The organism is Arthrobacter sp. KNU40 (genome assembly GCF_051515115.1).
Taxonomy (GTDB): Bacteria; Actinomycetota; Actinomycetes; order Actinomycetales; family Micrococcaceae; genus Arthrobacter.
Window position 1 is genome coordinate 2,845,255 of record NZ_CP195850.1, and the last position, 56,595, is coordinate 2,901,849.

53 protein-coding genes, 1 tRNA gene and 1 pseudogene (2 of these 55 cut by a window edge) are annotated in these 56,595 nt (G+C 63.8%); 14 read left to right on the forward strand and 41 right to left on the reverse strand.

The window, feature by feature from the left end; translation table 11 throughout:
• On the forward strand, window positions 1–227 hold the 3' portion of the coding sequence (locus tag ACSKT0_RS13125) for an RNA polymerase-binding protein RbpA (RefSeq protein WP_059389983.1). The gene continues 121 nt to the left of window position 1, outside the view; 227 of the gene's 348 nt are visible here — the last part of the coding sequence; its start codon lies beyond the left edge, outside the window; its stop codon occupies window positions 225–227.
• An 86-nt stretch (window positions 228–313) separates the two neighbouring features.
• Here ACSKT0_RS13125 and ACSKT0_RS13130 read toward each other — a convergent pair whose 3' ends face one another.
• From ACSKT0_RS13130 to ACSKT0_RS13215, 18 genes are all read right to left on the reverse strand, one after another.
• Window positions 314–1,057, reverse strand: a complete 744-nt coding sequence (locus tag ACSKT0_RS13130) for a polyprenol monophosphomannose synthase (RefSeq protein ID WP_345451759.1) — start codon at window positions 1,055–1,057, stop codon at window positions 314–316.
• Between the two features lie 439 nt (window positions 1,058–1,496).
• Window positions 1,497–3,173: an amidohydrolase gene (locus ACSKT0_RS13135; RefSeq protein ID WP_437770211.1), complete on the reverse strand. Its 1,677-nt coding sequence runs from the start codon at window positions 3,171–3,173 to the stop codon at window positions 1,497–1,499.
• Window positions 3,174–3,207: 34 nt separating this feature from the next.
• Complete coding sequence (locus tag ACSKT0_RS13140) at window positions 3,208–6,105, reverse strand: DEAD/DEAH box helicase (RefSeq protein WP_437770212.1); 2,898 nt, start codon at window positions 6,103–6,105, stop codon at window positions 3,208–3,210.
• Between the two features lie 24 nt (window positions 6,106–6,129).
• Complete coding sequence (tatC, locus tag ACSKT0_RS13145) at window positions 6,130–6,924, reverse strand: twin-arginine translocase subunit TatC (RefSeq protein WP_437774025.1); 795 nt, start codon at window positions 6,922–6,924, stop codon at window positions 6,130–6,132.
• Between the two features lie 48 nt (window positions 6,925–6,972).
• Window positions 6,973–7,239, reverse strand: a complete 267-nt coding sequence (gene tatA / locus ACSKT0_RS13150; protein ID WP_236810992.1) for a Sec-independent protein translocase subunit TatA — start codon at window positions 7,237–7,239, stop codon at window positions 6,973–6,975.
• A 32-nt stretch (window positions 7,240–7,271) separates the two neighbouring features.
• Window positions 7,272–7,622, reverse strand: coding sequence for a hypothetical protein (locus ACSKT0_RS13155; protein WP_437770213.1), 351 nt, complete (start codon window positions 7,620–7,622; stop codon window positions 7,272–7,274).
• Between the two features lie 20 nt (window positions 7,623–7,642).
• The gene (locus tag ACSKT0_RS13160; RefSeq protein WP_437770214.1) at window positions 7,643–9,649 is read right to left on the reverse strand and encodes a helix-turn-helix transcriptional regulator; all 2,007 of its coding nucleotides are present in this window, start codon (window positions 9,647–9,649) and stop codon (window positions 7,643–7,645) included.
• A 95-nt stretch (window positions 9,650–9,744) separates the two neighbouring features.
• Complete coding sequence (locus ACSKT0_RS13165) at window positions 9,745–10,140, reverse strand: FKBP-type peptidyl-prolyl cis-trans isomerase (RefSeq protein WP_345451770.1); 396 nt, start codon at window positions 10,138–10,140, stop codon at window positions 9,745–9,747.
• A gap of 49 nt (window positions 10,141–10,189) precedes the next feature.
• A complete protein-coding gene (locus ACSKT0_RS13170; protein WP_437770215.1) occupies window positions 10,190–11,134 on the reverse strand; it encodes an FKBP-type peptidyl-prolyl cis-trans isomerase in 945 nt (314 codons plus the stop codon).
• A 109-nt stretch (window positions 11,135–11,243) separates the two neighbouring features.
• The gene (pafA, locus tag ACSKT0_RS13175; protein ID WP_078108903.1) at window positions 11,244–12,608 is read right to left on the reverse strand and encodes a Pup--protein ligase; all 1,365 of its coding nucleotides are present in this window, start codon (window positions 12,606–12,608) and stop codon (window positions 11,244–11,246) included.
• A gap of 1 nt (window position 12,609) precedes the next feature.
• The gene (gene prcA / locus ACSKT0_RS13180) at window positions 12,610–13,317 is read right to left on the reverse strand and encodes a proteasome subunit alpha (RefSeq protein WP_345451774.1); all 708 of its coding nucleotides are present in this window, start codon (window positions 13,315–13,317) and stop codon (window positions 12,610–12,612) included.
• A gap of 1 nt (window position 13,318) precedes the next feature.
• Window positions 13,319–14,128 carry a proteasome subunit beta gene (prcB, locus tag ACSKT0_RS13185; RefSeq protein ID WP_345451776.1) on the reverse strand — a complete coding sequence of 270 codons (810 nt, stop codon included), beginning with the start codon at window positions 14,126–14,128 and terminating at the stop codon, window positions 13,319–13,321.
• Between the two features lie 78 nt (window positions 14,129–14,206).
• The gene (locus tag ACSKT0_RS13190; protein WP_234749319.1) at window positions 14,207–14,410 is read right to left on the reverse strand and encodes a ubiquitin-like protein Pup; all 204 of its coding nucleotides are present in this window, start codon (window positions 14,408–14,410) and stop codon (window positions 14,207–14,209) included.
• 121 nt (window positions 14,411–14,531) lie between these two features.
• A complete protein-coding gene (dop, locus tag ACSKT0_RS13195; RefSeq protein ID WP_437774026.1) occupies window positions 14,532–16,148 on the reverse strand; it encodes a depupylase/deamidase Dop in 1,617 nt (538 codons plus the stop codon).
• 50 nt (window positions 16,149–16,198) lie between these two features.
• Window positions 16,199–18,013, reverse strand: a complete 1,815-nt coding sequence (arc, locus tag ACSKT0_RS13200) for a proteasome ATPase (protein WP_437770216.1) — start codon at window positions 18,011–18,013, stop codon at window positions 16,199–16,201.
• A 101-nt stretch (window positions 18,014–18,114) separates the two neighbouring features.
• Window positions 18,115–19,167 (reverse strand): tRNA (adenine-N1)-methyltransferase, encoded by a 1,053-nt coding sequence (locus ACSKT0_RS13205; RefSeq protein WP_345451783.1) that lies wholly within the window; start codon window positions 19,165–19,167, stop codon window positions 18,115–18,117.
• A 118-nt stretch (window positions 19,168–19,285) separates the two neighbouring features.
• Window positions 19,286–20,455: a site-2 protease family protein gene (locus tag ACSKT0_RS13210; protein WP_437770217.1), complete on the reverse strand. Its 1,170-nt coding sequence runs from the start codon at window positions 20,453–20,455 to the stop codon at window positions 19,286–19,288.
• Window positions 20,456–21,199 carry an HAD family hydrolase gene (locus tag ACSKT0_RS13215; protein WP_437770218.1) on the reverse strand — a complete coding sequence of 248 codons (744 nt, stop codon included), beginning with the start codon at window positions 21,197–21,199 and terminating at the stop codon, window positions 20,456–20,458.
• Window positions 21,200–21,318: 119 nt separating this feature from the next.
• Between ACSKT0_RS13215 and ACSKT0_RS13220 the strand changes: the two genes are divergently transcribed.
• A complete protein-coding gene (locus ACSKT0_RS13220; RefSeq protein ID WP_437770219.1) occupies window positions 21,319–22,224 on the forward strand; it encodes a PAC2 family protein in 906 nt (301 codons plus the stop codon).
• A gap of 73 nt (window positions 22,225–22,297) precedes the next feature.
• On the opposite strand, the gene mshC is transcribed toward ACSKT0_RS13220, so the two are convergent.
• Window positions 22,298–23,596, reverse strand: coding sequence for a cysteine--1-D-myo-inosityl 2-amino-2-deoxy-alpha-D-glucopyranoside ligase (gene mshC, locus ACSKT0_RS13225; RefSeq protein WP_437770220.1), 1,299 nt, complete (start codon window positions 23,594–23,596; stop codon window positions 22,298–22,300).
• Between the two features lie 16 nt (window positions 23,597–23,612).
• Window positions 23,613–24,446 (reverse strand): undecaprenyl-diphosphate phosphatase, encoded by an 834-nt coding sequence (locus tag ACSKT0_RS13230; RefSeq protein WP_236811048.1) that lies wholly within the window; start codon window positions 24,444–24,446, stop codon window positions 23,613–23,615.
• A gap of 52 nt (window positions 24,447–24,498) precedes the next feature.
• Here ACSKT0_RS13230 and ACSKT0_RS13235 point away from each other — a divergent pair, with 52 nt between their 5' ends.
• Window positions 24,499–25,431: an aldo/keto reductase gene (locus ACSKT0_RS13235; protein ID WP_437770221.1), complete on the forward strand. Its 933-nt coding sequence runs from the start codon at window positions 24,499–24,501 to the stop codon at window positions 25,429–25,431.
• Between the two features lie 19 nt (window positions 25,432–25,450).
• Here ACSKT0_RS13235 and ACSKT0_RS13240 read toward each other — a convergent pair whose 3' ends face one another.
• Window positions 25,451–25,723, reverse strand: a complete 273-nt coding sequence (locus ACSKT0_RS13240) for a hypothetical protein (protein ID WP_236811050.1) — start codon at window positions 25,721–25,723, stop codon at window positions 25,451–25,453.
• 39 nt (window positions 25,724–25,762) lie between these two features.
• On the opposite strand from ACSKT0_RS13240, the gene ACSKT0_RS13245 reads away from it, so the two are divergent.
• The gene (locus tag ACSKT0_RS13245) at window positions 25,763–25,996 is read left to right on the forward strand and encodes a DUF5703 family protein (protein WP_059389241.1); all 234 of its coding nucleotides are present in this window, start codon (window positions 25,763–25,765) and stop codon (window positions 25,994–25,996) included.
• Between the two features lie 46 nt (window positions 25,997–26,042).
• Here the strand turns inward: ACSKT0_RS13245 and ACSKT0_RS13250 are convergent, their stop codons facing one another.
• Together ACSKT0_RS13250 and ACSKT0_RS13255 are read right to left on the reverse strand one after the other, a co-directional pair.
• The gene (locus tag ACSKT0_RS13250) at window positions 26,043–27,203 is read right to left on the reverse strand and encodes an acyl-CoA dehydrogenase family protein (RefSeq protein WP_437770222.1); all 1,161 of its coding nucleotides are present in this window, start codon (window positions 27,201–27,203) and stop codon (window positions 26,043–26,045) included.
• A gap of 9 nt (window positions 27,204–27,212) precedes the next feature.
• Entirely contained in the window at window positions 27,213–28,517 is a 1,305-nt protein-coding gene (locus tag ACSKT0_RS13255; RefSeq protein ID WP_437770223.1) for a M20/M25/M40 family metallo-hydrolase, read from the reverse strand.
• A 276-nt stretch (window positions 28,518–28,793) separates the two neighbouring features.
• On the opposite strand from ACSKT0_RS13255, the gene ACSKT0_RS13260 reads away from it, so the two are divergent.
• Window positions 28,794–28,876: transfer RNA gene (locus ACSKT0_RS13260), tRNA-Leu, on the forward strand.
• Window positions 28,877–29,146: 270 nt separating this feature from the next.
• Here ACSKT0_RS13260 and ACSKT0_RS13265 read toward each other — a convergent pair.
• From ACSKT0_RS13265 to ACSKT0_RS13275, 3 genes are read right to left on the reverse strand one after another with little or no spacing between them, the layout of a single operon-like run.
• The gene (locus ACSKT0_RS13265) at window positions 29,147–30,058 is read right to left on the reverse strand and encodes a MaoC family dehydratase (RefSeq protein ID WP_437770224.1); all 912 of its coding nucleotides are present in this window, start codon (window positions 30,056–30,058) and stop codon (window positions 29,147–29,149) included.
• Window positions 30,055–31,407, reverse strand: a complete 1,353-nt coding sequence (locus ACSKT0_RS13270) for a 3-oxoacyl-ACP reductase (RefSeq protein WP_437770225.1) — start codon at window positions 31,405–31,407, stop codon at window positions 30,055–30,057. The genes ACSKT0_RS13265 and ACSKT0_RS13270 overlap by 4 nt, the downstream gene beginning before the upstream one ends.
• A gap of 5 nt (window positions 31,408–31,412) precedes the next feature.
• Window positions 31,413–32,783: an acetyl-CoA C-acetyltransferase gene (locus tag ACSKT0_RS13275; RefSeq protein WP_437770226.1), complete on the reverse strand. Its 1,371-nt coding sequence runs from the start codon at window positions 32,781–32,783 to the stop codon at window positions 31,413–31,415.
• Window positions 32,784–32,845: 62 nt separating this feature from the next.
• On the opposite strand from ACSKT0_RS13275, the gene ACSKT0_RS13280 reads away from it, so the two are divergent.
• Both ACSKT0_RS13280 and ACSKT0_RS13285 read left to right on the forward strand, forming a co-directional pair.
• Window positions 32,846–33,574, forward strand: coding sequence for a TetR family transcriptional regulator (locus ACSKT0_RS13280; protein WP_437770227.1), 729 nt, complete (start codon window positions 32,846–32,848; stop codon window positions 33,572–33,574).
• Window positions 33,575–33,608: 34 nt separating this feature from the next.
• Window positions 33,609–35,717: an acyl-CoA dehydrogenase family protein gene (locus tag ACSKT0_RS13285; protein ID WP_437770228.1), complete on the forward strand. Its 2,109-nt coding sequence runs from the start codon at window positions 33,609–33,611 to the stop codon at window positions 35,715–35,717.
• Between the two features lie 178 nt (window positions 35,718–35,895).
• Here ACSKT0_RS13285 and glgA read toward each other — a convergent pair whose 3' ends face one another.
• Entirely contained in the window at window positions 35,896–37,095 is a 1,200-nt protein-coding gene (glgA, locus tag ACSKT0_RS13290) for a glycogen synthase (protein ID WP_345451810.1), read from the reverse strand.
• A gap of 104 nt (window positions 37,096–37,199) precedes the next feature.
• Here glgA and glgC point away from each other — a divergent pair, with 104 nt between their 5' ends.
• Window positions 37,200–38,582: a glucose-1-phosphate adenylyltransferase gene (gene glgC / locus ACSKT0_RS13295; protein ID WP_437770229.1), complete on the forward strand. Its 1,383-nt coding sequence runs from the start codon at window positions 37,200–37,202 to the stop codon at window positions 38,580–38,582.
• A 108-nt stretch (window positions 38,583–38,690) separates the two neighbouring features.
• A complete protein-coding gene (locus tag ACSKT0_RS13300) occupies window positions 38,691–40,142 on the forward strand; it encodes an SDR family NAD(P)-dependent oxidoreductase (RefSeq protein ID WP_437770230.1) in 1,452 nt (483 codons plus the stop codon).
• Between the two features lie 27 nt (window positions 40,143–40,169).
• Here ACSKT0_RS13300 and ACSKT0_RS13305 read toward each other — a convergent pair whose 3' ends face one another.
• The 3 genes from ACSKT0_RS13305 to ACSKT0_RS13315 all read right to left on the reverse strand — a co-directional run bounded on the left by ACSKT0_RS13305 (window position 40,170) and on the right by ACSKT0_RS13315 (window position 43,573).
• Window positions 40,170–41,021: a transglutaminase family protein gene (locus ACSKT0_RS13305; protein ID WP_437770231.1), complete on the reverse strand. Its 852-nt coding sequence runs from the start codon at window positions 41,019–41,021 to the stop codon at window positions 40,170–40,172.
• Complete coding sequence (locus tag ACSKT0_RS13310) at window positions 41,018–41,944, reverse strand: alpha-E domain-containing protein (RefSeq protein ID WP_078108851.1); 927 nt, start codon at window positions 41,942–41,944, stop codon at window positions 41,018–41,020. Before ACSKT0_RS13310 ends, ACSKT0_RS13305 begins: the two co-directional genes overlap by 4 nt.
• A 72-nt stretch (window positions 41,945–42,016) precedes the next feature.
• Window positions 42,017–43,573, reverse strand: coding sequence for a circularly permuted type 2 ATP-grasp protein (locus tag ACSKT0_RS13315; protein ID WP_437770232.1), 1,557 nt, complete (start codon window positions 43,571–43,573; stop codon window positions 42,017–42,019).
• Between the two features lie 157 nt (window positions 43,574–43,730).
• Here ACSKT0_RS13315 and ACSKT0_RS13320 point away from each other — a divergent pair.
• From ACSKT0_RS13320 to ACSKT0_RS13335, 4 genes and pseudogenes are all read left to right on the forward strand, one after another.
• Window positions 43,731–43,934, forward strand: a pseudogene (locus ACSKT0_RS13320) (putative sulfate exporter family transporter); the annotation flags it as partial.
• A gap of 105 nt (window positions 43,935–44,039) precedes the next feature.
• Entirely contained in the window at window positions 44,040–46,670 is a 2,631-nt protein-coding gene (pepN, locus tag ACSKT0_RS13325; protein ID WP_437770233.1) for an aminopeptidase N, read from the forward strand.
• Window positions 46,671–46,748: 78 nt separating this feature from the next.
• On the forward strand, window positions 46,749–47,171 hold the full coding sequence (locus ACSKT0_RS13330; RefSeq protein WP_437770234.1) for a hypothetical protein: 423 nt from the start codon (window positions 46,749–46,751) through the stop codon (window positions 47,169–47,171).
• A gap of 212 nt (window positions 47,172–47,383) precedes the next feature.
• The gene (locus ACSKT0_RS13335; RefSeq protein WP_437770235.1) at window positions 47,384–47,821 is read left to right on the forward strand and encodes a hypothetical protein; all 438 of its coding nucleotides are present in this window, start codon (window positions 47,384–47,386) and stop codon (window positions 47,819–47,821) included.
• On the opposite strand, the gene ACSKT0_RS13340 is transcribed toward ACSKT0_RS13335, so the two are convergent.
• From ACSKT0_RS13340 to ACSKT0_RS13380, 9 genes are all read right to left on the reverse strand, one after another.
• Entirely contained in the window at window positions 47,822–48,919 is a 1,098-nt protein-coding gene (locus ACSKT0_RS13340) for a lipoate--protein ligase family protein (RefSeq protein ID WP_437770236.1), read from the reverse strand.
• Window positions 48,920–49,000: 81 nt separating this feature from the next.
• Window positions 49,001–49,258, reverse strand: coding sequence for a type B 50S ribosomal protein L31 (locus ACSKT0_RS13345; RefSeq protein WP_009358283.1), 258 nt, complete (start codon window positions 49,256–49,258; stop codon window positions 49,001–49,003).
• Window positions 49,259–49,461: 203 nt separating this feature from the next.
• Complete coding sequence (locus ACSKT0_RS13350) at window positions 49,462–49,698, reverse strand: hypothetical protein (protein ID WP_437770237.1); 237 nt, start codon at window positions 49,696–49,698, stop codon at window positions 49,462–49,464.
• Between the two features lie 253 nt (window positions 49,699–49,951).
• Window positions 49,952–50,851, reverse strand: coding sequence for an RNA polymerase sigma-70 factor (locus ACSKT0_RS13355; RefSeq protein WP_437770238.1), 900 nt, complete (start codon window positions 50,849–50,851; stop codon window positions 49,952–49,954).
• A 10-nt stretch (window positions 50,852–50,861) separates the two neighbouring features.
• Window positions 50,862–51,233 (reverse strand): carboxymuconolactone decarboxylase family protein, encoded by a 372-nt coding sequence (locus ACSKT0_RS13360; RefSeq protein WP_437770239.1) that lies wholly within the window; start codon window positions 51,231–51,233, stop codon window positions 50,862–50,864.
• Window positions 51,234–51,247: 14 nt separating this feature from the next.
• A complete protein-coding gene (locus tag ACSKT0_RS13365; protein ID WP_437770240.1) occupies window positions 51,248–51,430 on the reverse strand; it encodes a hypothetical protein in 183 nt (60 codons plus the stop codon).
• 263 nt (window positions 51,431–51,693) lie between these two features.
• Window positions 51,694–52,512 (reverse strand): TrmH family RNA methyltransferase, encoded by an 819-nt coding sequence (locus ACSKT0_RS13370; RefSeq protein ID WP_437770241.1) that lies wholly within the window; start codon window positions 52,510–52,512, stop codon window positions 51,694–51,696.
• 6 nt (window positions 52,513–52,518) lie between these two features.
• The gene (locus ACSKT0_RS13375; protein ID WP_059389254.1) at window positions 52,519–53,304 is read right to left on the reverse strand and encodes a sulfite exporter TauE/SafE family protein; all 786 of its coding nucleotides are present in this window, start codon (window positions 53,302–53,304) and stop codon (window positions 52,519–52,521) included.
• A gap of 19 nt (window positions 53,305–53,323) precedes the next feature.
• A complete protein-coding gene (locus tag ACSKT0_RS13380) occupies window positions 53,324–54,109 on the reverse strand; it encodes an ABC transporter ATP-binding protein (protein WP_059389255.1) in 786 nt (261 codons plus the stop codon).
• A gap of 125 nt (window positions 54,110–54,234) precedes the next feature.
• On the opposite strand from ACSKT0_RS13380, the gene serB reads away from it, so the two are divergent.
• Entirely contained in the window at window positions 54,235–55,128 is an 894-nt protein-coding gene (serB, locus tag ACSKT0_RS13385) for a phosphoserine phosphatase SerB (protein WP_437770242.1), read from the forward strand.
• A 67-nt stretch (window positions 55,129–55,195) separates the two neighbouring features.
• Here serB and ACSKT0_RS13390 read toward each other — a convergent pair whose 3' ends face one another.
• Window positions 55,196–55,948: an SDR family oxidoreductase gene (locus ACSKT0_RS13390; RefSeq protein WP_437770243.1), complete on the reverse strand. Its 753-nt coding sequence runs from the start codon at window positions 55,946–55,948 to the stop codon at window positions 55,196–55,198.
• An 88-nt stretch (window positions 55,949–56,036) separates the two neighbouring features.
• On the reverse strand, window positions 56,037–56,595 hold the 3' portion of the coding sequence (locus ACSKT0_RS13395; RefSeq protein ID WP_234749389.1) for a beta-ketoacyl-ACP reductase. 167 nt of this gene lie beyond the right edge of the window; 559 of the gene's 726 nt are visible here — the last part of the coding sequence; its start codon lies off the right edge, out of view; it ends in the stop codon at window positions 56,037–56,039.

Below are 56,595 nucleotides of genomic sequence, written 5' to 3' on the forward strand. Positions count from 1 at the left end.
TCGTTACCTTCTCCTCCGAAGCCGAGATCCCTCCCGTCTGGGTTTCCAAGACCGGCAAGGAAGCGCTCCTGGTTGATGGCGAACGCCCCGTTGACACCAACGAAAAGGCCGTCCGCACCCACTGGGATATGCTGCTGGAACGCCGCAGCCTTCCCGAGCTCGAGCAGATCCTCGAAGACCGCCTGAACATCCTGCGCGAACGTCGCGGGGAACGCCGCTCGGCATAGCGGAACCGTTCCCAAGGGAACAGTTTCACGACGAAGGCCGGGTCCGCACTCTTCACAGAGCGCGGACCCGGCCTTTTCTGTTGGACCTACTTTGAGACCGGGGTCTTCTTCCCGGTCAAGGCGGCCCAGCGCGAGGCGAGCCCCCACTTGGTGACGTTGATCATGGCCTCAACAACAATGTTGCCGCTCATCTTGGAGGCCCCGAGCTCGCGCTCAACGAACGTGATCGGGCGTTCGACGATCTTCAAGCCAAGCTTGGCGACCCGCCACGCCAGGTCCACCTGGAAGCCGTAGCCAACCGATTCCACCTGGTCCAGCTTGAGCGCCTCCAGGGTGCTGCGCCGGAACGCACGGTAGCCGCCGGTGATGTCTTTGATCTTCAAGCCAAGCATGAGCCGGGCATAGGTGCTTCCCGTGCGCGAAATCGCTTGACGGTAGAGCGGCCAGTTCACCGTGCCGCCACCCGGAACCCAGCGTGAACCCATGGCGAGGTCGGCGCCGTCGTTGATTGCATCCAGCAGCAACGGAAGTTGCTCGGGCTGGTGCGAACCATCGGCGTCCATCTCGACGAGGACGTCGTAGCCGGCCGCCAGGCCCCATTTGAATCCGGCAATGTACGCGGCTCCAAGGCCTTCCTTGCCCTTGCGGTGCAGGACATGGACCTGGCTATCCTCGGCTGCGATGCTGTCGGCGAGCTGTCCCGTGCCGTCAGGGCTGTTGTCGTCGACAACCAGGACGTCGGACGCGGGCACAGCCGCGCGCAGCCGTCCGAGGGTCTTGGGTAGCGATTCCAGCTCGTTGTACGTGGGGATGATCGTCAGGACACGCAAGAAGAGGCCTTTCCTTGATGGAGCGGTCAGTCGGCCGGAGCAGCAGCGTGGCTGGCATTCAGGCGCAACTCTCCATTATAGAACGACAACTTGCCGCACCTGGGGCCACCTGTGGCGTCCGCCACACGGATCGGGCTTGGTCGCGGGCAGGTCCACTCGCCCAGGTCCAGTGCCGGCCCGGTGTGTTGAACTCGAGGCCGAACCGTTTTCTGCGGCACAGTGGACCTGCCCACTACGAGTGCCACGGTCTTGGAAAACGGGTCCGATAGCTGTTTTTGGCAGCGGACCCCACCGCGGCCAGGCAACCAGGTATTCCCTGTGGAAGCCTGTTGAGGCTAAATGCTACGGACTTCACAGATCCTGTCAAGCGCCGCCTGAGCTGGGGTTTTGTCCATCCACGCAGGTCAGGGGCCTTCAGTACCAGCAAAGCCATCTGCAACTATGACCGCAATTTTTCGCTCGCGAAGATCTCCTGGCCTTCCCGCACAGTCTGCAGGCAAGCGGGATCGCTACCACTGTCCAGCGCGGGGAGGAGGGGCGTCCGTGCGCGTGGATCGGTGGACCACGACTGGACGCGGTCATCGGCCACTTGCACCATCAGCTCTTCAACTTCCCACACCGCAAAACTTGCAGGGGCGCCGGGAACTAATTGCCCCATCAGCGGATTGCGCTCCTGGCCGGCCCGCCAACCGGCACGGGTGTGCCCGAGGAAAGCTGCCCGTGCCGAAATGCGTTGATCCGGATTGCTGTGTTCCAGGCATGCCCTGACGCTGGACCATGGGCGCAAGGGGGTGACCGGACTATCGCTTCCGAAGCACACCGGCACGCCGGTGGAGTAGTACGAAGCGAAAGGGTTCATGGCCACGCTTCGCGCCCCCAGACGTTGATCGTACATTTTCCCTGCGCCGCCCCAGGCGGCATCGAAGGCCGGCTGTGCGCTCACTGTAATCGAATACTTCGCAAGCCGGGCGAGATCGCCGGCGTCCGCCATTTCCACATGCTCGAGGCGGTGCGCGGCGGCACGGACCCGCTGCTCCCCTACCTCCGACGCGGCAAGGTCAAAGGCATCCAGTGCCGTCTTCAGTCCCGCGTCGCCAATGACGTGGAAGCCTGCCTGGATACCGAGCGCCGAACAGGCCGCAATGTGGGCGGCAGCTTCGTCGACCGGGATGTAGAGGCTTCCGCGGTGGCCCGGAGCGTCGGCGTAGTCGGCGCTGAGGGCAGCCGTTCGCGAACCGATGGAACCATCGATGTTCAAATCACCGGCCAGGCCAAGAACGGGCACCCCCAAGCCTTCCAGGATGCCAGAGGCATGCTCGGCCGATGTGGCGAGTTCGCCCCAATAGGGAAGGATTCCGGGGACGCCCACGCTGCCCTCGTTCCACAACGCGGAGTTCCACGACGAAGACATCCGAAGGTCGTCTGCACTGCAAATGTGCGGGGCCGCCATTTCGGCCAAGGCGACATAGCCGTTGGCCGCAGCCTCGCGAAGGGCCAGCTCCTGGTAACGGCGGCGTTCGGCGTCGGGGAACTGCCTGGCGACCAGACGCGCAGCGGTGTGTGCGGCCCTCAGGACGTGCGCGGAACCATCGTAGCCATCAAGGCCGTCCAGTCCCGCCGCTGACGCCAGGGAGGATGAGGCAAGGGCAGAGTGCGCATCCACGCGCGCCAGGTACACCTTGCGCCCGCCCGCGGCGCGGTCGAGCTCCTCCGGCGTGGGCAGCGTCTTTTCGTGCCACGCCGACTCGTCCCAACCGTGGCCGAGCACGGCGCCGGAAGTGCCAAGAGCCTTGGCGGCAAGGCCGACGGCGTCGAGCAGTTCCCGTGCCGAGCGTACCCCGGCGAGCTGGAGGGAATCGGAAGCGATTCCGGTCTCCGTGAGGTGCATGTGGGAATCGACGAAACCGGGCGCCAGCAACGCTCCCCGGAGATCGATGATTTCCATGGAAGAATCGGCGATCGACGTGGCCGCCTGCTCCGAACCAACCCAGGCAACAGTGTCTCCGTCAACAAGCATTGCGCTCGCGAAGGGATCGGCGGCTGTGTAGACGGAGCCGTTCCGGTACATCGTGACCTTGCGGGGCCGGGTTTCGGCGGGCGCGCCTGAATGGGTCATGGATATGCTCCTTGCTGGGAATCTGTGTGGTGTGTCAGGAGACGTTGGAGTACGCGACGACGCCGCGGCGGACCAGATCGATCGCTTCGCGGCACATCTTGGTTTGGCGTCGTTCAAGACCTGGAATCTTGGCCATCTGGTCCAGCAGGTCGATGACCTGCTTCGCCCAGCGCACAAAGTCACCTGCGGCGAGGTCGGTGCCGCTGAGGACCTCTTGGAGATGGCGGCCCTTCGCCCATTTGAAGATGGGCCAGACGAGGCCCAGCTCCGGCTCTGCGGTCAAGGGCAGCCTGTTCTTGTCCTCGACGTCCTCGAGCGCAGACCATTCACGCACCACGATGTCCACGGATGTTTCGAGCGATACCGACGGCATTTTGGGCCGCAGGCCGCGATCTTCGCGCTTGGCTTGGTAGACCATTGTGCTCGCCAGCGCAGCCAGCTCGGCGCCATCGAGGTCCTTGATGGCCCCTTGGCGGATGGATTGGGAGATCAGCAGGTCCTTTTCGCCGTAAATGCGGCGCAGGCGCTGGCCGTCCGCGCTGATGGTGACATGGCCGGCGTCGGAGGTCTGGAGGTAACCGTAGGCGGCGAGGACATCGCACACACGGTCGAATGTCTTAGCGATCGTGTTGGTGCGGCCCTGGATCTGCCGGACGAGCCCGTCGGTCTCATGGCGAAGCTTCCACCAACGCTCGGCCCAGCGGGCATGGTCCTCGCGTTCGCTGCAACCGTGGCAAGGATGCGCGCGCAATGCCCGGCGGAGGTCTGCGATCTTCTTTTCCTGGTCCGGCATGTACCGGGCACGGCCGAAGTCCTCGCTCCGGTTCGTGCCGCGGGCCGGCGGACGCCCCTCCCGCACGGCATTCCGCATGGCCGATGCCAGATCACGACGCGATTTGGGCAGCTTCGCGTTGAACGACTTCGGAATCCGGATCCAGGACACGGGCGCCACCGGACCTTCGACTTCGTGGGCACCGATCCTGTGGAGCTGGTTGTCTTCCGTGAGGACCGCGGGGCGCGGTTCACGCGAGTCGGGATCGGCGTTGAGCACGACGGCGTAACCCGGCGTGCGTCCGCCCGGAACTTTGACGATGTCGCCGGGCATAAGCCGGGAAAGGGAGTCCACGGTCAGGGACTTGCGGGCCCGCGAGGTGCTCCTTGAGGCAAATTGCTCGGCGTCGCTGAGATCGCGCCGAAGCTTGGCGTACTCGGTGAAATCGCCCAGGTGGCACTTCATGGACTCGGCGTAACCGGCCAGCGACTCTTCGCGGCTTCGAACCTGCCGGGCCAGCCCCACGACGGAACGGTCCGCCTGGAACTGGGCGAACGACGATTCGAGGATTTGCCGTGCCCGCGGCCTACCGAACTGGGCAATCAGGTTGATGCTCATGTTGTAGGTAGGGCGGAAGCTTGAATTGAGCGGGTAGGTGCGCCGCGAAGCGAGGCCGGCGACGGCGGCAGGATCAGTACCCGGCTGCCAGAGGACCACGGCGTGGCCTTCGACGTCGATTCCACGCCTTCCCGCACGGCCGGTCAACTGGGTGTACTCCCCCGCGGTGATGTTGACGTGCGCTTCGCCGTTGAACTTGTCGAGCTTCTCCAGGACAACGCAGCGGGCCGGCATGTTGACGCCCAGGGCGAGGGTCTCCGTGGCGAAGACGGCCTTCACCAAGCCATCGGCGAAGAGTTTCTCGACGACTTCCTTGAAGGTCGGCAACAACCCGGCATGGTGCGCCGCGAGCCCGCGAAGCAGGCCGTCGCGCCAGCTCCAAAAACCGAGGACATCGAGGTCGTCTGCGGGAATCTCGCGGCTCGCCTCATCCACCCGGGACGCGATGATCTGTTGTTCCCGCTCTGTGGTCAGCCACAGCCCGGCCGCGGCACACTGCGCCACCGCCCCGTCGCAGCCGGCGCGGGAAAAAATGAAGGTAATGGCCGGAAGCAGCCCTTGGCGGTCCAGGCTTGCAATGATCTGGGGCCGGCTGGCCTTGCGCACAGGGCTTCGCTGCTCGCTGGCAGTGTTGTCACGCTGACGGTCCTGCCGGCGGCGGCTGCGTCCGCCGTGGCCGAAGCGGCCACGGAAGTTCATCTGGCTCTCCGCCCGGGCCATCGACAATAGCTCCGGGTTGACCTCGAATTCCCTCTGCAGGGGGTTCCGCTCCGGCTCCCGTACTGCCTCCGGCACCGGTGCTTCGCCGTCCGGCGCCTCGGGAGCGATCTCGTCGAAGCTGGTATCACCGGCGAAGAGATCGACGATCTCACGCCCCACCATGACGTGCTGCCATAAAGGGACGGGACGGTGTTCGGAGACAATCACATCGGTGTCTCCGCGCACTGTGTCCAGCCACGCACCAAACTCTTCCGCGTTGGACACCGTGGCGCTGAGGGAAACCACTTGCACTTCGCTGGGCAGGTGGATGATCACCTCTTCCCAGACTGCACCGCGGAAGCGGTCTGCCAGGTAGTGCACTTCGTCCATCACGACGTAGCCTAGGTCCCCAAGCGTGTCCGAGTCGGCGTACAACATGTTCCTCAGGACCTCGGTGGTCATCACCACGATCGGCGCCTCGCCGTTGATGGTGGTGTCGCCGGTCAGCAGTCCCACGTTTGAGGCACCGTACTTCGCCGAGAGCTCGGAGAACTTCTGGTTGCTTAGTGCTTTGATGGGCGTTGTATAAAACGCCTTGAGCCCGCGTTCGAGCGCCAGGTAGATGGCGAACTCGCCGACGATTGTCTTCCCGGCCCCCGTGGGCGCCGCCACGAGCACTCCCTTGCCTTCCTGGAGCGAACGGCACGCGTCGCGCTGGAAGTCGTCAAGCTCGAACTCCAGTGACTGGGCAAAAGTGCCCAGATAGGTTTTCGACTCAGCACTCCGTTGCGCTGCGGCTTGAAAGGCTTCTGAGGGCGAAAGGGCCCCTGAATTGGAGGACATGCTTCAAGCCTAATGGCCGTGAGACTACAGATTCTCCAGATCGGAGGCAGGTGTGGCGACGTCGGCTGTGGCTTCCGTCTCGGCGGCAATCTTCGACTGCTGGCGCGCGCGACGTTTGTCGTTCAGCATGCAGAGTCCGATCGCGGCGAAGAAGAGCACCAAGAGCGGACCGGCGAGCATGAACATTGACAGCGCGTCCGCACCGGGCGCGGCAACGGCTGCGAGGACAAACACAAGGAAGACCGTGATGCGCCAGGCCTTGAGGATGGTCCTGCCGCTCAAGATGCCCGCCATGTTGACGCCCACCAACACCACCGGCACCAGGAAGGCGATGCCGAGGAAAAGAAGCATGTGCGTGGCGAATGTCAGGTACTGGGATGCGTCGATGTTGTTGGCGCCGTTTTGTGGCGTGAACTGCAGCAGTGCGCGCACCACGTTCGGGATGACCGTCCATGCGACATACACGCCAGCCAGGAACAACGGCACCGCCGCGGCCATGTACCCGAGCGTGTAGCGGCGCTCTTTCTTGGTCAGGCCGGGAGTAATGAAGGCCCAGACCTGGTAGATCCAGATGGGGCTCGAGAGCACCAAACCGATCTGAATGGCAATGCGTAGCTTGAAGTCGAAAGGATCCCCTACGCTCGCGAAGTTCAGCACCGCGGTTCGCTTGGTTTCCTCGGCGATCTTGATCAACGGATCCGACAGGCTGTTGACTACGGGCTCATAGAGGAACCACCCTGCCACGGCGCCTAGGAGAACGCCGATAGCAGACTTGATCAGCCGATTCTTAAGCTCCTTCAGGTGGTCTAGGAGCGCCATCCGCCCTTCGGGGTTGGCTTTGCGGCCCGTCTTCGTTGCCACTACTGCTTAGCTACGGGTTGCAGGCGGAACGTCAGTGTCGTTGCCGCTCTTGTTCGCTTCGGGGTGGTTGACCACTTTGCCTTCAACGGGGTCCGTGTCGTCCTTGGCCGCCGGCTTGCCGTCGTTCTTCATTTCCTTGACTTCGGATCTGATGATGCGCATCGACTGGCCGAGGCTGCGGGCCATGGCAGGCAGCTTGGGTGCCGCGAACAGCAACAGGGCCACGATGATGATAATGACAATTGGCCAAGGGCCATCAAATAGTCGTCCCACGGGAAGTCCTTTCGTTGGAATACATCCTACGTCTAACTGAAATCGATGTCGTGCAGAGACTGGGGTTGGCCCCGTTCCGCTTTGCGCTTAACGCGCTTTTGGCGACGCACTTCCTGGCGGGAGGCCTTGGCCGTCACGTAATCATGACGCATCTGTTCCGGTGAGGCAAAAACGGCTGCGCCGAACACTTTCACCGACGCCTCGCCGTCGTCGTCGGCGCGATCGGAAAGGTGCGGGCGGTGACCTAGTCGCTCCCCTGCGGCACTCAATTCGTGCACCGTGGCCATGAACTTCCGGAAAAGCCGGACGCCCAGCAGGACATAGCAAAGCAGCGACACCGCAATCAGCGCGAGCCATAAAAGGATCCAGGACCACCAAGGCATTTGAGTAGTCTAACCAGCCTTCATTGCTTGTATTGGGCAAGTGCGGCAGCCACCCAGGCTGCAGAGGCGTCGGCAAGCTCTGCGGGCTGCAAAATACGGGCAGCACCGCCATGCTGCGCAACGAACATCGGCAACCAGTCCGCGTTTCCGAACCGTACCTCGGCGAGCAAGCCGCCGTCAGGAAGCACTGCCGTCCGATCCGCATAATAGTCATCCGCCAGCCCGACGCCCTGCCGGGTCAATTGGAGGACAACGACGACGTCGTCGTCGTTCGGCGTGTACAGCTTCACCGGGACGCCTTCCTCCGCGCCCGCACTCTTGGAAACCGGACGGCCGTTGGGCGCGATCTCCTCGATACGGTCGAGGCGGAAGTTCCGCAGACCGGCTTTGCTGTGGCAGTACGCCTCGAAGTACCAGGTGTTGTCCAAGGAATAGAGCCGGAAAGGGTCGACGTCCCGTTCGGAAACCGAGTCGCGTTGCTGTGACAGGTAGCGAAGCCGCAATTGATGACCCGACTGGATCGCCCGGGTGATCGTGTCGAACGGTCCGGCCTCGGCCGGGGTCACGGGTGGGCCGGCGACGGCCGCCGCCAGACGGCCGGCCTCCCCCGCCGCGCCGGTGAGCTTCAGGGTCACGGACTCCAGGGCTCCGCTTTGCTCGTCCTCCGACATTCCGGCCTGGGCGGGAAGTCCGCCCAGGGTCGCCAAGCCCGTCAGCAGGGCGCAAGCCTCATCGACACTGAAGCCGATGGGCCGGTTGAGTTCGAGGTGCTCGCGGATGTAGACGTGCTCGTTTTCCCAATCGATGTCGAACAAGTCATCCGGATAGCCTTCGGGGCGGCCGGAGCAAATCAGGATCTTCAGGTCGTCGACCAGTTCCTCACGGGTGACTCCGAAACGGTCTGCCACCTCCTGGATGGGCAGGCCCTGGTTGTGGACGAGGAACGGGACCAGCTGGAGCATGCGGTTGAGTTGGTCTTCCGAGGTCCGCTTGCGCGCCCGCGGCGCCGGTCCGGCGCCGGAGAAGCGGATCTCGACGGCGGGGCTCGAGCCGAACGCGGCGGCAGCTTCAAGGCGCCGGATCACGGCGTCGCGCAGTTCGGCAGGTCCGGCCACAAGCACATGGGGACCATAGGAGGCCAGTTCTTCGGCGAGCAACTCACTGTCCCGGAACGGCACGCAGAGGCGGTCCCTGCCCGGCTGGAAGCCGCTGGCGCCGGTGGCCCCGGTGACACTCGCCGCGCGCTTTCGAAGACCCAGCAAACGGCCTTCGGCGACGTCGAGGTGGGCTTCTTGGAGGGGAAGTTCGCTGAGGCTGTCCAGTTCGGCGCGGGTATCAAATCCCGGGGGTATCTCACAGTGATGCCCGGTCTCAACATGAACGTCGCTCGTCATCCGGGACAGCCGGAAAAAGCGTTTCGCGTTCCGGCCGCGGTCGAAGCCCACCAGGTACCACTGGCCGAACCGGCTCCCGAGGCCCCAAGGCTCTACCATGCGGCGTTCGTCTTTGCCGGTGCTCGCGGCACGGTAGCCGAAACTCACGGGGTGCTGGCCGTTCATGGCCACGATGATGTCGTCAAAGGCCTGGCCGGCGGGCTTGATGCGCGGCTGGACGCCGGCGGGGAGTTCGACGTCGGCAAGGTCGCCGGAAGCCTGCAGCTTCCGTAGCGCGCTTGCAGCGGCTGAGCCGAGCGCCGCGCGTTCCCATAGCTGCGCAGCCAGCAGCAATACCGTGCCCTCGGCCGGGGTCAGGTGCACATACGGCAGGCGATTGGATTCCTTGCCGATGCGGTAGCGGGTCGAAGCGGGATCGTCCGAGCCGAACCCGTGGTCGAGGAGGGTTTCGATGTCGAAGCCAAACCGCTTCAGTTCTGACTTGTCCCGTTCAAACATGCGTCCGAACGCGACGTCGCTGTCGCCGGCGTCGTGATAGACCTTCTGCCTGAGAACGGCCCGGGACAGCCCGTATTTCGTGTTCAGGAGGGCGATCAGGAGGTTCAGGAGTCGTTCGGTTCGTGATGCGGACACGCTTGCTACGTTACTAAATTCCTCCGATAAAGGCGGAAGGCGCGTCTGCGGCCGGATTTCTCCGGCTGCAGACGCGCCTTCCTTTGTGGCGAAACCTAGCGGACAGCCACGAGGTCCACCACGAAGATCAGGGCTTCGTTGGGTTTGATGGCCCCGCCGGCGCCACGGGAACCGTAGGCAAGCTCGGAGGGGATTTCGAGGCGACGGCGGCCGCCGACCTTCATGCCAAGGAGTCCCTGATCCCAACCCTGGATGACCTGGCCGACTCCCACGCGGAAGTCCAGCGGTGCGCCACGGCCCCATGATGCGTCGAATTCCTCGCCGGTGGACCAAGCGACGCCAACGTAGTGGGTCGAAACGGTGTCGCCGGCCTTGGCCTCGGCGCCGTCACCAACGACGATGTCCTTGATAACCAGTTCCGTGGGGACGTCGCCCTCCGGGAAGTCGATCTCCGGCTTGGTGCGGTCGTAATCGCGCTGACCAAATGACATAGGTACTCCTCAATGTGATAGGGACGGTGTTGCGGAATTTTTCGGAAGGCTACTGGGCGCCCAGGATGTCGACGACGAAGACGAGATCGCCCGTGGGCTGGCCCTGTCCTGCGGCGGCATCGCCATACGCGAGGCTCTTGGGGATGACCAGGAGGACACGAGAACCGACCGTCTTGCCCGCAAGTCCTTGCGTCCAGCCCTTGATGACGCCGTTGAGCGCGAAGCTGGCGGTCTGGCCCTTGTCGTAGCTGGAGTCGAACTTCTTGCCATCAGCCAAGGTGACGCCGACGTAGTTGACCGTCAGGGTGTCTGTCTCCTTGACGACTGCGCCCTTGCCCTTGATGAGGTCCTGCGAGACGAGGGCCTCCGGAGCCTTCGCGCCGTCGACGGAAATCTGCGGAATTCCCTTGTCATCAACCTTGACCGTGGGGAGGCCGGCGGGCGGAGTAACGGTATCGCCCTCGGGCTTGGCCAGGGGCTTGACTGCGTCCTTGACGCCGGTGACCTTGAAGACCACCAGCTGGGATGACGTTGCAGCTGCTTCAGCCGACGCCGGAGTCCCCGGAACGGCGAAAGCGATGTCAGCGCCCACCTTCGCACCCACGAGCGCGTTGTAAAGCACAGCGCTGCCGGTCTTGAGCTGGTCGTTCAGTTCGACGGGCTGGGACCCTGTCGGGAAGGTGTCTTCGAGGGTCTTGCCGTCCTTGCCGTCGACGGCAATGTAGGTGATCTGCGCCACCTGTCCGGCCTTCACCTTGTCGCCGGTGCCGTCGCTGACCATCTTGATGGTCGGCTGCGTCACGTCCAAAGGCTTGTTGAATTCCAGGCCGGGTGCCTTCTTGTCTCCATTGTCGGAGACCTTGAGGGAATCCAGCTTGGCGACTTCGCCGGCGGACTGACTGGTGGGCTCCGGAGTTGCTGTTGTTGCCGGACTTCCGCCGCAGGCGGTAATCAGCAAGAGGCCGGGGATAAGAATTGCTAGTAGACGTCGCACAAATTGAACTTTCGTCGGGGCAAAAGGAGGGCATGGACGGGCCAGGCTCGGCCATGCGCGTAGAGGCCTGTAAAAGGCCAACCTCCAGAGTAGCTGGTGAAACTGGGAGTCAGCTCATCGAGTCCAGGAGGGCATCCACTCTTTCATCGACGCTGCGGAAGGGATCCTTGCACAAAATCGTCTGGTGCGCGCGGTCGTTCAACTTCAGATGGACCCAATCCACGGTGTAGTCGCGGCCGAGTTCCTGTGCGCGCCGGACGAAGTCGCCGCGGAGTTTTGCCCGGGTGGTCTGCGGCGGCGCATCCACGGCATCCTTGATGTCGGTGTCGGCCACGAGGCGCCGCGCCGCGCCGCGGGATTGGAGGAGGAAGAAGAGCCCCCGCTTGCGCGAGATATCGTGATAAGTCAGGTCCAATTGCGCGATCCGCGAGGAATCGAGGCCGATTCCATGGCGACGCATGTACCCATCCATCAGCTTCTTCTTGATGGCCCAGTCCACTTCCGTGTCTATTCCGCTGGTGTCTCCGCTATCGATCGCGTCCAGCGTCCGCTCCCAAAGATCCAGGATGAGCGGCACATGCGGATTGTGGGCTCCATTCGAGGCTACAAAGGCGGTGACCTTTGCAAGGTACTCACGCTGGATGTCCAGTGCGGTCAGTTGTCTGCCGTTGGCCAGGCGCACCAAGGCTTTGCCGCTGAGATCATGCGAGATTTCGCGGATGCTGCGGATGGGGTTCTCCATGCGCATGTCCCGCATGATCACTCCGGCCTCAATCATGCGCAAGAGCAGGTCCACCGTCCCCACCTTCAACAGGGCGGTGGTCTCGGACATGTTGGAATCGCCGACGATCACGTGCAGCCGGCGGAAGAACTCGGCATCGGCGTGCGGCTCGTCACGGGTGTTGATGATGGGGCGGGACCTCGTCGTCGCGGAGGACACGCCTTCCCAAATGTGGTCGGCACGCTGGGAGAACGCGAAAGTGGCCCCGTGGGGTGTCTTCAGGACCTTGCCCGCACCGGCAATCAGCTGCCGTGTGACGAGGAAGGGAATGAGGATCTCGGCGAGGCGCGAGAACTCGCCGCGCCGCGGAATCAGATAGTTTTCGTGGCTGCCGTAGGAATTGCCGGCTGAATCGGTGTTGTTCTTGAACAGGTAGACCGTTCCGTTGAATCCCTCCGCCGCAAGCCGAGCCTGTGCTTCATCAACGAGGTCATCGAGAATGAGCTCCCCGGCCCGGTCATGGGCGATCAGCTGCGCGAGGTCGTCGCATTCCGCGGTGGCGTACTCGGGGTGCGAGCCGACATCCAGGTACAGGCGCGAGCCATTCGTGAGGAAGACGTTGGAGGACCGACCCCAGCTCACTACTTTGCGGAAGAGGTATCTGGCGACTTCCTCTGGAGCCAATGGCCGCGAGTCGGGGCTCGAGTACGAAATACCGAACTCCGTTTCGATCCCGAATATTCTTTTGTCCATCTCAGGCCTCCCCTGCCAGCAGCTGCGTGATTTCTTCTGCCCTGAGCCGCCGGAAGGCCCGCCGGGATCCGCGCCCGCTTTCCGGACTTCGGTCCAACACGGCGGCCTCGACCGCGGTGCCGGGCAGGGCGTCCACTTCCTTGTCCGTGGCCAGCGCCTTGACGGCCAGCCGCAGTGCACCGGCCAGGTCAAGGTCAGCCTTCCAACCGCGGGCCACGGTCTCGGCTACTTGCTCGGCCAAGCCGCCCATCACCACGAAACCGTGCTCGTCGGCAATCGAACCGTCGAAAGTCAGCCGATAAAGATGGTCCTCGGCCTGCGTGTGCCCGACCTCTGCAACCGCAAGTTCAACTTCGAACGGCTTTTGTTCCGCCGTGAAGACGGCGCCAAGGCTCTGGGCGTAGACGCTGGCCAGACCGCGGGCAGTGACGTCCTCGCGATCATATGAATAACCGCGGACGTCAGCGTAGCGGACACCCGCTTGCCGAAGGCTCTCGAACTCGTTGTATTTCCCCACGGCGGCGAACGCGATCTTGTCGTAGATCTCACCAATCTTGTGGAGCGACGGCGACGGATTTTCCGCCACGAGCGCGATGCCGTCAGCGCAACTGATCACGACGACCGAACGGCCGCGGGCGATGCCCTTCCGCGCGAAATCCGCGCGGTCCTTCATCAGTTGTTCGGGTGAAACGTAAAACTGCTGGGTCATCTCAGGCCTCCCGTCCGGCTACTGTTCGCGATTCAACAATGGCGCCAGCGATCGCCGCCAGCTCCCGTTCCGGCACCCGCCGGGCACCGGCGCGGTTGACGGTGTATATCACCGGCCAGAGCTGCCGGACCGGGTCCGGACCGCCGGTGGCGGAGTCGTCGTCGGCGGCGTCATAGAGGGCTTCAACCGCGACGGCGACAGCCTCGTCTTCGGTGAGGTTCGGCCGCCACAGCTTCTTCAAGGCGCCACGTGCGAAGACGGACCCCGAGCCGACCGAATGGTGCTCCAGTTCCTCGTACCGTCCGCCGGTGACATCGTAGGAGAAAAGCCGCCCCACGCCGGCTGCCTGGTCGAAGCCCGCGAAGAGCGGGATCACCGCGAGACCCTGCATGGCCATCGGCAGGTTTCCCCGGATCATGGCTCCAAGCCGGTTGGCCTTGCCGTCCAAGCTGAGCAGCGTGCCTTCGATCTTTTCGTAGTGTTCCAGTTCCACCTGGAACAACCGCGTGATGTCGATCGCAAGGCCTGCTGTTCCGGCAATTCCCAGGACGGAGTATTCGTCGGCCGGAAAGACCTTCTCGATGTGCCTGCTGGCGATCACATTGCCCATGGTGGCACGCCGATCTCCAGCCATCAGGACGCCGCCCGGGTAACTGAGGGCGACGATCGTCGTGGCGTGGGGCACCGGGGGAATCTGTCCTGCGGGCAGGGCTTGACTAAAGGGAAGGAGTTCAGGCCTGGAGCGTTGCAGATGCTCTATGAACGACGACGTTGCTTGGGTGGCCAGGTGGCCGGCTGATGGATCCTGCATTGCTGCGCTCCTTCGACTCTGACATCCGATGCCCGGCGGCCTCGCGCCGGCCGGGCCCTTGGCTTAGCTGGCGGCTGGCTACTGGCCGCCCTTTTGCACAAATGCCCTGACGAACTCTTCGGCGTTCGATTCAAGCACGCCGTCGATCTCGTCGAGGAGATCGTCCACGCCCTGCGTGGCAACCGAGGCCTGTGCCTCTGGCGCCGCGGGCGGTGCCTCGGGGGCGTCGGCTTCTGCCTCGACGTCCCGCGACTGCGGTTGCTGCTGCTCCTGAGCTGCCATTTCCTTCTCCATTCTGTCCATCCCCGTCACGGGGACTTCCTGTAATGCCATACTGCCACGGGGCGGGCCGCGACGCTGCGGTTTTAAGGGCCCGTTTGGCGGCCTCCGGCCGGCTGCCCGATCAGGCGGGCGGGGCCGGGTCCAGGCCGAGTAATTCACGGAGGAATGCGCCCGCTGTGTCGTGTTTCCGGAACAGCCGTCCGGTGAGTGCTTCCGTGCCGCGGAGCGGTTCCCGGGTGGGCACCCGCTGCAGTTTCCCGATGCCCGGAACGTCGAAGATGACCGAATCCCAGCTCGCGCCGACCACGTCCTTGCCAAAGCTGGAAACGCACTTCCCGCGGAAAAATGCGCGGGTGTCCGACGGCGGTTCGACGACAGCACGGCTGATCGTGGCGTCGTCGACGATCGTCTGCATGCGGTCGCGGGAAAGCATCCGGTAGTACAGGCCCTTTTCGGGCCTCACATCGGACCACTGCAAATCGACAAGACCCAGGCGGGCGTCGTTCCATTCGAGGCCGTCACGGTTCCGGTAGCCATCAAGCAGGGACATTTTGGCCAGCCATTCGACCGAAGACGCGGCACCTGCGGGGTTGCTCCCCAAGAGTCCCAGCGTCGACTCCCACCGTTCCAGGACATCGCGGGTGTGGCCGTCTCCGCTGAAGGAATCCGAGACCCCGGTTTCCTGGCCAAGTTTGGCCGCCGCCTCGTAGTACATCCACTGGATATCCAGGGCTGTTACGCGCCGTCCGTCGAGAAGCCTGACCGTGGCAGTCAGGGAAGTGTCGTGGCTGATTGCCTGCAGGCCTGCCACGGGCTCATGAACTTCGATCTTCGGAGCCTGGCCGGCTTCGATAAGGCTCAAGACCAACGCCGTCGTACCGAACTTCAAGTAGTTCGAGACCTGGCTCAGGTTGGCGTCCCCGATGATGACATGCAGACGCCGGTACTTGTCGGCGGTGGCATGCGGTTCATCCCGGGTATTGATGATCGGACGCCTGATGGTGGTTTCCAGCCCTACCTCGGCTTCGAAGAAATCCGCGCGCTGGCTGATCTGGAATCCGGACGTCGAACCGTCCTGGCCCTTGCCGAGCCGACCGGCACCGCAGATGACCTGACGCGTGACGAAGAACGGCGTCAGGCCTCGGACAATATCCCCGAACGGCACCGAGCGCGGCATGAGGTAGTTCTCGTGGGAACCGTAGGACACCGATTTGTTGTCGGTGTTGTTCTTGTACAGGTTGATGGCGGGCAGATCAGGGTCGGCTGCCACCTTCCGAACCGTGGCCAGGGCAACGAGGTCGCCGGCCGCGTCCCACGCGACGATGTCCCGGGGATTCGTGACCTCGGGACTGGAATATTCCGGATGGGCATGGTCCACGTACAGGCGGGCCCCGTTGCCGAGGACCATGTTCATCAGCAACGATCCTGACTCGTCGCCGCCGTCGGCTTCCAGCTCCTGCCGCCCGTACGCCAAGGCAACGGCCTCGGCGTCGAGCACGGGAGGCCTGTCAGTCAGCTGGCTCGGATCTGCTGCACTGCGCTCGACTGTCCAGCCGCGGGCATCATGCAGGGGCTCTTCATCCGTGTAGTCCCAGCGGGTTTCAGCGCCCCCGGCGGCCCGCTGCCGCGTCAGGTTCGCGTAGGCCTGGATGATCCGTGCGGACATCATCGTGGCGTTTGCCCCCGGCGCGGAGGGCGCGTGGATACCGTACTCAGTTTCCGAACCCATGACCCGCATGGCCCCGCCCGCGGGAAGCTTGTCCGAAGGCAGGCCTTCCGGCCGGGCCGTCACAGGTACTGGCCGGTGTTGGGAGTCGTTTCGATCGACTTCCCGGGCTCCTGGCCGGCCTTGCCCTGGACGATGGTACGGATGTAGGTGATGCGTTCGCCCTTCTTGCCCGAGATGCGTGCCCAGTCATCCGGATTGGTGGTGTTGGGCATGTCCTCGTGTTCGCGGAATTCGTCAACGACGGCGCGCAGGAAGTGGTCGATCCGAAGGCCCTTCTGCTGGGTCAGCAGGAGATCCTTGATGGCGTACTTCTTGGCCCGGTCCACGACGTTCTGGACCACCGCGCCGGAGTTGAAGTCCTTGAAGTAGAGCATCTCGGTATCGCCGTTGGCGTAGGTGACTTCGAGATACTCGTTGGACTTCTCGGTCGAATACATCGCTTCAACAGTGCGCTGGATGATGGCGTCCACTGTGGCCTGGACGTCGCCGCCGTGCTCCGCCAGATCCGTCGCGTGGAAAGGCAGGTCGGTGGTGATGTACTTGGCGAAAATGTCGGCGGCCGCTTCGGCGTCGGGACGCTGGATCTTGACCTTCACGTCAAGCCGGCCGGGACGAAGAATAGCCGGATCGATCATGTCCTCACGGTTCGAGGCGCCGATCACGATGACGTTGTCGAGCCGTTCGACACCGTCGATCTCGCTCAAGAGCTGCGGGACGATGGTTGTTTCGACGTCGGAGGAAACCCCGGTGCCGCGGGTGCGGAACAGCGAGTCCATCTCGTCGAAGAACACCACCACCGGGCTGCCATCCGAGGCCTTCTCCCGGGCGCGCGCAAAAATCAGGCGGATATGACGCTCTGTTTCGCCGACGTACTTGTCAAGGAGTTCAGGTCCCTTGATGTTCAGGAAGTAGCTCTTCAGGTCCACGTTTCCGGCCCGTTCGGAGGCGCGGGCGGCAAGCGAGTTGGCAACCGCCTTCGCGATCAGCGTCTTGCCGCAACCCGGAGGGCCGTAAAGCAGGATGCCCTTTGGTGCTTTGAGCCCGTGTTCGCGGTACAGGTCCGGGTGCAGGAACGGGAGTTCCACTGCGTCGCGGATCTGTTCGATTTGCGGGCCCAAGCCGCCGATGTCTTCGTAGGTAATATCCGGGACTTCCTCGAGGACAAGGTTTTCGACCTCTGCCCGGGGCACTTTCTCCAGGGCATAGCCCGTGCGGGAATCGAGCGACAAAGCATCACCGACGCGCAAGTGCACCTTCTGCAAGGCCCCTGAAAGCCTGACTACCCGCTCTTCATCGGCCCTGCCCACTACGAGGGCGCGGTCCGTGCCAAGCATTTCCTTGAGCGTGACGAGTTCGCCTGCCCGCTCATAGCCCAGGCCGGTCACCACAAGCAGGGCCTCGTTGAGAAGGACTTCCTGTCCAACGGCAAGCTGGTTGATGTTCACGAGCGGGCTGACGCCCACGCGCATCTTGCGGCCGGCATTGAAGATATCAACCGATTCCTCGGTGGCCGCCTGGCCCGTGCTGCCTGCCGTTGGCTGGCGCCTCGGATTGATCTGCAAGATGGTCCCGAAGCTGTACGGCGGTTGGCCGTCCTGCTCGAGGGCGCCTTTGAGCCGCAGGATTTCGGCCTTCGCCGTTTCCAACATGGTCACGAGCTTGGTGTTGTTCTGGGTGGCGGCGGCAAGCTGACGGTCGATGTGGCGCAGTTTGTCTCGAAGGATGTTTATCTGGCGTTCCGCGACAGTGAGTTCCGCGGAGTCGTCCACCGGTTGGATTGCCCCACCCCCGTGTCCCGATTTTCCTTCAGCCACAGCCTTGTTTGATGGCTCCTCCGGCGTTGTTCGCCCGAAGTCATTGTTCGACGTATCCACGAAGCATCAGCTCCTTCCCGCTTTCTATAAATAGACCTTAGCCCTCAAAAGCGTTGGGTAACCTGTGACATCCGGAATGCGGACCAGTTTGTGATGTTTCCTCAGGGAGCGGGCGTGGGGTCGTCCTTGACGTTGGTGCCGGCAATCGCATCCCGTGCCGCGCGCCGCAGTTTCTTGTCGGAAACCGCACGCTCTCCGACGGCTCCCGGTGTCCAGGCATTCAGGTCCTCTTCGCTGAACTCCGTCTTGGAAGGACGCCGCTTGACGGAGATTCCGGTCACGCCGTCGGCGAGGCGACGGGTTACCAGGAGGAAGCCGGTGTGGGCCACCATGCGGTGGTCGGGGCGGACGGCGAGGCCCTCGAGGTGCCAGCCGCGGACCATGGACTCCCAGGCGTCCGGTTCCGTGAAACGGCCGTCGGCGCGGATGGCTTCAGCGGTGCGGGAGAGCTGGGTCACGGTGGCCACGTAGTTGATCCACACGCCGCCAGGCGCCAAAACGGTGGCTACGGCGTCGAGGCATTCCCAGGGAGCGAGCATGTCCAGCACCACGCGGTCCACGGATCCGGGCTCTTCGCTGCGGACAACCTCTTCCTGGAAGTCACCGAGCGAGATCTTCCAGGCCGGGTGCGGACCGCCGAAAATGGTTTCCACGTTGCCGCGGGCGATGTCGGCGAATTCTTCCCGACGCTCGAAGGAGTGCAGGTAACCGTTGTCGCCCACTGCACGAAGCAGGGAGATCGAAAGGGCGCCGGAACCAACGCCGGCTTCCACAACGCGGGCACCCGGGAAGATATCGGCCATGGTGACGATCTGGCCCGCATCCTTGGGGTAGACCACTGCTGCACCGCGGGGCATGGACAGCACGAAGTCCGAGAGCAACGGGCGCAGCGTCTGGTACTGCTGGCCGATGTTGTTGGCGACCACGGAACCGTCAACCTGGCCAATGATTTCGTCGTGGTTCAGGAAGCCGCGGTGCGTATGGAAGGCGCCGCCTTCCTCCAAGGTGATGGTGTTCATGCGGCCGCGTTCGTCCGTGAGTTGAACCCGCTCGCCCACACGGAACGGCCCTCGGCGTCGTGCCGCACCAGTTGGCTGGATGGCGGTGTTGGCGGCGCCGGTGGCCGTGTAGTTGGCGGCGGTTTCGCTGCTCATGGGTGTTTCCTCGCTCCTGTACGGCTGGGCCGTCATTTGTTGCCACAGTTACTGCTTAGTGATGCGCGCTGCCCGCCGGGTTATTTCACGGCCGGCAGGTAACTCTACCGGGAAGGTCCTACGGGCGTCCGCTCCGTCGGGCTACTTTACCTGTAATGGCTGTCACTACGGCCTGCTGCCGCAGCAGGCCCATGACTGTGCCGGCTTCATCCACGACCGCATATTCGGCGCCGCTGAGCTGCGCCAAATACTGGATCAGTTCCTGGCCGCTGGACGTCCAGGGCACGTAGGCCCCGTCGGCGAGCGGGGTGGAAACCGCGGTCACGAAGGTTGTGGATACCTCGGAGGCCGGCACGGCTGCAGTCGCAGCCGGATCGACCAGACCCTGCGGCCGGCCATCCGGTCCGCAGATGACGACGGCGGGCGTACCGTGGGGTGCCACGCGCAGCACGTCGGCGACCGTGGCCGAGTTCGGAATTCCGACGGCGGGTTCGGCCAAGGCGGCGGCACTCACCGAGGGGAGGCGTCCACGGAGCGTCGCCTGCTTGATCGCGCCCGAAGCGCCCATCCAGAGGAAGCTGCAGACAAGGAAGGTGATGAGCATCAGGCTGAGATCAGGCGCATTGCCACTCAGCACGGGCAACAGGACGAACCAAACAACCAGGACGATCACGATGACCCGTCCGGCCCAGCCAGCCGCCACCGTCCCCTTTTCCTGGCTGCCCGTCACTTTCCACACCGCGGACTCCACCAAACGACCCCCGTCAAGCGGCAGGCCGGGCAGGACATTGAAGACGCCGATCAGCAGATTTGCCCACATAAGGATGTTCGTCAGCGTGTCCCCTACCCCGGTGAAGACACCAGCCTGCAGCAACAGCCAAGCCCCGCCCGCGAGGACAAAGTTGGCCGCGGGTCCCGCCAAGGCGACAAGCACAGAGCGGCCCGGCGAGGCGATGAAGCTCTCGAACTGGGTGTGCCCGCCCCAGAGATTCAAAACGATCTTCTCCGTGGGCCATTTGAAGGCCTTGGCGCTCAAGGCGTGGGCGAGCTCGTGGACCAGCACGGAAAGGGCAAGGAGGACCGCATAAGCGAAGGCAACAAAGTAGGCGCCGATTCCCAAGGAGTGGTTTCGAATCAGCAGCGCAGGTCCATAGACGATCACCGTGAACGCAGCGATGATGAACCAGGAGTAGGCGAGGTACACGGGGATTCCCGCGATGCGACCGAGTGGAATCCCGTCCTTCCTGCCGCTGCGGGTGCTGTGGCCACCGTTCCGGGGAGTGCTCATTTAGTTTGCCTGTCCATGGAAAGCCGCGGCCGGCACATTGCCAAGGGCCCGCTCGGCAACAAGTGCTTCAAGGTCGGCGACCTTGCGTCCCTCGAGGGTGTCCCAGGTTGCGCGGCGGGGGTCCTCGGGCAATGGCATCTGGTGTGGAATTCCCACCGTGACCACGCCGGAGGCTATCGCAGACGCAACGCCCGGGACGGAATCCTCGAGAGCGACGCAGTGATCCACGGTCAAGGCGGGGTCCGTGTTCTGGAGCCGCTCGACGGCGGCGAGGTAAGCCTCCGGGTGGGGCTTTCCCTGGCTGACGGTGTCCCCCGTGATAAGGAACTCGAAGTAGGGCTTGGGGAGGTTGGCGACGACTTCCCGCGCCATCGGGCCTTCGGACATCGTCACGAGGGCGCAGCGGACGCCGGATTGATACAGCTCGTCAAGCAATTCCTTGGCTCCAGGCCGCCACGGCACCTCGATGCGGAGACGGTCGATGACCTGGGCGCTCAAGGAGTCAACAATCTCCCGCTTTTCCAGGTTCACTCCAGCCCTTTGGAGGATGCCGGCCGAGTGCATCAATGACTGCCCTACAAGCTGCATGGCTTGTTCGTGGCTCCAGGCGCCGCCGTGGGACTCCACGAGGGTTCGCTCTGCAGCAATCCAGTACGGCTCGGTGTCCACCAGGGTGCCATCCATGTCCCATAGCGCGGCTTTGAGCTCGGCTTTTACAAAGGGCTGGGTGGCTGAAGCAAGCATGCCTAAAGTCTACGTGGAAGGAGGCACGGCAATTGCCGCTCTACGCCCGGGGCGAAGTATGGCCACGCCGGTCCCCTTACGCCATGCATCGGTGGCGGTGTTGGACGTAGGGTGAGTGAATGAACAGTTTGGACGGAGCCCCTGACGGACAGGCCACTTCACCGGAGCCTGAGCGCCTTCTCCAGCCTGTAGCCGAAGGCCAGCGCATCACCGTGATGCTCGCGGCTTTCGAAGGTTGGAACGACGCCGGCGAGGCGGCCAGCGATTCCCTGCACTACTTGAACAAGTTGTGGCAAGGAAAGAAAGTGGCATCCGTTGATGCCGACGACTATTACGACTTCCAGTTCACCCGGCCGACGGTGCGGCGCACCGCAACCGGAACCCGCAAGGTGAAATGGCCTTCCACGCGCCTGTACAAGGCCAGCGTCCCGGACAGCAACGTCGATGTCGTGTTCGTACTCGGCACCGAACCTTCCTACCGCTGGAGGGCCTACACGGCCGAGCTTCTGGTCCACGCCGAAACGCTCAAGGTCGACTACGTTGTGCTGATCGGCGCCCTTCTGGCCGATGTCCCGCACAGCCGCCCGATCCCCGTCAGCACCACCTCGGACGACAGCGGATTGCGAAAGCGCTTGAACCTGGAGGCTTCGCAGTACGAGGGCCCGGTAGGCATTGTGGGCGTGCTGGCGGAATTCGCCTTGCTCGCGGGCTTGCCCACGGTGTCGCTGTGGGCGGCCGTGCCGCACTACGTCGCCCAGCCGCCCTCCCCCAAGGCACAACTGGCCATCCTGAACAGGATCGAGGATCTGCTCCAGGTGCCGCTGGACACCCACGCCCTCAACGAGGAATCCGAGGCCTGGGAGCGCGGTGTGGACGAACTGGCCATTGAAGACCCCGAAATCGCAGCCTACGTGCGGCAACTCGAAGAGGCCAAGGACACGGCTGACCTACCGGAGGCCAGCGGCGAATCCATCGCGCGCGAGTTCGAGCGCTACCTCAAGCGCAGGGGCAAGGACAAGCCCTGACCCAACGCGGGGTCACTTACGGCCCGTCCAAGGGGACATTATGGGCCGTAAGTGACCCCGCGTTGTTTAGATATTAGAGCTCGACGCCGAGCAATCCGTTGATCGCGTCGCTCACCAAGGCGCTGTCCATCGCGCTGGGCTGGGCCCCCTCAGGATTGGCTCGCTGCGAGTCGGCGAGTGCCGCCGCGGCCCAGGCGTCGACGGCGGCGACCGCGCCGGGAGCATTGAGGTCGTTGGCCAGCTCGGCACGCATCCGCGTCAGCAGTTCCGCCGCTGTCCCCTCGGGAGCAATGTCCCGGGCGGCACGCCACGTGTTGAGCCGTTCCTTGGCCTGGGCGAAACCTTCATCGGTCCAGGACCAATCCGAACGGTAGTGGTGGGCCAGGATCGCCAGGCGGATTGCTGCAGGTTCTTCGCCCGAGGCACGGAGCTTGGACACCAGGACCAGGTTGCCCTTGGACTTGCTCATCTTTTCGCCGTCCAGGCCCACCATTCCAGCGTGGGCATAGTGGCGTGCCAAGGGAACGCCGCTGAGTGAATACGCGTGTCCGGCGCCCATTTCGTGGTGCGGGAAGACGAGGTCCGATCCGCCGCCCTGCACCGTGAATGGAGCCGGAAGGTACTTCTGGGCGATGACCGTACATTCAATATGCCAGCCGGGACGTCCGTCACCGAGGCTTGCACCGGGCCAGCTAGGCTCGCCGTCGCGGGCAACGCGCCAAAGCAAAGGATCAAGGGGATTCCGCTTGCCGGAACGGCCGGGATCGCCGCCGCGTTCTGCGAAGAGCTCCAACATTTCCACTTCGCCGAGCCCCGAGATGTCACCAAGGGTCCACGCGTCCGGGCTATCCGAGGCCTTGCCGGCCGCCTCGACGTCGTAATAGACGTCACCGTCGGGTTCGCCGCCGGTGCCGTGCACGCGGTAGGCGAGCTCGTCCGCGATCAATTTCTCGATGGCCGGGACAATCATCGGGATCGCCTCGACGGCTCCGATGTAGTGGCTCGGCGCCAGCACATTGAGGGCGTCCATGTCGGTCTGAAAGAGCTCAATCTGGCTCGCCGCCAGCTCCCGCCAGTCAACACCGGTGGCGGTGGCGCGCTCCAGGAGGGGATCGTCGACGTCGGTGACGTTCTGGACGTACGCAACCCGCTGGCCGCTGTCCCGCCATGCCCGGTTAAGCAGGTCGAAAGCTACGTAGCTGGCGGCGTGGCCCATGTGGGTGGCGTCGTAGGGTGTGATGCCGCAGACGTACATGGATTGCTCCGCGCGTGGCTCGACCTCCACGAGGGCCCCGAGGGCGGTATCGAACAGCCTCAACGGAGGCATGCTGCCGGGTAGTTCAGGCACAGGGCGGGAGATCCACGATTTCACAGCCTCAACCATAGTGCTAGGCGCTGATGACATTGAAACCGAGCAATACATAGAGGGCGAGTCCCAGGAGAATGCGGTACCACACGAAGACACGGTAGCTGTGGGTTGAAATGAATTTGAGGAACCAGCCAATGATGATGAAACCCACAACGAAGGCAATGACCGTGGCCAGTGCCGTTTCCGGAAGACCGAAGGGTCCGGTGATTCCTTCCTTGGACACCACCTTGTACAGCTGGTAGAGGCCGCTGCCGAAGACAGCGGGAATGGCGAGCAGGAACGAATACCGTGCGGCAGCTTCACGCGTATACCCCATCAAGAGGCCCGCTGTGATGGTACCGCCGGAGCGGGAGACGCCAGGGATGAGCGCCATGGCCTGGGCCAGACCATAAAGGATGCCGTGCTTGAAGGTCAATTGGCTCAGCTCCCGTTCCTGCTTGCCAACGGCGTCGGCCACCGCGAGGATCATGCCGAAGACGATAAGCATGGTGGCGACGATCCAGAGGCTGCGCAGCACGGATTCGATCTGGTTCTGGAAGAGCAGGCCGAGCACGATGATGGGCAGGCTGCCGAGGATGACCAACCAGCCCATCCGGGCGTCGGGATCGTCCCTGGCCACCTTGCCGCGCAGCGATCCGAACCAGGCGCGCACAATCCTGACGATGTCGCGCCAAAAGAAGACAATGACGGCCGTCTCGGTGCCCAGCTGGGTAATGGCCGTGAAAGCAGCTCCGGGATCCGCCGCATTAGGCAGGAACGAGCCGACAATCCGCAGGTGTGCGCTTGAAGAAATCGGAAGGAATTCTGTCAGGCCCTGCACGAGGCCAAGGAAGGCTGCTTCTATCCAGTTCACGTGAATAGACCCTACGTCATGATCTACCCGATCTCCCCGTAAGCTATCAGCTATGCAGCAGCGTTACGTCGGCAACAGTGGGTTTCGGGTGTCCACCCTTTCCCTGGGCACCATGTCCTGGGCGGAAGAAACGGACGAACAGGATGCACGGGAGCTGCTCCATACATTCATCGCCGCCGGCGGCATCATGATCGATACCGCGGCCTCCTACGCAGGAGGACAAGCCGAGGCTCTTCTGGGCTCCATGCTGGGCGACGTCGTGGCGCGTTCGGAGATTGTCCTCTCCACGAAAGCGGGCGTCTCGACGTCGGACGGCCGGAGCAGTGTCGATGCCTCCCGCGGTTCGATGCTGTCCGCACTCGACGCCAGCCTTGCCCGCTTGGGAACCGACTACGTGGACATCTGGTTCGCGCACGCTTGGGACGGCAACGTTCCGCTGGACGAAACGCTCTCCGCGCTTGACCTTGCGCTGCGTTCGGGACGCGCACGGTACGTCGGCATCTCCAACTACAACGGTTGGCAGACCGCCAAGGCTGCGGCCGTCGCGGGATTCACCGTGGTGGCCAACCAATCCGAATACTCACTCCTGCACAGGAAGCCTGAAGACGAACTAGTGCCCGCCGTCGAGGATGCCGGCCTCGGCCTCATGGCGTGGGCACCCCTCGGCCGCGGGGTGCTCAGCGGCAAATACCGTGGCCAGATTCCCTTGGAATCACGTGCGGCGGAGGGCCGCCTTAGCGGCTACGTCGAAAAGTACCTCGACGCGCGGGGCGCACGGATCGTCGAAGCGGTGGCAATGGCCGCGCGCGGATTGGGACGCTCCGCCGTCGACGTTTCACTGAGCTGGTTGCTCTCCCGCCCGGGCGTATCCACGGCCATAGTGGGCGCACGCAATGCGGTCCAGCTCAAGGAGTTGCTCGATGCGCAGCTGACGCCTCTTCCGGCTGAAATTTCGCGGGCGCTGGAAGACGTCTCAGCAATCTGACCCCGCTGAAACCGCGGCCCTACTGATCGAGGATCTCCAGCTCGTCTTCATCGAGGAGCTCATTGTTCTCCTCGTCGTCATCCTCTTCATCGTCGTCGAACACCTGAAGTGGTGTGACTTCCGAGTAGGCCTCGTATAGTGAGTCCTCATATACCTCAAAGGCATCTGCTACGGCGAAAAACGCTGCCTCCACAGCGGGATCTCCTTCGCCCCGGCGGGCGGAAGCGGCAATCAGGTGCTCTTCTAAGGCGGCTGTCAATGACTGAAGCGCGACACGCGGATCGATGCTCATGACTTCACGTTAGCCCGAAAAAGACGAAAATGGAGAGGGATGAGAGAACAATTTCTGAGCAGTTCAGTGGAGCGTCAGCGGGACTACGCAAGGCAGTACGAGTATCTCGTACTGACCGTTAGTCCTGACGATTCCTTGCCCGAGGCGCGACGTCGGCTCGTGGAACACTCCGAATATGGCAAGTGGGAACTGGAGCGGAGCATCCTTTATATCGGCGGCGGTCGCCGGTTCTGGCTGCGACGCAGAGTACTCAACGTACAACGCACCGTGTAGCGGCACGGCCGTTTTTTCGGGTTCCCCGCTTCAGCTTCCGAGCGTTTCAGCTTTCGAGCGGGCCAAGCCACGCGTTGGCTACTGTGGTGTGTGCGGATTCTTCGTTGGAGGGATGGAAGATCCCGGCCAGCACATCGCGGTACAGCCGTTCGAGTTCGGAGCCCCGGAAGTAGCTTGAGCCTCCGGAAACCCGGATTGCCACATCCACCATGGTCCGGGCGTTCTCCGTGGCCCGCACCTTGAGCCCGACGAACTTGGGGAACCATTGCGCCCCGTGATCAACCAGCGCATCCACGTCACGGGCAACTGAGGCCAACTGCGGCTGGATGGAATCCATTGACATGGCGGCGTCGGCGATCTTCCGGCGGATGTCCGGGTCCTGCGAGAAGCTGCGGCCGCCGTACTTGGCCGAGGTCCGGCGCTTGACGGCCTCAACCGCCAGGGTGAATGCCCGCTCCCCGATGCCCGTGTAGACCGCGGCAAGCAGCGTTTCGAAGCACGCGAAGATCGCGAAGATCAATGGATCCTGGTTTGGGCCCACCGGCAGCTTCCGGAAGATCCGTTCCGGCGGCACCCTGGCGCCCTGCAGGAGCGTGGTGTTCGATTGGCTGGCCCGCATGCCCAGGGTGTCCCAGTCACTCAGTGTCTCGTGCCCCGGGGCGTCCCGGTGGATGAAGCCGAACACCAGCTCCCCGTTCCCCTCCCGTCCGCCGCTGTCCTTGCCGAAGATGCCGAGGCGGGTCCATGCCGGCGACAGGCTCGTGAAGATCTTCCGCCCGGTGAAGCTGTAACCGCCGTCCAGCTGCGGTTCCGCCGTGGTCCCTGAGTCGAAGAGCATGGAGTCATTTCCCGCCTCGGAAATCCCGAATCCAAAGACCTCGCCCCGTCCTGACTCCTTGAGGACATAGTCAAGGGAGTTGTCGCCGCGGGCCGCAAGGACGTGCGCGACGCCGGTCCAGACAAGGTGCATGTTGACGGCCAGCGCCGTGGCCGGGGCAGCCGTGGCCAACCGGCGCTGAAGCGCCGCCGCGGCTTCGAGCCCGAGCCCCAGTCCGCCGTCGGACTCCGGGACGAAGATCTTCAGGTAGCCCGCCGCGGCGAGCTCCTCAAGGTCCTCGTGGAAGAACGAGTTGTTCTGGTCGTAGCCCGCGGCGCGGCCCCGGATGCGGTGGAGCAGCTCGTCCGGCAGGATCTCTTCAGGGGTCAAGGCTTCTCCCTAGTAGGTACTCAGCAGGGTGTTGAGCACCCTGGATCCGAACTTGAGCGAATCAGCCGGGACGCGCTCGTCAACCCCGTGGAACATCCCGGTGAAGTCGAGTTCGTCCGGGAGCATCAGCGGGGCGAACCCGTAGCCTGTGATGCCGATCTTGCTGAGCGACTTGTTGTCGGTGCCGCCGGACAAGGTGTACGGCAACACCTTGGCGCCGGGGTCCTCCGTGTGCAGCGCGTCGATCATGGCGTCCACCAGATTGCCGGCAAACGGCACTTCCAGGGACACGTCCTTGTTGACGTAGCTGACGTCCACGCCGTCGCCGGCAAGTTTCTTGACGGTTTCGAAGACCAGTTCCTGCTGGCCCGGGAGCGTGCGGCAGTCCACGAGCGCTTCCGCCGATTCGGGGATGACATTGTGCTTGTAACCGGAACTCAGCAGCGTAGGGTTCGAGGTGTTTTGGAGGGTGGCCCCCACGAAGCGCGCGACGGTGCCGAGTTCCTTCAGGAGGGTCTCGGGTTTGTCCGGATCGAACTCGACGCCGGTCAGTTCCGTCACGCCGTCAAGGAATTGCCGCGTTGTGGGGGTCAGCTCGATCGGCCAGCGATATTCGCCGATTCTGGTGACTGCCCCGGCCAGGCGGGTGATCGCGTTGTCCGTGTTGATTTGCGAACCGTGTCCGGCCCGGCCGTGGGCCACGAGGCGCAGCCAGGAAAGGCCCTTTTCCGCGGTCTGTAGCAAGTAGGTCCGCTGGCCCCCGATGGTGGCCGAGAAGCCACCCACTTCGGAGATCGCTTCCGTGGCACCGTCGAAGAGTTCCCTGCGGTGCTCGACGGCGTAGCGTGCGCCGTGGTTGCCTCCGGCTTCCTCGTCGGCGAAGAACGCGAAGATGATGTCCCGCTTGGGCTTGCGTCCCGTGCGGGCGAAGTCGCGCATGACCGAGAGGATCATGGCGTCCATGTCCTTCATGTCCACGGCGCCGCGTCCCCAGATGAGTCCGTCCTTGAGTTCGCCGCTGAAGGGATCCACGGACCATTGGTCCTTGAGCGCCGGGACGACGTCGAGGTGGCCGTGCACCACGAGGGCACCGGCCGAGGGGTCCTCCCCCGCCAGCCGGGTGACGACATTGGCCCGGCCCGGAGCCGACTCGAAGATTTCGGCGTCCAATCCCACTTCATTGATAAGCGCCGCCGTGTATTCAGCCGCGACGCGTTCCCCGGGACCGGAATCGTCACCGAAGTTCGAGGTGTCTATGCGGATGAGTTCCTGGCAGATCCGGACTACTTCGTCCTCGGGTCGGATATCAGTCATGGAACTCTCCTTGCTGGCTGGGATGGACATACTCCGGCGGGTAGGCAGTTCGTGCGTACGCTCCCGCGCGCTTCCCTCAGCCTACCCACCGCACGCTCGTTTGGCCGCGTACTTTCCTGCGTTTTGGCGCGGATTGGCAGGGTCCAATTGCCGTTCCCGGCACCCTCTCCGGCTCCGGTTTTTTTATTTCCCAGAAACCGTGTTAGAGTTTTTCTCGCTGCTTCGGAGGAAAGAGAAGCGCCGAGAGGCGCAGAACGAAGGCTCCGAACACCACCTGCGCGGGTGGCGGAATGGCAGACGCGCTAGCTTGAGGTGCTAGTCCTCGAAAGGGGGTGGGGGTTCAAGTCCCCCTCCGCGCACAATTGCAAGGCCTGGAATTATGATAATTCCAGGCCTTGTTTGTTTAACTTGAATTTGCGTTTTCAGACACTAATGCGGCGTTCATCACATTTATTGAATTGCATTACCTGGAATTCGCCCACGGCAGTGAACTTGACTCCCGACCTGGCCCTGAATCTGGCTCCGAATCTGGCTCCGCCAGGCACGGCGACGGCGGCCGCCCATGTGGGTGACCGCCGTCGTCGTAACCGTATTGAACCTTGAGAAACCTTCAGTCCGAAACCGGCGCCCTACAGCGCCGTCACCGAGCCGCTGAAGTGCCTCCTGCCGCTGCGCGGGTTCCAGGCCACGTAGTCCGAACGCTCCCACGAGCCTGACGCGGAGTGGGCGGTACCGATTTCCAGGGCCACCCGCGCCGGGAGGAACACCGGTGCCTCGAAATTCACGTGCCATCGGAACGCTTCCGATTTCACCGAGCCAACGTCGGCCAAGGCCCGGGATGCAAGGTACATGCCGTGCGCGATCGACCTTGGCAGGCCGAGCGCTTTGGCCGAGAGGAGGCTCAAGTGGATCGGGTTGAAGTCTCCGGATACGGTGGCGTAAAGGCGTCCGGTATCCACGCCTAGCTGCCAGATGGCTGTTGGTGCGGGTGCCGTGAACTCATTTGGAGCGGCGGCCGTAGCGGCCTTGTCGACTCCAGGCAGGAAGACCCCCTTGGCCAAATACGTCGAGACGCCCCGCCATAGCAAGGCCCCGTCGTTGCTCGATCGGACTTCGGCGACGACGTCCACCTGGGTTCCGGCCCTGTGTCCGCGCATGTCCTCGGCCCAGGACCGGACGTCGAGCGACTCAGTGAACTGGACTGCCCGCAACTGCTCCACGTGGTTCTTCAAATGGATCATCCCCAGCAGGGGAAGCGGGAAGTCATCCCGGTTCAGCACGCTCATGGAAACCGGGAATGCGAGGGCATGGATGAAGCCGGCCGGCAGTGCGTCACTCGCAGTCTCGCCGATCAGGTGCTGGTAGGCGGTGAGGTTCGCGACGTCGGCCCGCACCCCGCGGACCTCATGGCTCCCTTGGGGCAGCGCGGTGGCTGCCTGGAAACCCATCACCCGCCGCCGTGCCGCGGTCGCTGCCGCATTCACGTACAGCTTCGAGAGGGACGGCAGCTCCCCCAGGATGAGCGGTTGTTCCGTAGTCATGCACCCACCAGGTTCTGTCCGCAGACCCTGAGCACTTCACCCGTGATTCCAGCGGCGGCGTCCGATGCCAGGAACGCAATTGCCTCTGCCACGTCCCCCGGCAGGCCGCCCTGCTGCAGCGAGTTCAGCCTGCGGGCAACCTCCCGGGTGGCAAAGGGGATCCGGGCCGTCATGTCGGTTTCGATGAAGCCGGGCGCGACCGCGTTGATGGAGCCGCCGCGCTCCGCCAGCAAGGGCGCCGTAGCTCTGACCATGCCGATCACTCCCCCTTTGGAAGCAGCGTAGTTTGTCTGCCCGCGGTTGCCTGCGATGCCGCTGGTGGAGGCCACCGACACGATCCGTGGGGTTTTGTTGAGCTGGTCCGAGCCCAGGAGTGCCTCGTTGATTCTCAACTGCGAGGCGATGTTCACTCCGATGACGGAATTCCAGCGGCCCTCATCCATGTTGGCCAGGAGCTTGTCCCGGGTGATGCCGGCGTTGTGGATGACGATATCGAGGCCGCCATGGCGTTCCACGGCGTGGTCGATGATCCGCCTCCCGGCGTCCTCGGCCGTGATGTCCAATTGCAGGGCAGTGCCATGGACCTCGTTGGCGACTTCGGCGAGGTGGTCGCCCGCAGCGGGAATATCCACCACCACCAGCCGGGCGCCGTCCCGGTGCAGGGTCCTCGCGATCGCCGCTCCGATGCCCCGGGCAGCTCCCGTGACGACGGCGACCTTCCCGGCCAAGGGCTTGTCGGCGTCGGCGGCAAGCTCGCCGGAGCCCGAAGTGACAGTCAGGAACTGACCATCCACGAACGCGGACCGTCCGGACAGGAAGAAGCGCAGCGCACCGAGCGCGCTTGGGCTCGTGGTGCCGGTACTGTCCCCGAGGAGAATGCCGTTGGCCGTGGCACCCGCCCGGAGTTCCTTGGCGAGGGAACGCAGCAGGCCGTCGACGCCTTGACGGCCCGCGGCAACAGCCGGGCTGGCGGCAGAGGCGGACGTCCGGGAGATCGTCACCACCCGCGCGCCGGCGGCCAGATCACGGAGCGACGGGGCCGCAGTGAGAACCGGTCCGGCAAGCTCTTCCGGATGCTCGACGGCGTCAAGCACCAGGATGATCGCCCCCAGCTTTTCCTTGGGCAAGGCCGAACGCCGGACGTCGAGGCCCCAGCCCACCAGGGCGGCAGCCAAGTCGTCGGCGCCCGCAGTTTTCCCGTTGCCGCTCCCGAGCACAAGGACGGGACCTGGAACCAGCGGTTCTCCCGCTTTGTACCTCCGGAGCACGGCAGGTTGGGGCAGGCCGAGCCTTTTAGCCAGGTCCTTGCCGATCCCGTGGCTGACGAACTGTGTGTATTTGTCCGTCATGCCGGCTACCGCCCTTCCGGAGCGGAGTAGGCCTCAAGGATCGCGACGACGCCCTGCCCTCCGGCTGCGCAGACGGAGATGAGTCCACGGGCCGGCCGGCCGTCCACCGGGCCGTTCTCGTGGAGCATCTTCGCAAGCGAGGCGACGATCCGTCCGCCGGTGGCGGCAAAGGGATGTCCTGCGGCGAGGGACGAACCGTTGACGTTGAGCTTGGCTCGGTCGATCTTGCCGAAGGCACCATCCAATCCCAGCCGGGTACGGCCGAATTCCTCGTCTTCCCACGCGGCGAGCGTGCTCAGGACAGTGCCCGCGAAGGCTTCGTGGATTTCGAAGAAGTCGATGTCTTCGAAGGACAGGCCGTTGCGGGCCAGGAGCCGCGGCACTGCAAAGGCAGGGGCCATGAGGAGTCCGTCCTTCCCGTGGACGAAATCGACGGCGGCCGCCTCGCCGTCGACGACGACGGCCAGCTTGGGCAATCCCCGGGCGTCCGCCCATTCCTCAGTGCCGAGGAGAACCGTGGAGGCGCCGTCCGTGAGCGGCGTGGAGTTGCCGGCCGTCATCGTGGCTTCAGGCCCAAGGCTCTTTCCGAAGACAGGCTTGAGGGTGGCCAACTTCTCCATGGATGTATCGGGCCGGAGGTTCGAATCACGGCTCAGTCCGCGGTAGGGAGTCACGAGGTCATCGAAGAAGCCACGTTCGTAGGCCGCGGCGAGGTTGTGGTGGCTATTGAACGCGATCTCGTCCTGCGCTTCGCGGCTGATCTTCCATTGGGCCGTGGTCAGTGCCTGGTGTTCTCCCATCGAGAGGCCAGTGCGCGGTTCCCCGGTGTTCGGAGCATCCGGGGCGAGGTCCTTCGGACGCAGCCTTGCGAGAACCTTGAGCCGATCGGGCAGGGACTTGGCGCGATTGAGGTCCAGCAGGATTTCGCGGAGGCCCTCGCTCACCGCAATAGGGGCATCCGAGGCAGAGTCGACTCCGCCGGCGATGGCCGAGTCGATCTGGCCCAGCTTGATCTTGTTGGCCAGGCCCAGGACCGTCTCAAGGCCGGTGGCGCACGCCTGCTGGAGATCGTAGGCGGGCGTCTCAGGGGAAAGGGCCGAGCCAAGCACGGCTTCGCGTGTCAAGTTGAAGTCGCGGGAGTGCTTCAGCACGGCACCGGCGGCGACCTCACCGATCCGCTCTTCTTGCAGGCCGAAGCGTGCGATCAGCCCGTCCAGTGCAGCGGTCAGCATGTCCTGGTTCGATGATTTGGTATAGGCGCCGCCGGTCCGTGCGAAGGGGATCCTGTTCCCGCCGACCACCACGGCTTTGCGGAGTGCGCCCTGGGCTACGGGGGATTCATGTGGCGCGTTCGCGGAATGTGCTGCTGCAGGCATGCGTTGCTCCTTATGATCACATCGGGTTACTGATACCCAGCGTACCTGATACGCTGAGTATCGTGAACATCCCCAGCCCAGGACTTCCTGCCGAACACGACGCCGGGACCCCGCCCCCCGCGGACAGCGACGCTCCCGCCGTCGACGGCCGCGCCGCCCGCTGGCAGGTCCACCGCGAAGAGCGCCGGCGCGATCTCATCAAGGCCGCCCGCAAGGCTGTCCACTCGCTGGGCAGCGAGGCCTCCATGGAGGACATCGCGACGGCCGCCAGTACATCGAAGTCGGTGTACTACCGCTATTTCGGGGACAAAGCCGGCCTGCAGCAGGCAATGGGCGAAGTAGTGCTGGGACAAATGCAACGGCGAATGAAGGAAGCGGCAGAAAGCGCGCAGACTCCACGCGAAGGCCTGTTCGCCATGGTTTCCGCGTACCTGCAGATGGCCGAGTCCAGCCCCGCCGTCTACGCGTTCATCACGCGGCTCTCGCAAGGCGAACCCTCTGCACAAGACGCCATCGCCGCCTCGGGAGCCCTTGGCCACTTCTTCGAGTCGATCAGTGCCATGATCGCCCGGCCCATGCGGGAACACCTTGGGGCGGAAAAGGAAGCATTGATCGACTACTGGCCCACCGCGGCTATCGGACTGGTCCGCAACGCCGGCGAGAGGTGGCTCGGTAGTCCCGCCTCCGCGGCAAAGCCCGACCAGGAAACCATGGCGGCCCAAATCACGGATTGGCTGTGCGTGGGAATCGCCCCGGAACTCAAGATCAACTCCCCTGAATATCAGCAATGACCCCACGTTGTTCGGAACCAAAGAAGGAATCACCATGACTGAAGTAGTGGACCGCACCTCCTCCAGCAACCGGGCGGCCGCGGGAACGGCTGCCACCACGCAGCCTGTTGCGCCCGCCCCTGCGGTGGATGTAGCGGCTCTTGGCGAAATGCTGCTCGGCAAGTGGGCCCACATCCGGCACACGGCACGTGACCTCGCGGGCCGCCCCGAGGTACACAAGATCGAAGGCTTGACGCATACCGAGCACCGCAAGCGTGTATTCGGGCAGCTCAAGTACCTCGTGGACAACAACGCCGTGCACCGGGCTTTCCCCGCCAGCCTCGGCGGTTCAGACGATCACGGCGGCAACATCGCCGGATTCGAGGAACTCGTCACTGCCGATCCATCACTGCAGATCAAGGCCGGGGTCCAGTGGGGCCTCTTCGGTTCAGCGGTGATGCACCTGGGCACTGACGAGCACCAGAACAAATGGCTGCCCGGGATCATGAGCCTGGAGATCCCCGGCTGCTTCGCCATGACGGAAACCGGACACGGCTCCGACGTTGCGAGCATTGCCACCACGGCCACGTACGACGAGTCCAGCCAGGAGTTCGTCATCAACACTCCGTTCCGTGCCGCGTGGAAGGACTACATCGGCAACGCCGCCGAGGACGGCCTCGCCGCCGTCGTATTCGCCCAACTGGCGACCCGCAACGTGAACCACGGCGTTCACGCGTTCTATGTCGAGCTAAGGGACCCGGACACCAAAGAGTTCTTGCCCGGAATCGGCGGCGAGGACGACGGCATCAAGGGCGGGCTCAACGGCATCGACAACGGGCGCCTGCATTTCACCGATGTCCGTGTCCCCCGCACCAACCTGCTCAACCGCTACGGCAACGTCTCCCCCGAAGGCGAATACACCTCGCCCATCGCGAGCCCGGGTCGGCGATTCTTCACGATGCTCGGCACCTTGGTGCAGGGCCGCGTCTCCCTCGACGGCGCCGCAGTCGCCGCGAGCAAGGTGGCCTTGACGACCGCCATCCGGTACGCCGCCGAACGGCGCCAGTTCAACGCCTCATCCCCCACGGACGAGGAAGTCCTGCTGGACTACCAACGGCACCAGCGCCGCTTGTTCACCCGGCTTGCCACCACCTTTGCGGCGAGCTTCGCACACGAGCAGTTGCTTGAGAAGTTCGACGACGTCTTTTCCGGCCGGCACGACACCGACGCCGACCGCCAGGACCTCGAGACCCTCGCCGCGGCCCTCAAGCCCATGAGTACCTGGCACGCCCTCGACACGCTGCAAGAGTGCCGCGAGGCCTGCGGCGGCTCAGGATTCCTCATCGAGAACCGTTTCGCCTCGCTCCGCGCGGACCTGGACGTCTACGCCACTTTCGAGGGTGACAACACCGTGCTGCTCCAGCTCGTCGCCAAGCGCCTCCTGGCCGACTACGCCAAAGAGTTCCGGAACGTCGACTTCGGCGTGCTTGCCCGCTTCGTGGCCGCCCAGGCCGCGGACGTCGCCATCAACCGCACCGGCCTGCGGCAAGTAGCGCAATTCGTGGCGGACACGGGATCAGTCCAGAAAGCCGCGCTCGCCCTGCGGGACGAAGAAGGCCAGCGCACACTTCTGACGGACCGGGTGCAGTCCATGGTGGCGGAGGTGGGCGCTGCACTCAAGGGCGCCAACAAGCTTCCGCAGCATCAGGGCGCCGCCTTGTTCAACCAGCATCAGGACGATTTGATTGAAGCCGCCCAAGCCCACGCCGAACTCCTGCAATGGGAAGCGTTCACGGAAGCCCTCGGCAAGGTCGGCGACCCGGGTACCTTGAAGGTGCTGACATGGCTCCGGGACCTGTTTGGCCTCTCGCTCATCGAAAAGCACCTGTCCTGGTACCTCATGAACGGCCGTCTTTCCATGCAGCGCGGACGCACCGTGGGGGCTTACATCAACAGGCTGCTCGTCAAGATCCGTCCCCACGCCTTGGACCTGGTTGATTCCTTCGGCTACGGTCCGGAGCACTTGCGCGCGGCCATCGCTTCGGGGGCCGAAAAGGAACGCCAAGACGAAGCCCGCGGCCACTTCCGGGCGCAGCGGGCAAGCGGCCAGGCCCCCGCAGAAGAGAAGAGCCTCCTCGCTTTGAAAGGGAGGAAATCCAGTTAGCATCGTTCCGTAACCGGCCGGTGAACAGTTGCCGAATCCTTTAACGACGACGGCGCCGCACTCCCGCTGGGGGGTGCGGCGCCGTCGTCGTTCTTTCCCAACTGACTCGCATTTGTTGTCGTTATGAGCCCTCAAAACGACAACAACTGCGAGTCAGTTGGGATCCAAGGTTGGAAGGTCAGGGGGCGAGGACTGAACGATAGACCTCGAGGGTTGTCTCGGTGATCGACTCCCAGGAGAAGTGCTCCTCGGCCCGGACGCGGCCCGCGGCACCCATGACCTTGGCCCGCGCAGGATCGGACACAACCTCGTTGAGGGCAGCGGCGAAATCTGCGACGAACTTTTCGGGATCCAGCGGGGTTCCGGTACCGTCCGTGACCTGCTCGAGCTCCACCAGCAGTCCCGTTTCGCCGTGCTGGACCACTTCGGGGATGCCGCCAGTGGCACTTGCCACGACGGCCGCGCCACATGCCATGGCCTCGAGGTTGACGATGCCGAGAGGCTCGTAGATCGACGGGCAAGCGAAGGCCGTGGCATGGCTGAGGACCTGGATGAGCTCGTGCCTCGGCAGCATGCGTTCAATGACCAGGACACCTTCGCGCTTGCCCTGCAGGTCCTCGATGAGCCGGGCCGTTTCCGCTGCGAGTTCCGGGGTGTCCGCCGCGCCCAGGCAAAGCACAAGCTGGACATCTTCCGGCAGGCTGGCCGCAGCCTTCAGGAGGTAGGGCACGCCCTTTTGGCGGGTGTTGCGCCCAACAAAGACCACACTGGGCTTGGCGGGATCGATGCCGAGGGCACGAATTGCGTCTTCGCCTTCGTCCGGCTGCCACATGTCGACGTCGATGCCGTTGTGGACCACCCGGACCTTGGCGGGATCCACGTTCGGATAGCTGCGCAGGATGTCCTTCCGCATGCCGTCCGAGACGGCGATGATAGCCGCGGCAGCCTCATAGGCGGTCTTTTCAACCCATGAGGACAACGCGTAGCCACCACCCAGCTGCTCCGCTTTCCACGGCCGCAACGGCTCCAGGCTATGGGCGCTGAGCACATGGGGTATCCCATGCAACAGCGACGCCAGGTGGCCGGCCATGTTGGCGTACCAGGTATGGGAATGGACCAGGTCCGCTCCGGCGATGTCCGGCACGATGCGCAAATCCACCCCGAGGGTCTGGACGGCGGCATTTGCCGCCCCCAGATCATCCGGAGTGGAATACGACGTCACCGTTGCACCGTGGAAGTCCGCATCACGGGGCGCGCCGAAGGCACGCACCTGCAGATCCACGTGCTTCGCCAAGACGCGGCTGAGCTCGGCAACATGCACACCGGCCCCGCCATAGATTTCGGGTGGAAACTCTTTAGTCACAATGTCTACGCGCACGCTACCTAACGTAGTCCTTCCGGAGTATGTGTTCTAGTGTGAAAGGGTCCGGCAACCCGGGCTTTTTTCGGGGGCTACAAAGACGTACAGGGAGAGCAAACACCATGGCGTTGAAGAAAGTATTGTCAATCGTGTTGGCTGGCGGCGAAGGAAACCGCCTTATGCCATTGACGGCAGACAGGGCAAAACCTGCGGTGCCGTTCGCGGGGGGGTATCGATTGATCGATTTCGCTCTCTCGAATCTGGTCAATTCCGGGTACCTCCAGATCGTGGTGTTGACCCAGTACAAATCGCACAGTCTTGACCGCCACATCTCCGAGACCTGGCGGATGTCCACCCAGCTGGGAAGATATGTGGCCTCGGTTCCCGCCCAGCAGCGCGTGGGCAAGAGCTGGTTCCTTGGCAGCGCGAATGCCATCTACCAGTCCCTGAACCTGATTCACGACGCCAACCCCGACATTGTTGTCGTTGTCGGCGCGGACCACGTTTACCGCATGGACTTCCAGCAGATGGTCCAACAGCACGTGGCCAGCGGCGCCAAGGCCACAGTTGCGGCCGTCCGCCAGCCGCTGAACATGGCCAACCAGTTCGGCGTGATCGAGGTCGACAAGAACGATCCGCAGAAGATTTCGGCGTTCGTGGAAAAGCCTGCCGAAACGGAAGGCCTCGCCGCCGATCCCTCGCAGTTCCTTGCCTCCATGGGCAACTATGTCTTCGACGCCGACGCCCTGGTGGAAGCACTTCGCATCGATGCGGAGCGCCTGGACACCAAGCACGACATGGGCGGCGACATCATCCCCTACTTCGTGTCCCAGGGTGAGGCAGGCGTCTACGACTTCACGCTCAACGACATTCCCGGTTCCACCGACCGCGACCGCACCTACTGGCGCGACGTTGGAACCATCGATTCGTTCTATGACGCCCACATGGACCTGATTTCCCCGGTCCCCGTGTTCAATCTGTACAACTCGGAATGGCCCATCTACACGCGGCAGAGCATCTCGCCGCCGGCCAAGTTTGTCCGGGGCGACAACAACACAGTCGGCACCGCTTTGGACTCCATCGTGGCCAGCGGCTCGGTGATCTCCGGAGGAATCGTGGAAGGGTCCGTCCTCTCCAACGATGTTTACGTTGGACCGGCCAGCAGGATCCAGGACTCGGTACTGATGGACAAGGTGCGCGTCGGTGAAGGCGCAGTGATCAAGCGGGCCATCATCGACAAGAACGTGAAAGTCCCTGCCGGGGCTGCCATTGGCCTGGATGCCGACCTCGACCGCGCCCGCGGCTTCAAGGTCACCGAATCCGGAATCACCGTACTCGCCAAGGGCCAGCTGGTACCGGAACCTGACGCTTCCGAGCTCGCCCTGGCCGCCGAGCACCGCCGCTCGGTGCCGGAGGCGATCAAAGCCGCCACCGAAAAGTTCCCCGACATCAGGGACTCCGCTGAGCAGGTCACGAAAATCCAGGCTGCCTCGGTAGAGGTCTGACCCGGAACCCCGGAATTAGGACAGCCCCCGGCCTCCCGGGCGACAGCAGGCCTCCCGCCTCTGCCGCCCGGGAGGCTTTGCTGTGCCCGACCCTGTAAAATTGACCCAATGAGCCCCGCCGATTTGACGCCTGAAGAGATCCAGGCCTGCCTCAAGGTCTTGAACACCATCCACGCCTACGACGAGGAGCACCCGGACTACGTCGCCATCCGTCGTGCCACGGGAAAGATGTTCAAGGCCGTCAAGCGCCACCGCCGGGTCACCAAGCGGGACGAGATCGCGGAAGCCGATCGTGCTGTCATTGCGTTGACTGCGACCGCAGCCCCGGACAGGATCGACGACGAGACCCGCGGGAACAAGCTGGCTACCTCGGCCACGGGCGAAATCGCGGGCCACCTCATCCGGTCCAGGCCCTGCTACATCTGCAAGCAGCACTACACGCAAGTAGACGCGTTCTACCACCAGTTGTGCCCGGAATGTGCGGCCTTCAGCCACAGTAAGCGCGATGCCCGCACGGACCTCAGCGGACGCCGTGCCCTCCTCACGGGCGGGCGCGCCAAGATCGGCATGTACATCGCCCTCCGCTTGCTCCGCGACGGCGCGCACACCACCATCACCACCCGCTTCCCCAAGGACGCGGCACGACGTTTCGCCGCCATGGAAGACAGCGCGGACTGGTTGCACCGGCTCAGGATTGTGGGCATCGACCTCCGGGATCCCTCACAGGTCATGGCGCTCACGGACTCCCTCAACGAAGCCGGCGCGCTCGACATCATCATCAACAACGCCGCCCAGACAGTCCGCCGTTCGGGGAATGCGTACAAGCCCCTGGTGGATGCCGAGGATGAGCCACTGCCCGAGGCCCTTCAGGCAGCCAACGGCGGTCCGGAGCTGGTCACGTTCGGCCATGCCCACGACAAGCACCCGTTGGCCATCACCCAAAGCGTCACCGATCATCCGGTGCTTGCCGGTGATGCGATTACCTCCCTCGCGTTGTCCACGGGCTCCGCGTCGTTGGCGCGGATCGCGACGGGCACCGCGATCGACGCCGGCGGTCTGGTTCCCGACCTTGCGGCCATCAACAGCTGGACCCAAGTGGTGGACGAAGTCGATCCCCTCGAGATGCTCGAGGTTCAACTCTGCAATGTCACGGCGCCATTCCTGTTGGTGAGCCGGCTCCGTGGTGCGATGAAGCGTTCCACCGCCCGCAGGAAGTACATCGTGAATGTCTCAGCCATGGAGGGGCAGTTCTCCCGCGCCTACAAAGGCCCCGGGCACCCGCATACCAACATGGCAAAGGCCGCGTTGAACATGATGACGCGGACCAGCGCACAAGAAATGCTGGACAGCGACGGGATCCTGATGACCGCCGTCGACACCGGATGGATCACGGACGAACGCCCGCATTACACCAAAGTCCGGCTCATGGAGGAAGGCTTCCACGCACCCCTCGACCTCGTGGACGGGGCGGCGCGTGTCTATGATCCCATCGTCATGGGCGAAAACGGCGAAGACCAGTACGGCGTCTTCCTGAAGGACTACAAGCCCTCCCCCTGGTAAAAATCCAGGCGGAGGGCCGCGGGCCTGCTATGTGAGCCGCGTGATCTCGACCGTCACGGTGAGGCCCGAGCCGCCGCCGCCGGACAGGATGCCCTTCAAAGGAGGGACATCCCGGTAGTCCCGGCCCCGCGCCACAGTGACGTGGAGATCTCCGGCAGGCTTGTGGTTGGTGGGGTCCCAGCTGCGCCATTCGCCGTCCCACCACTCGAGCCACGCGTGGGATTGGCCTGCGACTGTTTCACCGATCTCAGCCGTGGGCCGCGGATGGATGTAACCGGACACGTACCGCGCCGGGATGCCGCAACTGCGGAGCGAGCCGATGGCCAGGTGCGCCAGGTCCTGGCAGACTCCCTGACGCTGGTTCCAGGCTTCCTCGGCGTTGGTGGTGACGCCCGTAGTGCCTTTGACGTAGCTCATTTCGCCGCGCATCCAGTCGAAAATGGCCATGGCTGTCTCGTGCGGGTTCTTGCCGGCCACGACGGCGGGGATGATGCCGAGGACTTCCTCCCCCGGACCGCTGAGCTGCGACTGCGGCAACCAGTCGCTGAACTGGTCCCGGATCCCGTCGGAAGCAATGACGTCCCAGCCCACAATTTCTTCGTCCAGGGCCACACGCTCTGCCCGGTGGACCTCAACGGTGGTGGTGGCCACCACTTCGAGGCGCTCGTGCGGCATCTGCATGTCAAAGGCGGTAACGCGGGTGCCCCAATAATCGCGGTAGGTGCTCACGGCAGCCTGCGACGGCGTGATCTTCAGCGAGGATTCGAGGACCACCTGTTGCGGATCGGTCAACGGAGTCATGCGTGCCTCGTTGTACGACAGGGTCACGCGGCGGTTGTATTTGTAGGCCGTCTTGTGGACGATGCTCAGCCGGGTCATGAAACTTCTCCCACCCAGGCCAGTTCATCCGCCTGATTGAAGTACTTACGGGAAATCGCGTCGGAGGCCTGCGTGACGGCCTTCTGGACTCGGTCCATATGCTCGGGCAGCTCGGACATGAGATCGTCCGTGCGATGGAACTCGAGGAAGGTACGGGCCTGGCCGACGATCCGACGGGCGTCGTTGATGAAGCCCACCCGCTGTGCGGAGGGATCCAGCTTGGCGAGGCACTCGTCGGCGTCGCGCAAGGCGAAGACAATGGAGCGCGGGAACAAACGGTCGAGCAGGAGGAACTCGGCGGCGTGCTGGTCTCCGAAGGCCGCACGGCGGGTCCGAAGGAATGACTCGTACGCTCCGGCGCAACGCAACATGTTCACCCAGGACATTCCCGCGGAGAGGACGTCCCTGGTGGACAGCATCCGCGCGGTCATGTCTGCTCGTTCGAGTGAGCGGCCGAGGACAAGGAAAAGCCAGCTTTCGTCGTGGCTCACCGTGGTGTCTGCGAGACCCCTGACCATGGCGGTGCGCTCCAGTACCCAGTTGCAGAAGCGGTACGTACCCACGACGTCCTTACGGTGCTGGTTGAGCCCGTAGTAGGTCGTATTGAGGCTCTCCCACAATGAGGAGGACACGGTCTCGCGTGCCCGCCGCGCATTCTCGCGCGCAGCCCCTAGCGAACCGGCGATGGACGTGGCACTCGTCTTGTCGTAGGCGAGGGCGTGAAGGAGCTCCGGCAAGCCGAATTCTTCACTCTGCGGCCGCGCTCCCATGACAGCCAGGAGTTCCCGCGCCACGCTGCGTTGTTCCTCGAGCGGAAGGTGGTTCAGGCGTTCAAGATGGACGTCCAGGATCCTGGCCGTTCCGTCGGCCCGCTCCACATAACGGCCGATCCAGAAAAGGGATTCAGCAATACGGCTCAGCATGGGGCTGTGCCTCCTTCGGGTCCTGCGTTGTGACGATGAATGTATCCTGCTCCGGCACCATGACGTGCCGGATCACTGCTGCTGGTCCGATTGGCGGTCCCGCCAGTTGCTTTCGACGGGCCACACCGAGACCTGTTCGCGGACCGTGATGGAGGAACGGGGCAGTTCGACGGCGGGCAATTGCGGGGAGTCCGAGAGTACCCAGGTGTCCTTGGAACCGCCACCCTGGGAAGAGTTCACGATCAGCGAGCCTTCCTTCAGCGCAACCCGGGTCAGTCCGCCGGGCAGCACCCAGACGTCGTCGCCGTCGTTGACCGCGAACGGACGCAGGTCCACGTGCCGGGGGCCGAAGCGGTCTCCCGAAAGGGTCGGAACGGTGGAGAGCTGCAACACGGGCTGGGCGATCCAGCCGCGCGGATCCGCCAACACCCGCTTCCGCAAAGCGTCCAGCTCGTCCCGTGAAGCATCCGGACCGATCACCAGGCCCTTTCCTCCCGAACCATCCACTGGCTTGACCACGAGTTCCTCGAGCCGGTCAAGGACCTGCTCACGGGCTTCCTTCTCTTCCAGCCGGAAAGTCTCCACGTTGGCGATCACCGGCTCTTCGTGCAGGTAGTAACGAATCAGGTCCGGCACGTAGGAATAGACCAGCTTGTCATCGGCCACACCGTTGCCCACCGCGTTCGCGATTGTCACCCCGCCTGCCCTGGCCGCGTTCACCAGTCCCGGACAGCCGAGCATGGAATCGGAGCGGAACTGCAGCGGATCCAGGAATTCGTCGTCGATCCGCTTGTAAATGACGTCCACCCGCTGCTCGCCGGCGGTAGTGCGCATGTAGACCCGGTTTCCGCGGCAGATCAGGTCCCTGCCCTCGACCAGCTCAACACCCATCAACCCGGCCAACAGCGTGTGTTCGAAGTAGGCGCTGTTGAAGACTCCAGGGGTCAACACCACCACTGTGGGGTCGTCCACCCCCGACGGCGCGGTCTTGCGCAACGCCGACAGCAGACGACGCGGGTATTCCTCGACCGGACGGATGGGCTGCTGCCCGAACGCCTCCGGCAAGCCCTTCGCCATCGCCCGCCGGTTCTCCAACACGTAGGACACCCCCGAAGGCACCCGGACGTTGTCCTCCAGGACCCGGAACGTGCCCGCGGCATCGCGGACGACGTCAATACCGGACACATGAACGCGCACGCCGCCGGCGGGCTCGAAACCATGCACGGCACGGTGGAAATGCGCGCTCGTGGTCACCAGTGCCCGCGGCACTACGCCGTCAGCGACCACCGCCATCCGACCGTAGACATCGTCCAGGAACGCCTCCAAGGCGCGGACGCGCTGCTTGACCCCACGCTCAAGCACATCCCATTCGTCAGCCGGAATCACCCTCGGCACGATATCCAGCGGGAAGGGTCTCTCCTCCCCCGCATAATCGAAGGTCACACCCCGGTCCAAGAAGGTCCGCGCCATCGACTCGGCACGGGCGCTCACATCGGCAAGCGAAAGCTCGCGAAGTGCGCCGTCTACCTGGCCATAGGACTTTCGGGCAATGGTGCCTGGGGCGAACATTTCGTCGTAGGCGCCGGAACGGGCGGCGGCCTCGGAGTAATCCCGGAATAGCTCTGACATGGGATTCAGACAATCACCTTTTCGATTACGAACGCATTTCGCGTTCTGCATGTTGCGAAACCAAGTGTGAACCCGGTTCGCATTTCAGCGCTTGCATGCAGTGGCAGCCATTGGACTTGCCTTCATTGTCCACGCCCTGCTTTCCCCCATCCCTGCCATGACAGCCGCTGTAGCGCTGGGTTTGTTAGCAGCAAATATACCGGGCACGGCGGCATGGGCTGCCGGACGCGCCCGCCCGGGGCTGGACTTCGCCGGCAAGCACCACATGCGGGCGGGCATCGTGCTGCTGGGCTTGAAGGTCAGCGTGGTCGATGTCCTCGACCTTGGCTGGTTTGCGCTCGTCCTGATTGCCGCCGTCGTGCACAGGTTCATCGCGATGGTGGCCGTGCGCTCGTTGCGCTTGGCTCCTGGTTCCTGATCGCACTGTTGGGCTTGGGCGCCGTCTTGCTCATGATTAGATAGCTGGGTGTCGAATCACAACTTGGCGCGCGCTGAAGCCGCCACCCGTTCAGCCCTGATCAGCACCCACAGCTACGATGTCTCCCTTGACGTCCGCCAAGCCGCCGATGCGGGCGTGCCAGGGTACACAAGCCGCAGCGTCATCAACTTTTCCGCACAGCCTGGTTCCTCCACGTTCCTGGATTTCATCCACGGTGGCGTACATAGCGTCTTCCTCAATGGAAAAGGGCTAGACGTCGCCGAGGTTGTGGACGGCGACAGGATCCACCTCAACAATCTCCAGGCCGAAAACCAGGTGACGGTCACCGGAACCGCGCTTTACAGCCGGTCCGGAGAGGGCATGCACCGCTTCGTCGATCCCGCCGACGGGCAGTGCTACCTCTACACGCAATACGAACCGGCGGACGCCCGCCGCGTCTTCGCGAACTTCGAACAGCCGGACCTGAAGGCCGAATTCACCTTCCACATCATGGCGCCTTCCGCCTGGCAGGTGGCATCCAACGGCGCCGAGCTCGACCGGACGCAACTGACGAGCGATCCGGCCACGAGCCGTTGGGACTTCGCCACCACCAAGCGGATGTCCACCTACATCACCACGGTCCTCGCCGGTCCCTATTTCCGCGCTACTGACCACTGGAGCAAGACGCTCGACGACGGAACCCGCCTTGAGGTTCCGCTGGCGCTCTATTGCCGCGCATCCATGCAAGAGTCCTTCGACGCCGCGGAGCTTTTCCGCCTGACGAAGAACGGCCTGGACTTCTTCAACGATCTCTTCGACTATCCGTACCCGTGGGGCAAGTACGATCAGGCGTTCGTGCCGGAGTACAACCTTGGTGCGATGGAGAATCCCGGCCTGGTCACCTTCACCGAGAAATACGTCTTCACCTCGCGGGCCACCGATGCCCAGTACCAGGCCCGCGCCAACACCCTCATGCACGAGATGGCCCACATGTGGTTCGGAGACCTCGTGACCATGACCTGGTGGGACGATCTCTGGCTCAAGGAATCCTTCGCCGACTACATGGGCACCCTAGGCGTGGACAAGGCCACGGACTGGGACAGCGCCTGGGTGAATTTCGCGAACAAGCGCAAGTCCTGGGCCTACGTGCAGGACCAGTTGCCCACGACCCACCCCATCGTGGCGGACATTCCCGACCTGGAAGCCGCCAAGCAGAACTTCGACGGCATTACCTACGCAAAGGGCGCTTCCGTCCTCAAACAGTTAGTGGCCTACGTCGGGTTCGAGGCGTTCATTGCCGGCTCGCGACGCTACTTCAAGGATCACGAGTACGGCAACACCTCACTGACCGACCTCCTCGAAGCCCTGGGCACGGCATCGGGCCGGGACCTTGGCACGTGGGCCCGGCAGTGGCTGCAGACCTCGGGGATCTCCACCATTGCGGCCGAAATCTCCGGGAACGGCGATGCCATGGAGGCAGTCTCCCTGCGCCAGGACTCCGTGGACCCCATTACGGGCAAGCAGGAACACCGCCCGCACAGGCTCAGGATCGGTCTCTATAACTTTCACGACGGCGGCCAATTGCTCCGCACCGACGGCATCGAGCTGGACGTCGAAGGCGCCGACACCGCGGTGGAGGAACTCGCGGGCAAGCCGCGCCCGGCCCTCCTTCTCGTCAACGACGACGACCTCAGCTATGCCAAGGTGCGCCTGGATGCGGAGTCGGAGGCAACGGTACGTTCCTCCTTGGACCGGCTCAGCGATCCGATGGCCCGGGCGTTGTGCTGGACAGCCCTGTGGGATTCAGCGCGCGACGCCGTTACCCCCGCGGCGCTGTACGTCGCCGCCGTCGAACGCTTCGCCCCTGCCGAGTCAGGAATCGGCGTCCTCCTGAACGTTCTGGGCAACGCGGTGACCGCCGTCGAGCGCTACGTCCCCGCTCCGCAACGGAAGGAGGTCCGGGAGAGCCTGATGGCGGCCAGCGCGATGCAGCTGCGGACTGCCGAACGGGGTTCCGACCAGCAGCTTGCTTGGGCAAGGACCCTGGCGGATTTGTCGCGCCATGACGGCGCGTATGTCGAGTTCTTCCGCGGTATTCTCTCCGGAAGCGTGATAGTGGATGGCCTGACGGTGGATGCGGATCTCCGGTGGAGCCTGTGGCAAGCACTGGCAGCCAACGGAGCGGCCACGCTATCGGAACTGGATGCCGAACTCGCCCTGGACCACACCGCGGCGGGACGCGAAGGCCATGCGGTGGCCGCAGCTGCCCGTCCGGATGCCGCCGTCAAGACGGCCGCATGGAATGCCGCAGTTAACGACACCGGGCTCTCCAACGAGATTCTGAGCGCGACAATCGCAGGTTTCTCTCTCGCCCCGTCCGGGCTCCTGGACGGCTTCACCGAACCGTACTTCGACTGCCTGGAGGATGTCTGGCAATCCCGGAGCATCGAGATCGGGGGCCGGATTGTCCGGGGCCTGTTCCCCGCAGCCCAGGATCTGCAGGCCGGGATGGCTCCGGCAGATCATCCGGTGCTTCGGCGCACGGACGATTGGCTTGGCGCCCACACGGAAGCTCCGCGGGCGCTCCGGCGCATCGTGATTGAGCAGCGCAGCCATTTGTTCCGCGCCCTGGCGGCCCAAGCCGCCAGCGCGTCGCAACAAGAAACCGTAGCGCCGTAGCCGGGCCGACTCAGTATCCGGCGATCCGGGGTTGACGAGCTGGCCTTGAACCAACGGGATCGCCGGCGTCGTCTTTAGATGCAAGCCCGGCGCTCCGCATGGGCCTTTCTTGAGGACGGTCACCATGAAGTTTCCTCGCCCCGTGCTTGCCGCAGCAGCGCTTGGCACCACCCTTTTGCTCGGGGGCTGCTTCGGCGGACAGCCGGCCGCTCCGGTGCCGGCCAGCCCACCGGCGAGCACCACGCCCGCCCCAAGCACGCCGTCACCTTCACTGAGCACCACCACCCCGACTCCCGCAACACCGTCGACGAGCCCGACGGCGACGCCAACCCCGCCGCCGGCGGTTTCGTCCCCGGCCCCGCCAGCAACGGTTCCGCCCGCCGTCGTTCCGCCTCCCCCGGCGCCGCCAGCTGTCGTCCCACCCCCGGCGCCGGCGCCACCCCACATGGTTCCGCCGCCCCCGCGGCACCCCAATGGCGGCGACCGCGACGGCGACGATAACGGCGGACCGGACGACGGCGATGGAAACCGGTAGCACGCCGCCACGCGACAGAATAAGGCGGTTCGCCGGGCTCTCCCTGGGGGTGGTTGCGATGATGACGGTGGCGGCTTGCAGTTCGGCTGTTCAAAGCCCTGGTTCCCGCACCGTTCACTCCGCGGAAGCACCGTTTGCGTGGTTCAAGCCAGCACCGGCCCCGGCTGGGTGGAAAACCATGGAACTTCCGGACGGCACGGGGGTCCTTTCAGTCCCACCCGATGCCAAGCCTGCGGAAAGCGATCCCGGCAGTGTGTCCGCGAATGTCTCGTCGTCAACGGGAGAGCTGCGGATATACCTCAACGCCACGCCCCGGCAGGGCAGCGAGTCGCTGGACAATTGGAACACCTTCAGGCTCGATCACCTGGCGGACGAGAACTCCTCGTCACCCGGCAAAATCGCCGAGCGAACGGGAATGGCTTTCCGCGGAGGCACGGGTTCCTGCGTGGAGGACCGCTATGTGACCCACGTCGGCAACAACCGCTACCGTGAAATAGCTTGCCTCGTAGCGGGCAGCAAGGGCAGCAGCGTCCTCATCGTGGCGGCTCCCGACGATTCATGGCCGCTCTACGGTCCGGTCCTGGAACAGGCAGTGGATGCGTATCGGGCGGAGTAACTAGGGAACACGGTGCAGCCATTCTTCGGTACCGAACTTTGACTGCACCCGTTCCCGGGCTGTTCCCAGTTCGGCGTCGGGGATGCGGGATTCCGCGGCGCCGTAGCGCTCGGTGAAGACCTCCTGCATGGCTTTGATGATTTCCGTCCGCGCCAAGCCCGTTTGCCGGCGGAGTGGATCCACGCGCTTCTTTGCGCTGCGGGTGCCTTTGTCGGAAAGCTTTTCCTTGCCAATGCGCAGGACCTCGACCATCTTGTCGGCGTCGATGTCGTAGCTCATGGTGACGTGGTGCAGCATGCCGCCGTTGGCGAGTCGCTTTTGCGCGGCACCGCCGATCTTGCCCTGCTCGGTGGCGATGTCATTGAGCGGGACGTAGAACGCAGTAATGCCCAGTTTTTCCAGGGCAGCCATGACCCACGCGTCCAGGAACGCGTAGGAGTCGGCAAAGCTGATGCCATCCACGAGGCTCTGTGGCACATAGAGCGAATAGGTGATGCAGTTTCCGGCCTCCATGAACATCGCTCCCCCGCCGCTGATGCGGCGGACCACCGTGATCCCGTGGCGCGCGACGCCGTCGGGATCCACCTCGTTGCGGAAAGACTGGAAGCTGCCGATCACCACTGACGGCTCCTCCCAGTCCCAGAAGCGCAAAGTGGGGTTGCGGAGCCCGGCCCCGACCTGTTCCGTGAGGACCTCGTCCAGCGCCACGTTGAGATGCGTGGGAAGGACCGACGGCGGGATGACCTCCCACTGGTGGTCCGCCCACCCGCTGGCCTTAGACAGCGCCCTGCGGACAGCAACGGCGACGGCGTCGGCGGAAAAGCCGAACAGGACCGAGTCGGCAGGCAGCGCGGCGGTGACTGCCGCGGACATCTCGGCCGGCGTCGAACCTTCCGCAAGGCCCGTGAGCGCCCGGTTGATGTCCAGCAGGGCCTCGTCCGGTTCGAGGAAGAAGTCGCCGCTCAGCGAGACGTTCGAGAACCGCCCGTCCACGACGTCGAGGTCTACAACTACGAGTTTTCCGCCGGGGACCTTGTATTCGCCATGGAGCCGGGGTTCGCCATGTTGGAATGCCATGCTGGAAGTCATGGTTTCCATCCTGCCGGAAAACGCAAAAGCCCGCAGCCACCGATGATTCGGCGGGTGCGGGCTTTCACAGAAGCTTGGAGGTGAAGTTGATTACTTCTTGCCGCCGAAGCCCTTGAAGCGAGCGTTGAAGCGCTCGACGCGGCCTGCAGAGTCCATGATGCGCTGCTTGCCCGTGTAGAACGGGTGGGACTCCGAGGAGATTTCGACGTCGATGACCGGGTAGGTGTTGCCGTCTTCCCACTCGATGGTCTTGGAAGAAGACACGGTGGACTTGGTCAGGAACTTGACGCCGGAAGCCAGGTCGTTGAAAACAACAGCTTCGTACTTCGGGTGGATATCAGACTTCATAATGGGACCTTTTGTTCACGCAACTGGATTTTGCCAGCTGCCAGGTATGAATGGAGGTGGTCCGTTGCTTCCATTTGCAAATTTCAGCGGTCGGGCCAACAACCAATCATAGCGGAAGCGGCGGGGCCATACGAACCGAGGTCAGCCGCGGGGGCGGTCTCCTCATTGGCCGCGCCTGTCAGGAGTGCCTGCAAGTGTCCTGGCTAGTTTGCTTCCCTGTAGTCGTGGTGGACGTCGTCCGTCAGGGACTTTGCCTCGTGTGAGCGGAGTTCTGCTTTCGGCTTCCGCGTCTTCTGGATCTGTATTTCGTTGAGGATCAGAGGAATGAGCACAAAGAGCGGGAAGACGAGCCGCCCGAAGACAGGGAGGTCTTCGAGGAAGATCGCCCAGAACACTGCGAAGACGAATACAGCACTGTAGACGTACCGGAAGACAAGCATGTTTCTCCTGGTGCGTTATGCGCAGTCGCGGGCGTGCCCGACCGGGGCAGAGCCCCGGCTGTTGCTTGGCTCGCCCGTCTAGTGTTCGACGGGTCGGAACCGCGGGCTCGAGTTGGCGAAGAGACAGCAGACCCCAGCCAAAGAATCATGCTGCACTTTGTCGCAGAAGTCCGCATATGGAGCGGTGGATCCCACTTTAGCTGTACGAGGCCACGCCGACTTGCGCCGAGATCGCAATGGAGGGTCTGAGCGGCTAGCGCACCAGCTGGGTCTCCTCTTCCAAGTGGCCGAGCTTGTCCGGGTTTCGCATGGCGAAGATTCGTGCGATCCTGCCGTCCTCCACCACCAGGCTGATGAGTGACGGACCGCCTGCTTCGTCGTCGATCCGTATGCCGAGGCCGGCGTTGAGCCAGAGCAGAGCGATTCTCGGGTTGAGCGCGGCCTCTGGGAAGGACCGCAGCAGATTTGTTACCTTCTTCGCACCGTACACCGGCACCCGAACCGCCTGCGCGACGCCGCCGCCGTCGGCGATGAGTACGACGTCAGGCGCCAACACATCCATTAAGCCCTGCACATCCCCGGTGGTGACCGCCGCCAGGAACCGTTCGACGACTTCCTGCTGCTCGCTGCGGTCCACACGCATGCGGGGGCGGCGGGCGGCCACATGAGAGCGCGCACGGCTGACGATCTGGCGCACCGCGGCCGCTGACTTGCCCACGGCCTCGGCAATCTCCTCGTAGGGCACGTCGAAAACCTCCCGTAGTACGAAGACCGCCCGCTCCACAGGGGTGAGGGATTCGAGAACCGTGAGCATGGCGATCGAGACGCTTTCGGCCAGTTCCACGTCCTCGGCGACATCCGGCACGGTGAGCAGGGGCTCGGGCAGCCATTCCCCGACGTAATCCTCCCGCCGTCGTGACAGTGCGCGGAGGCGGTTGAGCGCCTGGCGGGTGACGATACGGGCGAAATAGGCCCGAGGGTGACGCACCTCCGCGCGGGCTCCGGTGCCCAGGTCAGACCATCGCAGCCAGGCCTCCTGCACCACGTCCTCGGCATCGGCGGCGGAGCCGAGCATTTCGTAGGCGACGGTGAAGAGCAGGCTGCGATGAGTGACGAAAAGGTCCAAGCTGTCGGTGGCGCCGGAGCTGCTCATGCCCGCCACGCTACCGCGCGCCGCTTCGTGCCGCGAGCGGCTTCAAGCCACAGGCATCCGCGAAACCCTCGGACTCAATGCCGAGGGCGACGTTGCCGCGGGTCGTGAGGTTGGCAAAGCCGATAACGCTGGTCAGCTCAACCAGGCCCGGTGAGCCGAGCTGCTCCAGCAGCCGGGCAGCGAGCTCGTCAGTGACCGTTACGGGGGTCGTGCTCATCGCTTCGGCATAGTCCAGCACGTCCCGCTCCAGGGGCGTGAAGACCCCGGAATCACGCCAGCGCGGGATCTGCTGTGCCTTTTCCAGGTCGAGGCCGTGGTTGTGGGCCATGAAGTAGTTGTAGTCCAGGCACCACGTGCAACCGATGAGTGAGGCCACGGCCATGTGCGCGTAGGACTTCAGCGACTCGTCACAGCTTTCTGCAGCTTCTGTCCGAAGCCCATGGATGCCTTGAGAACGGGCTGGTTGTGCCACATGACGCCCAACGATTCCGGGACTTTGCCCAACATCTTCGCGCTGAACTTCTTGATGAGTACGCCGTAGAAACCGGTGATCTCTGCGGCCGGGATCCTGCTGGTCATGACTCCTCCTGCGGGTCGGTTCTGGGTCCTATGACATGAAGACACCGCCCGCGCCCGATCTGTGACAGCGACGCCGACGTGCCGGAATGCCAAGGTCGCCGACGGTCGCGGCCTCCCGGCAGACCAGGTAGGGAAGCTGCGCGCCCACCGGTGGGACCGGAACTTCTACGCAGCCGACTGATCGAAGGGCACCACAACAGGTCAGCATGCACTGTACAGTCAGTGCGTGCTGACCCGTCTCAGATTATCCTGCCGGCCATTGGTTACCTCGTCGCGTAGAACGCGACGGCCGACGACGCAGCAACGTTCAGCGAGTCGACGCCGTTCATCATCGGAATCGTCACTCGGGCATCAAGTAATTGATCTGTCTCGGGCTTCAGCCCGTCGCCTTCGGTTCCGAAAACCAGCACCAGGTTTTGATGATCCTGGGCCACCAGCTCATCCAAAGTGATGGCTCCCTCGCCCAGGGACATGCCTGCCACGAAGTAGCCCGCCTCTTTCAGCTGTTCGATGCTAGCTGGCCACGGGTCGATCCTCGTCCACGGCACCTGAAAAACTGTGCCCATACTGACCCTGATCGAGCGCCGGTACAACGGATCGGCACACTGAGGCGACACCAGCACGGCGTCGACGCCGATCGCTGCGGCTGACCTAAACACGGCTCCTACATTCGTATGATCGGTAAGGTCCTCAAGCACTGCGATCCTTGATCGCCTTCGCGCACGAACGCAATCGGCGAGAAGTTCCTCGAGAGGCACGGGCGCGGGCCGATGCATAGCCGCCATGGCACCCCGGTGCAAATGGAATCCCGTGATTTCCTCAAGCAAGGAAGCCTTGCCGATGTAGACCGGAACCTCCGGGAACTGTTGGAAAACGTCGTCGAGGTTTTCCAGCCATTTCTCCGCCAGGAAGAAGGATCGGGGCTGATGGCCGGCCGCGAGGGCGCGTCGCAGGACCCTGGACGATTCGGCGATGTACATGCCCTCCGCAGGCTCGCGGAGCTTGCGGAGGTGGACATCCGTCAGTTGTGTGTAGTCGGCAACGCGCGGGTCGTCGGCGGACTCAAGGTAGTGGAAAGTCACGGGTTCCTATTTCAACAAGTTGGCGATCATGAAGCCGAGCGCCACGATGCCGAGCGCGAAGATCACGATTCGCAGCGCAAGGGGCTTCAAGCGCCGTCCCACTTTGGAGCCCACCAGTCCGCCGATCAATGAACTGACCGCGATGACTGCCACCACCGGCCATTCGATCCGGCCAAAGGCAAACAGGAGGTAGGAGCATGCTGCCACCACGTTGACGGCCAGCACCAGGATGTTCTTCATGGCGTTGGCGTTCTGGATGGTGCCCGTCATGAAAACACCCAGAATGCCGACGAGCAGGATACCTTGGGCCGCCACGAAATAGCCGCCATAGACCCCGGCGAGGTACACCAACACCACGAGGATTACGGTGTGCCGCTTGTCGTGGATGGCGTGCTCCGGGTTGCCGGCCCTGTCCTGGACCCACCGTTGGAGCTTGGGCTGGAAGAGCACCATGAGCAGCGCGACCACGATCAGGATGGGAGCGGCGTAGTAGAAGACCTTCTCCGGGAGATGCAGCAGCAGCCACGCACCCGTGATGCCACCAAGCAGCGACGCCGGCAAGAGCCTGAGCAACTGCCGTCCCCTGCCCCGGAGTTCGTGACGATAGCCCCAGGCCCCAGTTACGTTGCCTGCCACGAGCCCCATGGCGTTGCTGATGGTCGCCGTGACAGGCGCATAGCCTAGGGCGATGAGGACCGGGAACGTCACCAGCGTTCCCGAGCCGACCACACTGTTGATGGTTCCGGCCCACAAGCCCGCGAAAAAGATCAGGATGCCGCTAAGGATCTCCACTGCTTCTCGCTGCCCCGGCCTAGCGGCGGGCGGTGGCCGTGTAGCGGCCGGAGTTTTCGGTCACGTCCAGGGGAAGGCCGAAGGTGTTGCTGAGGTGTTCTGCCGTGAGGACTTCTTCGATGGGTCCCGCGGCAACCACCCCGCCGTCGCGAAGCAGCATGGCGTGGGTGAACCCCGGAGGAACTTCCTCAAGGTGGTGCGTCACGAGAACCATGGCGGGAGCATCCTCGTCGCGGGCGAGCTCACCCAGTTTGTGGACGAGCTCTTCCCGTCCGCCGAGGTCGAGGCCGGCAGCCGGCTCGTCGAGCAGGAGCAGCTCAGGATCGGTCATGAGCGCCCGGGCGATCTGCACGCGCTTGCGCTCACCTTCGGAAAGCGAGGAGAAGGAGCGGTTCAGCAGAGGACCCATGCCCCATTCGTTGAGGAGGCCGAAGGCCCGGCGCTCGTCGTCGCGCTCGTATCCCTCACGCCAGCGGCCGGTCACGCCGTAGGCAGCGGTGACCACGACGTTCAGCACGTTTTCCTGCTCCGGGATCTGGGTGGCCAGGGCCGCGGAGGAAAGGCCGATGCGCGGACGGAGCTCAAAGACGTCCACCCGGCCCAGCGTTTCGTCAAGGATCCCGGCTTTCCCGCTCGTGGGATGCATGCGGGCGGCGGCGATCTGGAGCAGAGTGGTCTTGCCGGCACCGTTGGGACCGAGAATGACCCAGCGTTCGCCTTCATTGACCTGCCAGTCAACCTTGTCCAGCAGGGTCTTGGTACCTCGGACAACGCTGACGGAAGCCAATTCAAGAACATCACTCATAGGAGTAGACACTAGGACAAAAATAGGGGCGATAGATAACCGGAACTCCGGTCACACTGTTTGCGGGGCGCCTTGAATGAAACACGAGTTCGGGCGGCTGTTCCGCGCTCGCTAAGATTGCAGCCATGAGTTCGAACTTGACCGCGGTCAGCTATGGCGTGAATTTGTCCCTTTCGGAGCTTGAACACCTGCGAAAGGTGCTGTCCGGCTCGGGGGCTTCCTTAACGTCGGAGTCGCGCTCGGGGGACGATCGCTTTGGGGTCTACACCATTGGCCTGGCCGTTGACGGCGCTACCGTCGCCGACTTGTCGGGCCTCCGGCGCAGGGTCGCCGACGCCGCGGCGCCAGGCATGGACACGGCTATCGTCGCCGACGCGCTGCGTGACGCTTCACGGAAGCTGCTGATCATGGATGTGGACTCCACCCTGATCCAGCAGGAAGTCATCGAACTGCTGGCCGCGCACGCCGGCAAACGCGAGGAAGTCGCGGCCGTGACTGAGGCCGCGATGCGCGGCGAACTGGACTTCGCGCAAAGCCTCCACGCCCGGGTGGCGGTCCTCGCAGGCCTGCCGGCCACCGTCGTCGACGCCGTCCGTGCCGAGGTGCGCCTGAGCGAGGGCGCGGCGGAACTCGTGGCTGCTTTCAAGGCCGCCGGCCATGCGGTGGCGGTGGTGTCCGGCGGCTTCAACCAGATCCTGCGGCCCATCGCGAAGGAACTCGGGCTGGACTACTGGATCGCAAACGAACTTGAAATCGTTGATGGCTTCCTCACAGGCAAGGTCCTTGGCGACGTGATCGACCGCGCCGCCAAGGAGAAGTACCTTCGTGAGTGGGCAGCCGCCGAGGGAATCGACCTTGAGCACACCATCGCAGTGGGCGACGGCGCGAACGACCTCGACATGCTGGGCGCAGCGGGCATCGGTGTCGCGTTCAACGCCAAGCCTGCCGTCAGGGCGGTAGCTGATGCCGCCATCAACATGCCGTACCTGGACGCGGTCCGGCATATCGCCGGCGTTTAGGCGGGAATTCACGCGCAACGAAAAAGCGGCCGGGGCATTGCCCCGGCCGCTTTTTCGTGTTTGCAATCTAAAAAGCGCTCTTGCCGAAGTAGTCGGCGCCGCCGACGTACTCGGTGTGGCCGCTCTCCACGTCGGCAGTGACCATCTTTGCCACTTCGGCGGCGAATTCCTCCACCGAGTACAGCTTGCCGGCCTCGGCCCGGCGGGCTTCAATGGCTCCCGGGTTGGAGCGGTCCAGCAGGGTCGCCGTCACGGTGCCCTCAATCATGTCGCCGGAAACCACTACGAGCGAGATGCCCTTCTCGGCCAGGTTCGGGAGCAGTTCGCGCAACGCGACTTCGCCGGCGCGCTTGCTGCGGGCAACGGGCTCGTACTCAGGCATCGTGGGAACAGTCTCGACGAAGTGCGCCTGGTGGCTCGTGACGAAGACCACGCGGGAGCCTTCCGGCATCAGCGGAACAGCGGCATTGAGCATGTTGATCTGGGCATCACGGTTCAGCTTGAGGGCGTAGTCCTCCTCCATGCCGGATTCCATCCCGCCCGAAGCGTTGAGCACGAGGACGTTCAGCGAACCGAATTCCTCCATGGCCGCACTCGCCAGCGCCTGGACGCCTTCCTGCGTCGTCAGGTCAGCGCCGACGGCTACTGCACGGCCGCCGGCTGCCTGGATCTCGCCCACTACTTTGTTGGCCCGGGGGGCCTTTTGGCGGTAGTTGACGACGACGGCGGCGCCCTCGCCAGCCAGCATCTTGGCTACTTCAGCGCCGATGCCGCGTGAAGAACCGGTGACGATTGCCGTCTTGTTGTCCAGCAGTCCCATTCGTGCTCCTTTATTCAAAGCGTCCAACTTGTTCAAAACATCCAAGTTCTATTAGTCCCGAGTCAATCATGCCAGCGGGAACCCTGACCTAGTGGCCCATGCCCAGGCCGCCGTCCACGGGGATGACGGCACCGGAAATGTATGCGGCTTCGTCACTGGCAATCCAGCGGACCACGTTAGCGACCTCGGAAGCCTCGGCAAAGCGGCCCGCCGGAACGCTCGCCAAATACGCCTTCTGGGTGTCTTCGGGAAGCTCGGCGGTCATGTCCGTGTTGATGAAACCCGGTGCGACCACGTTGGCCGTGATGCCACGGCTGCCAAGTTCCCGTGTGAGGGAACGGGCGATGCCCACCATGCCCGCCTTCGAGGCCGAGTAGTTGATCTGTCCCGGGGCGCCGTAGAGGCCCGACACGGAGGAGATCAGCACAACCCGGCCCTTGCGCATGCGGATCATGCCTTTCGAGGCCCGTTTGATGACCCGGAAGGCACCTGTGAGGTTGGTGTCGATGACGGAAGTGAAGTCGTCCTCGCTCATGCGCAAAAGGAGCGTGTCCTTGGTGATGCCGGCGTTGGCTACCAAAACCTCCACGGGCCCGTGGGCAGCCTCGACTTCCTTGAACGCCGCGTCAAGCGAGGCCTCGTCCGTC

What these genes read in the sequence shown, in the direction of transcription:
- ACSKT0_RS13135 (WP_437770211.1), bottom strand. Translation starts at nt 3,173, where the DNA reads ATGACCCATTCAGGCGCGCCCGCCGAAACCCGGCCCCGCAAGGTCACG.
- ACSKT0_RS13140 (WP_437770212.1), bottom strand. Translation starts at nt 6,105, where the DNA reads ATGTCCTCCAATTCAGGGGCCCTTTCGCCCTCAGAAGCCTTTCAAGCC.
- tatC (WP_437774025.1), bottom strand. Translation starts at nt 6,924, where the DNA reads ATGGCGCTCCTAGACCACCTGAAGGAGCTTAAGAATCGGCTGATCAAG.
- ACSKT0_RS13155 (WP_437770213.1), bottom strand. Translation starts at nt 7,622, where the DNA reads ATGCCTTGGTGGTCCTGGATCCTTTTATGGCTCGCGCTGATTGCGGTG.
- ACSKT0_RS13165 (WP_345451770.1), bottom strand. Translation starts at nt 10,140, where the DNA reads ATGTCATTTGGTCAGCGCGATTACGACCGCACCAAGCCGGAGATCGAC.
- pafA (WP_078108903.1), bottom strand. Translation starts at nt 12,608, where the DNA reads ATGGACAAAAGAATATTCGGGATCGAAACGGAGTTCGGTATTTCGTAC.
- prcA (WP_345451774.1), bottom strand. Translation starts at nt 13,317, where the DNA reads ATGACCCAGCAGTTTTACGTTTCACCCGAACAACTGATGAAGGACCGC.
- prcB (WP_345451776.1), bottom strand. Translation starts at nt 14,128, where the DNA reads ATGCAGGATCCATCAGCCGGCCACCTGGCCACCCAAGCAACGTCGTCG.
- ACSKT0_RS13190 (WP_234749319.1), bottom strand. Translation starts at nt 14,410, where the DNA reads ATGGCAGCTCAGGAGCAGCAGCAACCGCAGTCGCGGGACGTCGAGGCA.
- dop (WP_437774026.1), bottom strand. Translation starts at nt 16,148, where the DNA reads ATGCGGGTCATGGGTTCGGAAACTGAGTACGGTATCCACGCGCCCTCC.
- ACSKT0_RS13205 (WP_345451783.1), bottom strand. Translation starts at nt 19,167, where the DNA reads ATGAGCAGCGAAACCGCCGCCAACTACACGGCCACCGGCGCCGCCAAC.
- ACSKT0_RS13210 (WP_437770217.1), bottom strand. Translation starts at nt 20,455, where the DNA reads ATGAGCACTCCCCGGAACGGTGGCCACAGCACCCGCAGCGGCAGGAAG.
- ACSKT0_RS13215 (WP_437770218.1), bottom strand. Translation starts at nt 21,199, where the DNA reads ATGCTTGCTTCAGCCACCCAGCCCTTTGTAAAAGCCGAGCTCAAAGCC.
- ACSKT0_RS13220 (WP_437770219.1), top strand. Translation starts at nt 21,319, where the DNA reads ATGAACAGTTTGGACGGAGCCCCTGACGGACAGGCCACTTCACCGGAG.
- ACSKT0_RS13235 (WP_437770221.1), top strand. Translation starts at nt 24,499, where the DNA reads ATGCAGCAGCGTTACGTCGGCAACAGTGGGTTTCGGGTGTCCACCCTT.
- ACSKT0_RS13240 (WP_236811050.1), bottom strand. Translation starts at nt 25,723, where the DNA reads ATGAGCATCGATCCGCGTGTCGCGCTTCAGTCATTGACAGCCGCCTTA.
- ACSKT0_RS13245 (WP_059389241.1), top strand. Translation starts at nt 25,763, where the DNA reads ATGAGAGAACAATTTCTGAGCAGTTCAGTGGAGCGTCAGCGGGACTAC.
- ACSKT0_RS13255 (WP_437770223.1), bottom strand. Translation starts at nt 28,517, where the DNA reads ATGACTGATATCCGACCCGAGGACGAAGTAGTCCGGATCTGCCAGGAA.
- ACSKT0_RS13265 (WP_437770224.1), bottom strand. Translation starts at nt 30,058, where the DNA reads ATGACTACGGAACAACCGCTCATCCTGGGGGAGCTGCCGTCCCTCTCG.
- ACSKT0_RS13270 (WP_437770225.1), bottom strand. Translation starts at nt 31,407, where the DNA reads ATGACGGACAAATACACACAGTTCGTCAGCCACGGGATCGGCAAGGAC.
- ACSKT0_RS13275 (WP_437770226.1), bottom strand. Translation starts at nt 32,783, where the DNA reads ATGCCTGCAGCAGCACATTCCGCGAACGCGCCACATGAATCCCCCGTA.
- ACSKT0_RS13285 (WP_437770228.1), top strand. Translation starts at nt 33,609, where the DNA reads ATGACTGAAGTAGTGGACCGCACCTCCTCCAGCAACCGGGCGGCCGCG.
- glgC (WP_437770229.1), top strand. Translation starts at nt 37,200, where the DNA reads ATGGCGTTGAAGAAAGTATTGTCAATCGTGTTGGCTGGCGGCGAAGGA.
- ACSKT0_RS13300 (WP_437770230.1), top strand. Translation starts at nt 38,691, where the DNA reads ATGAGCCCCGCCGATTTGACGCCTGAAGAGATCCAGGCCTGCCTCAAG.
- ACSKT0_RS13305 (WP_437770231.1), bottom strand. Translation starts at nt 41,021, where the DNA reads ATGACCCGGCTGAGCATCGTCCACAAGACGGCCTACAAATACAACCGC.
- ACSKT0_RS13310 (WP_078108851.1), bottom strand. Translation starts at nt 41,944, where the DNA reads ATGCTGAGCCGTATTGCTGAATCCCTTTTCTGGATCGGCCGTTATGTG.
- ACSKT0_RS13315 (WP_437770232.1), bottom strand. Translation starts at nt 43,573, where the DNA reads ATGTCAGAGCTATTCCGGGATTACTCCGAGGCCGCCGCCCGTTCCGGC.
- ACSKT0_RS13330 (WP_437770234.1), top strand. Translation starts at nt 46,749, where the DNA reads ATGCAAGCCCGGCGCTCCGCATGGGCCTTTCTTGAGGACGGTCACCAT.
- ACSKT0_RS13335 (WP_437770235.1), top strand. Translation starts at nt 47,384, where the DNA reads ATGGAACTTCCGGACGGCACGGGGGTCCTTTCAGTCCCACCCGATGCC.
- ACSKT0_RS13340 (WP_437770236.1), bottom strand. Translation starts at nt 48,919, where the DNA reads ATGGAAACCATGACTTCCAGCATGGCATTCCAACATGGCGAACCCCGG.
- ACSKT0_RS13345 (WP_009358283.1), bottom strand. Translation starts at nt 49,258, where the DNA reads ATGAAGTCTGATATCCACCCGAAGTACGAAGCTGTTGTTTTCAACGAC.
- ACSKT0_RS13350 (WP_437770237.1), bottom strand. Translation starts at nt 49,698, where the DNA reads ATGCTTGTCTTCCGGTACGTCTACAGTGCTGTATTCGTCTTCGCAGTG.
- ACSKT0_RS13355 (WP_437770238.1), bottom strand. Translation starts at nt 50,851, where the DNA reads ATGAGCAGCTCCGGCGCCACCGACAGCTTGGACCTTTTCGTCACTCAT.
- ACSKT0_RS13360 (WP_437770239.1), bottom strand. Translation starts at nt 51,233, where the DNA reads ATGGCCGTGGCCTCACTCATCGGTTGCACGTGGTGCCTGGACTACAAC.
- ACSKT0_RS13365 (WP_437770240.1), bottom strand. Translation starts at nt 51,430, where the DNA reads ATGACCAGCAGGATCCCGGCCGCAGAGATCACCGGTTTCTACGGCGTA.
- ACSKT0_RS13380 (WP_059389255.1), bottom strand. Translation starts at nt 54,109, where the DNA reads ATGAGTGATGTTCTTGAATTGGCTTCCGTCAGCGTTGTCCGAGGTACC.
- serB (WP_437770242.1), top strand. Translation starts at nt 54,235, where the DNA reads ATGAGTTCGAACTTGACCGCGGTCAGCTATGGCGTGAATTTGTCCCTT.
- ACSKT0_RS13390 (WP_437770243.1), bottom strand. Translation starts at nt 55,948, where the DNA reads ATGGGACTGCTGGACAACAAGACGGCAATCGTCACCGGTTCTTCACGC.